The sequence below is a fragment of the Pigmentiphaga daeguensis genome (assembly GCF_039523035.1).
In the GTDB taxonomy this organism is placed as follows: Bacteria; Pseudomonadota; Gammaproteobacteria; order Burkholderiales; family Burkholderiaceae_B; genus Pigmentiphaga; species Pigmentiphaga daeguensis.
This window is the reverse complement of record NZ_BAAAEN010000010.1, coordinates 56,488-112,447: the sequence shown is the minus strand read 5'-3', so window position 1 is coordinate 112,447 and position 55,960 is coordinate 56,488. Positions and strand designations below refer to the sequence as shown.

General features: G+C 66.2%; 53 protein-coding genes (1 of these 53 cut by a window edge). 18 read left to right on the top strand and 35 right to left on the bottom strand.

Features of this window, described 5'->3' with window-relative positions:
- The 14 genes from pglZ to ABD104_RS14440 all read right to left on the bottom strand — a co-directional run.
- A protein-coding gene (gene pglZ, locus ABD104_RS14505; RefSeq protein WP_343927713.1) for a BREX-1 system phosphatase PglZ type A crosses the window boundary here: on the bottom strand, positions 1-289 show its 5' portion. 2,219 nt of this gene lie to the left of the window's left edge; the window shows 289 of its 2,508 coding nt (coding positions 1-289); the start codon lies at positions 287-289; its stop codon lies off the left edge, out of view.
- Positions 282-1,757 carry an ATP-binding protein gene (locus tag ABD104_RS14500; protein WP_343927712.1) on the bottom strand — a complete coding sequence of 492 codons (1,476 nt, stop codon included), beginning with the start codon at positions 1,755-1,757 and terminating at the stop codon, positions 282-284. Before ABD104_RS14500 ends, pglZ begins: the two co-directional genes overlap by 8 nt.
- 1 nt (position 1,758) lies before the next feature.
- Positions 1,759-3,531, bottom strand: coding sequence for a BREX-1 system adenine-specific DNA-methyltransferase PglX (gene pglX, locus ABD104_RS14495; protein WP_343927711.1), 1,773 nt, complete (start codon positions 3,529-3,531; stop codon positions 1,759-1,761).
- Positions 3,528-3,785, bottom strand: coding sequence for a hypothetical protein (locus tag ABD104_RS14490; RefSeq protein ID WP_343927710.1), 258 nt, complete (start codon positions 3,783-3,785; stop codon positions 3,528-3,530). Before ABD104_RS14490 ends, pglX (ABD104_RS14495) begins: the two co-directional genes overlap by 4 nt.
- On the bottom strand, positions 3,782-4,333 hold the full coding sequence (locus tag ABD104_RS14485; protein ID WP_343927709.1) for a hypothetical protein: 552 nt from the start codon (positions 4,331-4,333) through the stop codon (positions 3,782-3,784). Before ABD104_RS14485 ends, ABD104_RS14490 begins: the two co-directional genes overlap by 4 nt.
- Positions 4,333-5,472 (bottom strand): AAA family ATPase, encoded by a 1,140-nt coding sequence (locus ABD104_RS14480; protein WP_343927708.1) that lies wholly within the window; start codon positions 5,470-5,472, stop codon positions 4,333-4,335. The genes ABD104_RS14485 and ABD104_RS14480 overlap by 1 nt, the downstream gene beginning before the upstream one ends.
- Positions 5,469-7,280 carry a BREX-1 system adenine-specific DNA-methyltransferase PglX gene (gene pglX / locus ABD104_RS14475; protein ID WP_343927707.1) on the bottom strand — a complete coding sequence of 604 codons (1,812 nt, stop codon included), beginning with the start codon at positions 7,278-7,280 and terminating at the stop codon, positions 5,469-5,471. Before pglX (ABD104_RS14475) ends, ABD104_RS14480 begins: the two co-directional genes overlap by 4 nt.
- 8 nt (positions 7,281-7,288) lie before the next feature.
- Positions 7,289-10,834: a BREX system P-loop protein BrxC gene (brxC, locus tag ABD104_RS14470; protein ID WP_343927706.1), complete on the bottom strand. Its 3,546-nt coding sequence runs from the start codon at positions 10,832-10,834 to the stop codon at positions 7,289-7,291.
- Between the two features lie 11 nt (positions 10,835-10,845).
- A complete protein-coding gene (locus tag ABD104_RS14465; protein ID WP_343927705.1) occupies positions 10,846-11,502 on the bottom strand; it encodes a DUF1788 domain-containing protein in 657 nt (218 codons plus the stop codon).
- Positions 11,499-12,110, bottom strand: coding sequence for a DUF1819 family protein (locus ABD104_RS14460; protein WP_285318556.1), 612 nt, complete (start codon positions 12,108-12,110; stop codon positions 11,499-11,501). The genes ABD104_RS14465 and ABD104_RS14460 overlap by 4 nt, the downstream gene beginning before the upstream one ends.
- Positions 12,103-12,312, bottom strand: a complete 210-nt coding sequence (gene mads1, locus ABD104_RS14455; protein WP_343927704.1) for a methylation-associated defense system helix-turn-helix domain-containing protein MAD1 — start codon at positions 12,310-12,312, stop codon at positions 12,103-12,105. The genes ABD104_RS14460 and mads1 overlap by 8 nt, the downstream gene beginning before the upstream one ends.
- 77 nt (positions 12,313-12,389) lie before the next feature.
- Positions 12,390-13,250, bottom strand: a complete 861-nt coding sequence (locus ABD104_RS14450) for a phage integrase N-terminal domain-containing protein (protein ID WP_343927703.1) — start codon at positions 13,248-13,250, stop codon at positions 12,390-12,392.
- 587 nt (positions 13,251-13,837) lie between these two features.
- Positions 13,838-15,007: an STY4528 family pathogenicity island replication protein gene (locus ABD104_RS14445; protein WP_343927702.1), complete on the bottom strand. Its 1,170-nt coding sequence runs from the start codon at positions 15,005-15,007 to the stop codon at positions 13,838-13,840.
- 425 nt (positions 15,008-15,432) lie between these two features.
- Positions 15,433-16,482 (bottom strand): Fic family protein, encoded by a 1,050-nt coding sequence (locus ABD104_RS14440; protein WP_087839049.1) that lies wholly within the window; start codon positions 16,480-16,482, stop codon positions 15,433-15,435.
- Between the two features lie 120 nt (positions 16,483-16,602).
- On the opposite strand from ABD104_RS14440, the gene ABD104_RS14435 reads away from it, so the two are divergent.
- Positions 16,603-17,091 carry a YaiI/YqxD family protein gene (locus ABD104_RS14435; protein ID WP_343927701.1) on the top strand — a complete coding sequence of 163 codons (489 nt, stop codon included), beginning with the start codon at positions 16,603-16,605 and terminating at the stop codon, positions 17,089-17,091.
- On the opposite strand, the gene ABD104_RS14430 is transcribed toward ABD104_RS14435, so the two are convergent.
- Positions 17,088-18,335, bottom strand: a complete 1,248-nt coding sequence (locus ABD104_RS14430) for an MFS transporter (RefSeq protein WP_087839051.1) — start codon at positions 18,333-18,335, stop codon at positions 17,088-17,090. The two genes, ABD104_RS14435 and ABD104_RS14430, sit on opposite strands and share 4 nt — an antisense overlap.
- A gap of 161 nt (positions 18,336-18,496) precedes the next feature.
- On the opposite strand from ABD104_RS14430, the gene ABD104_RS14425 reads away from it, so the two are divergent.
- Positions 18,497-19,075 (top strand): HD-GYP domain-containing protein, encoded by a 579-nt coding sequence (locus tag ABD104_RS14425; RefSeq protein WP_279817109.1) that lies wholly within the window; start codon positions 18,497-18,499, stop codon positions 19,073-19,075.
- On the opposite strand, the gene ABD104_RS14420 is transcribed toward ABD104_RS14425, so the two are convergent.
- Complete coding sequence (locus tag ABD104_RS14420) at positions 19,072-19,674, bottom strand: YiiX/YebB-like N1pC/P60 family cysteine hydrolase (RefSeq protein WP_176400744.1); 603 nt, start codon at positions 19,672-19,674, stop codon at positions 19,072-19,074. The two genes, ABD104_RS14425 and ABD104_RS14420, sit on opposite strands and share 4 nt — an antisense overlap.
- A complete protein-coding gene (locus ABD104_RS14415; protein ID WP_087839053.1) occupies positions 19,671-20,075 on the bottom strand; it encodes an Rv0361 family membrane protein in 405 nt (134 codons plus the stop codon). The genes ABD104_RS14420 and ABD104_RS14415 overlap by 4 nt, the downstream gene beginning before the upstream one ends.
- 193 nt (positions 20,076-20,268) lie before the next feature.
- On the opposite strand from ABD104_RS14415, the gene ABD104_RS14410 reads away from it, so the two are divergent.
- The 3 genes from ABD104_RS14410 to ABD104_RS14400 all read left to right on the top strand — a co-directional run bounded on the left by ABD104_RS14410 (position 20,269) and on the right by ABD104_RS14400 (position 23,931).
- The gene (locus tag ABD104_RS14410) at positions 20,269-21,600 is read left to right on the top strand and encodes an NTP/NDP exchange transporter (protein ID WP_279817104.1); all 1,332 of its coding nucleotides are present in this window, start codon (positions 20,269-20,271) and stop codon (positions 21,598-21,600) included.
- A complete protein-coding gene (locus tag ABD104_RS14405) occupies positions 21,597-22,523 on the top strand; it encodes an aldo/keto reductase (protein WP_279817101.1) in 927 nt (308 codons plus the stop codon). Before ABD104_RS14410 ends, ABD104_RS14405 begins: the two co-directional genes overlap by 4 nt.
- 271 nt (positions 22,524-22,794) lie before the next feature.
- Positions 22,795-23,931 (top strand): winged helix-turn-helix domain-containing protein, encoded by a 1,137-nt coding sequence (locus ABD104_RS14400; RefSeq protein WP_279817098.1) that lies wholly within the window; start codon positions 22,795-22,797, stop codon positions 23,929-23,931.
- Positions 23,932-23,955: 24 nt separating this feature from the next.
- Here the strand turns inward: ABD104_RS14400 and ABD104_RS14395 are convergent, their stop codons facing one another.
- Entirely contained in the window at positions 23,956-24,918 is a 963-nt protein-coding gene (locus ABD104_RS14395) for a Bug family tripartite tricarboxylate transporter substrate binding protein (protein ID WP_279817095.1), read from the bottom strand.
- A 177-nt stretch (positions 24,919-25,095) separates the two neighbouring features.
- On the opposite strand from ABD104_RS14395, the gene ABD104_RS14390 reads away from it, so the two are divergent.
- The 9 genes from ABD104_RS14390 to ABD104_RS14350 all read left to right on the top strand — a co-directional run bounded on the left by ABD104_RS14390 (position 25,096) and on the right by ABD104_RS14350 (position 35,601).
- Entirely contained in the window at positions 25,096-25,929 is an 834-nt protein-coding gene (locus ABD104_RS14390; protein ID WP_176400746.1) for an IclR family transcriptional regulator, read from the top strand.
- A gap of 116 nt (positions 25,930-26,045) precedes the next feature.
- Positions 26,046-26,849, top strand: coding sequence for an alpha/beta fold hydrolase (locus ABD104_RS14385; RefSeq protein ID WP_279817092.1), 804 nt, complete (start codon positions 26,046-26,048; stop codon positions 26,847-26,849).
- A gap of 31 nt (positions 26,850-26,880) precedes the next feature.
- On the top strand, positions 26,881-28,389 hold the full coding sequence (locus ABD104_RS14380; protein WP_087839059.1) for a carotenoid oxygenase family protein: 1,509 nt from the start codon (positions 26,881-26,883) through the stop codon (positions 28,387-28,389).
- A complete protein-coding gene (locus tag ABD104_RS14375) occupies positions 28,386-29,090 on the top strand; it encodes an alpha/beta fold hydrolase (RefSeq protein ID WP_087839060.1) in 705 nt (234 codons plus the stop codon). The genes ABD104_RS14380 and ABD104_RS14375 overlap by 4 nt, the downstream gene beginning before the upstream one ends.
- On the top strand, positions 29,087-30,304 hold the full coding sequence (locus ABD104_RS14370; RefSeq protein ID WP_176400747.1) for a CaiB/BaiF CoA transferase family protein: 1,218 nt from the start codon (positions 29,087-29,089) through the stop codon (positions 30,302-30,304). Before ABD104_RS14375 ends, ABD104_RS14370 begins: the two co-directional genes overlap by 4 nt.
- Positions 30,294-31,304 (top strand): NAD(P)H-dependent flavin oxidoreductase, encoded by a 1,011-nt coding sequence (locus ABD104_RS14365; RefSeq protein ID WP_087839062.1) that lies wholly within the window; start codon positions 30,294-30,296, stop codon positions 31,302-31,304. The genes ABD104_RS14370 and ABD104_RS14365 overlap by 11 nt, the downstream gene beginning before the upstream one ends.
- A gap of 120 nt (positions 31,305-31,424) precedes the next feature.
- Positions 31,425-31,961, top strand: a complete 537-nt coding sequence (locus tag ABD104_RS14360; RefSeq protein WP_176400748.1) for a sigma-70 family RNA polymerase sigma factor — start codon at positions 31,425-31,427, stop codon at positions 31,959-31,961.
- Positions 31,958-33,067 (top strand): FecR family protein, encoded by a 1,110-nt coding sequence (locus tag ABD104_RS14355; RefSeq protein WP_087839064.1) that lies wholly within the window; start codon positions 31,958-31,960, stop codon positions 33,065-33,067. Before ABD104_RS14360 ends, ABD104_RS14355 begins: the two co-directional genes overlap by 4 nt.
- Before the next feature lie 131 nt (positions 33,068-33,198).
- A complete protein-coding gene (locus ABD104_RS14350; protein WP_254914603.1) occupies positions 33,199-35,601 on the top strand; it encodes a TonB-dependent siderophore receptor in 2,403 nt (800 codons plus the stop codon).
- A 65-nt stretch (positions 35,602-35,666) separates the two neighbouring features.
- Here the strand turns inward: ABD104_RS14350 and ABD104_RS14345 are convergent, their stop codons facing one another.
- Genes ABD104_RS14345 through ABD104_RS14320 form a run of 6 tightly spaced genes read right to left on the bottom strand, consistent with a single transcriptional unit; the run spans position 35,667 to position 40,471 of the window.
- Positions 35,667-36,827 (bottom strand): acetyl-CoA acetyltransferase, encoded by a 1,161-nt coding sequence (locus tag ABD104_RS14345; protein WP_087839066.1) that lies wholly within the window; start codon positions 36,825-36,827, stop codon positions 35,667-35,669.
- Positions 36,824-37,222, bottom strand: a complete 399-nt coding sequence (locus tag ABD104_RS14340; RefSeq protein ID WP_087839067.1) for a Zn-ribbon domain-containing OB-fold protein — start codon at positions 37,220-37,222, stop codon at positions 36,824-36,826. Before ABD104_RS14340 ends, ABD104_RS14345 begins: the two co-directional genes overlap by 4 nt.
- Before the next feature lie 36 nt (positions 37,223-37,258).
- The gene (locus tag ABD104_RS14335; RefSeq protein WP_254914604.1) at positions 37,259-38,518 is read right to left on the bottom strand and encodes a CaiB/BaiF CoA transferase family protein; all 1,260 of its coding nucleotides are present in this window, start codon (positions 38,516-38,518) and stop codon (positions 37,259-37,261) included.
- Positions 38,519-38,525: 7 nt separating this feature from the next.
- Positions 38,526-39,503, bottom strand: coding sequence for a Bug family tripartite tricarboxylate transporter substrate binding protein (locus ABD104_RS14330; protein ID WP_217896311.1), 978 nt, complete (start codon positions 39,501-39,503; stop codon positions 38,526-38,528).
- Between the two features lie 32 nt (positions 39,504-39,535).
- On the bottom strand, positions 39,536-39,985 hold the full coding sequence (locus ABD104_RS14325) for a MaoC family dehydratase (protein WP_087839068.1): 450 nt from the start codon (positions 39,983-39,985) through the stop codon (positions 39,536-39,538).
- 9 nt (positions 39,986-39,994) lie between these two features.
- Positions 39,995-40,471, bottom strand: coding sequence for a MaoC family dehydratase (locus ABD104_RS14320; protein ID WP_087839069.1), 477 nt, complete (start codon positions 40,469-40,471; stop codon positions 39,995-39,997).
- A gap of 127 nt (positions 40,472-40,598) precedes the next feature.
- Between ABD104_RS14320 and ABD104_RS14315 the strand changes: the two genes are divergently transcribed.
- Complete coding sequence (locus tag ABD104_RS14315) at positions 40,599-41,363, top strand: IclR family transcriptional regulator domain-containing protein (RefSeq protein ID WP_087839070.1); 765 nt, start codon at positions 40,599-40,601, stop codon at positions 41,361-41,363.
- A gap of 12 nt (positions 41,364-41,375) precedes the next feature.
- Here ABD104_RS14315 and ABD104_RS14310 read toward each other — a convergent pair whose 3' ends face one another.
- Entirely contained in the window at positions 41,376-42,602 is a 1,227-nt protein-coding gene (locus ABD104_RS14310) for an FAD-dependent monooxygenase (protein WP_087839071.1), read from the bottom strand.
- Positions 42,603-42,624: 22 nt separating this feature from the next.
- Positions 42,625-43,608 (bottom strand): tripartite tricarboxylate transporter substrate binding protein, encoded by a 984-nt coding sequence (locus tag ABD104_RS14305; protein ID WP_087839072.1) that lies wholly within the window; start codon positions 43,606-43,608, stop codon positions 42,625-42,627.
- A gap of 290 nt (positions 43,609-43,898) precedes the next feature.
- On the opposite strand from ABD104_RS14305, the gene ABD104_RS14300 reads away from it, so the two are divergent.
- Both ABD104_RS14300 and ABD104_RS14295 read left to right on the top strand, forming a co-directional pair.
- Complete coding sequence (locus ABD104_RS14300) at positions 43,899-44,891, top strand: Bug family tripartite tricarboxylate transporter substrate binding protein (RefSeq protein WP_176400749.1); 993 nt, start codon at positions 43,899-43,901, stop codon at positions 44,889-44,891.
- Between the two features lie 26 nt (positions 44,892-44,917).
- The gene (locus tag ABD104_RS14295; protein ID WP_140416864.1) at positions 44,918-45,886 is read left to right on the top strand and encodes a substrate-binding domain-containing protein; all 969 of its coding nucleotides are present in this window, start codon (positions 44,918-44,920) and stop codon (positions 45,884-45,886) included.
- Between the two features lie 10 nt (positions 45,887-45,896).
- Here the strand turns inward: ABD104_RS14295 and ABD104_RS14290 are convergent, their stop codons facing one another.
- Genes ABD104_RS14290 through ABD104_RS14280 form a run of 3 tightly spaced genes read right to left on the bottom strand, consistent with a single transcriptional unit; the run spans position 45,897 to position 48,824 of the window.
- Positions 45,897-46,871 carry a Bug family tripartite tricarboxylate transporter substrate binding protein gene (locus ABD104_RS14290; RefSeq protein ID WP_176400750.1) on the bottom strand — a complete coding sequence of 325 codons (975 nt, stop codon included), beginning with the start codon at positions 46,869-46,871 and terminating at the stop codon, positions 45,897-45,899.
- Positions 46,872-46,905: 34 nt separating this feature from the next.
- Positions 46,906-47,685 carry an SDR family NAD(P)-dependent oxidoreductase gene (locus ABD104_RS14285; protein ID WP_087839076.1) on the bottom strand — a complete coding sequence of 260 codons (780 nt, stop codon included), beginning with the start codon at positions 47,683-47,685 and terminating at the stop codon, positions 46,906-46,908.
- 8 nt (positions 47,686-47,693) lie between these two features.
- Entirely contained in the window at positions 47,694-48,824 is a 1,131-nt protein-coding gene (locus ABD104_RS14280) for a Rieske 2Fe-2S domain-containing protein (RefSeq protein WP_176400751.1), read from the bottom strand.
- A gap of 187 nt (positions 48,825-49,011) precedes the next feature.
- Here ABD104_RS14280 and ABD104_RS14275 point away from each other — a divergent pair, with 187 nt between their 5' ends.
- Positions 49,012-49,554, top strand: a complete 543-nt coding sequence (locus tag ABD104_RS14275) for a MarR family winged helix-turn-helix transcriptional regulator (RefSeq protein WP_087839078.1) — start codon at positions 49,012-49,014, stop codon at positions 49,552-49,554.
- Positions 49,555-49,593: 39 nt separating this feature from the next.
- On the opposite strand, the gene ABD104_RS14270 is transcribed toward ABD104_RS14275, so the two are convergent.
- Genes ABD104_RS14270 through ABD104_RS14245 form a run of 6 tightly spaced genes read right to left on the bottom strand, consistent with a single transcriptional unit; the run spans position 49,594 to position 55,919 of the window.
- A complete protein-coding gene (locus ABD104_RS14270) occupies positions 49,594-50,571 on the bottom strand; it encodes a Bug family tripartite tricarboxylate transporter substrate binding protein (protein ID WP_087839079.1) in 978 nt (325 codons plus the stop codon).
- Positions 50,572-50,613: 42 nt separating this feature from the next.
- Positions 50,614-51,600 (bottom strand): ornithine cyclodeaminase family protein, encoded by a 987-nt coding sequence (locus tag ABD104_RS14265; protein WP_176400752.1) that lies wholly within the window; start codon positions 51,598-51,600, stop codon positions 50,614-50,616.
- A gap of 29 nt (positions 51,601-51,629) precedes the next feature.
- Positions 51,630-52,772 carry a M24 family metallopeptidase gene (locus tag ABD104_RS14260; protein WP_132980185.1) on the bottom strand — a complete coding sequence of 381 codons (1,143 nt, stop codon included), beginning with the start codon at positions 52,770-52,772 and terminating at the stop codon, positions 51,630-51,632.
- Between the two features lie 54 nt (positions 52,773-52,826).
- Positions 52,827-54,416, bottom strand: a complete 1,590-nt coding sequence (locus ABD104_RS14255) for a gamma-glutamyltransferase family protein (RefSeq protein WP_087839082.1) — start codon at positions 54,414-54,416, stop codon at positions 52,827-52,829.
- A gap of 5 nt (positions 54,417-54,421) precedes the next feature.
- Positions 54,422-55,351 (bottom strand): branched-chain amino acid transaminase, encoded by a 930-nt coding sequence (locus ABD104_RS14250; protein WP_087839083.1) that lies wholly within the window; start codon positions 55,349-55,351, stop codon positions 54,422-54,424.
- A 55-nt stretch (positions 55,352-55,406) separates the two neighbouring features.
- Positions 55,407-55,919 (bottom strand): MarR family winged helix-turn-helix transcriptional regulator, encoded by a 513-nt coding sequence (locus tag ABD104_RS14245; protein ID WP_087839084.1) that lies wholly within the window; start codon positions 55,917-55,919, stop codon positions 55,407-55,409.
- Between the last annotated feature and the right edge of the window lie 41 nt (positions 55,920-55,960).

The window sequence follows — 55,960 nt, the reverse complement described above, 5'->3', positions numbered from 1 at the left end:
GATCGGTCTGGAAGGTGCGTCCGCTTGCCAACTGCACGTCCAGCAGCCAGTTGTCCAGATGGGCAGGCTCGGGCCCCTCCCGGTAAAGCAGGAACTTCTGCTCCGTCTGCTCACGCAGGACGCGGTACTTCACGCCGAACTCATTGTTGGCCAGTTCGATCTTCTCCACGTCAGGCAGATCCAGTGTTTCGAACTCGCCCCGGAATTCCCGGCGCGTGTCGTACCAGAACACGATACGTTGCTTGTCGAACAGGCTGGTCAGCGCCTGGATGATTCTGGGGTCAGCCAACGTCCTGATTCCTTGTCGTTGTTCTCTGGGATGCATGAGGTTGTCGTGCCAGAGCTTGCTGGCCCTGCTCGGTCAAACGGTATTGCTGCAACCGGCTATCGGGCTTGTCCGGCAGGGTGTAGGCAATCCACCCCAGGTCCAACAGTTCCTTGATCGTGCGTTTGAAGGCCCCGGTCTTGGACTTCAACCCCAGGCCTGCCACCAGGGCATTGGCAGACAGGGCCCCGGCGGCAAGCAGTTTCAGTATTTTATCCGACTGGGCCCCTGACTGGGCCCCTGACTGGGCCCCTTTTTGCTCCGGGCCCCCCACGTCGATCCGCACCGGCTCTCGCAGGTAAATGCTCAGCCGCAATCCGGTGGCAATCTCGGTGATGGCGGGCTCGGGCAAGCCCTGCTCGGCGGCCTCGGCAAAAATGCGCCTGACCCCGCTGCCCCACTGCTCGATCAAATGCAGCTCGCGGAACACGCGGGCAATCACGGGGTTGCGGATGCGGGAGACGCCGCTTTTCATGTCTTCCACGGTCATGCCAGGCAACAACATGCCGGGGCTTTCGATGTCGATGCGGTCGTCGAAGAAGGCAATGCGTATCGGCGTGCCCCGCTGGGAATAGTCGCAGTGCACCAGCGCATTGACGATGGCCTCGCGCAGGATGGTCAGGGGGATGCTCCAGACATCCTCGCGGCGCATTGCGCCGAACTGGGCGGTCTTGAACGCATGCTTTTTCAGGAACAGCTCGATCGCCGTCACGGCATCGGGCAGGTGCTCGTGGATCTCCGCCTGGTCGAAGATCTCCACCTTGTCGCGGCCACGAAAGCGCCCGCACTGTACCCAGGCATCCGGGAAATACTGTTTGCGTGCCTTGCCGAACAGCAGCACGGCACCTTGCGTGGGCACCAGCCGACCCTGCTCGCGGCGCAGCAGCTTGAGGGTGGTCAGGGCTTTGTTGTCCAGCTTGCGTTCCGGCCCGAACAGCCGCTGCGCCGCTTCCAGGTCCAGATCCTCCGGATCCAGTTCCGGCATGGGCATTTCGTCGAAGACGACACCCTGCGCGGAACGGCGCAATTCCGCGATCAGCTCCGGCCCCGCCTGCCGGCTGCTGGAGCCCAGCCGCACATACACGCCGTTTTCCGGCCCCATTGCTTTCAGGTAGTGCGGGCGCGAACTACTGGGGAACACCTCGACCACCAGCACCGTGCGCTCGCCGATGCTGGCCAGTTCCACGTTGGGCAGCAGGCGCGGCGCAATCGAATCCGCAATCAGGTTGCAGATCCGCTCTTCTTCATCCAGTGGGTCGGCGACGCCCGTCACCTGGCGGTCGTCATCCACGCCGATCACCAGCCGCCCACCAGCCGAATTGGCAAAGGCCACCAGCGTCTTGAGCACATTGCGCGGCGAGGACAGGTCGCGCTTGAACTCCAGCGTCTTGCCCTCCGGCTGCAACAAGGTCTGCTCGATGGCCTGGCTCATGTCAGTCCTCGTCCTTCGCGGCCAGGCCCGGAATCTTCTTCAGCGCACCCTCGAACTTGAGGTAGTTCACCTTCACCCCGTCGTCCAGGTCGATCTGCACCTGCTGGGTGGCCAATGGGTAGAGGACGTTGCGCTCGTAGTCTTCCAGTTCGGCCAGCACCTTGCCCAGGCGTTCGGTCTCCTTCAAGGCACGGGTCTTTTCGCCCTGGCTGCTGGCCGGGTTGATGCTGATGGCGGCTTGGCGCTCCTTCTCGGTAGTGAGCTTCTCGCGGTAGTCGCGCAGGTAACGCAGCACCACGCTCACCGTGTCCGGGCGGTAGCGGTGCATATAGATCAGCGCATTGAAGTTGCCCTTCGGGCTGGAGAACAGCCAGTAGATGGGACGCTTCTTGTAGCGCTTCACATGGTCGGCATAGAACTCGCCCAGCAGGTAATCGCGCAGGCCGTAGTTGCGCTTGCCCTTGACGTTGAGCGCCTGCTCGATGAACGCCAGGTTGTCCTCGTAATGCGCATCGCCAAACGCCACGCGCAGGAACTGGCGCAGGCGCAGCGTGATGTCGTCTGCGAACCAGTCGCCATCCAGCAGCGGGATCACGTTGTCCTCATCGGCGGGAAAGCGTGGCTGCGGCACTTGGGCCAGGTAATCAGCCAGCGTGTCGCCCTGGTTGGCCAGGATCAGCCCCGGCTTGTCCAGGCTGTAGCGGCCGAACATGCAGCCCACGGCATAGCTCACCAGCTCGCGCATGGAGTCGGCCAGCAGCAGGGCTTCCAACTCCTCTTCGCTCTTGTCGCCGCCATAGCGGTAGTGCGGGTTGCAGGTGAGGGTGATTTCCTTCAACGGAACTTCGGGCGTCAGTTCATCTTGCAGGCCGTAGGCGTCTATGAAGACGCGGTTGTTTTCTTCCTCCAGGCGCTGCATTTCCAGCGCCATTTCGCGCCAGTGGGTGCGGAGCTTCTGGTAGCTGGCCTTGAGTGTTGGTTGGCGGTGTTCGGCGCGAAGTAGTGGCGGCGAGGCGAAGTCCCAGGAGGTTTCGTGGGAATCCCAGTCCACGCGACCAATTGCAATGTTGGATTTACATGAACTACTCAAGTCCTGCCGTGTCTTTGTATCAATATTCACTGGCAGAGGGATCTGCCTTAAAGCCCCAACATTGAAGTCAAGTGTAGGGCTGAAGAATTCCAAAACTTTCGTGCAAACTAACGAATTAAAAATTGAAATAACGAGATCCCTTTCATAACTTCCCTTCGGAAATGCGCAGGCTCCTTTCGCGCTAAATGTATAGCCGACTCCATTATATCGAGCTCCAAAATTACCTGAAGAAAGGGCCGACCAAGTGATGGAGTCTTTAAAGTATAAATTTCTAGACGGTAGCTTGTTTCCGAGCTGGCTGAGTAATTCATAGCTACCCTTATTGAATAAAACTACGTAATCATTGTTTCCGTACCATTTCCTAAATTCCCCGCCTTTGTTATATGGGGCATACTTGGAATTTGATTCGTTAAAATCATTCTGGCTTGAGAATCCAAATCCGACGCTATTAATGCTGACTTCATGCCAATATCTTAGAAATCTGTCGTTATCCCCAGTCTGGAATCCTTGCCGCACTGGAGCAATTTCTTCAATACTTTCACCCGCCTGGAAGATTGAGCGCAACGTGTCACTCGTCCAGTACGCAATCGGATCCCCCGGGATTTTCTTGAAATCGCCTGTGGAAGCTCGGAAAAAAAACTGCTCCATGCCTTGGTCTTTCTTATTTCTGGCAATCTGACTCATTCTGCTTCTCCCGCCGGCAACACCTTGCGGCCAAAATCAATCTCGAACCCATCCGGAACCGGCTTGAACGGTTTTCTCGGCGAGTGGTAGCTGCTCTGGAACTGGCGCTGGGCCTGCACGTCGATTTCGCCGATCACGCAATAGTCGGCAACACCGCCCTTGACCCGCAGCACATCACGCTTCCAACTGTCCTTGAACGGGGTGCGGATGCGGCTGTCGCTGATTTGACGATGATTAAGGTGAATGGCAATCATTGGATGGCCTCTGCAACTGCTTCGTCAGGCGCTTCGCGTCGCACCTGCCACTCTGGAAACTGCTGATTCCATGATTCAACTGACAGCACTACGCAGTCAGCAATATGCTTGCGCTTCCATGCCTCGAACGATTCCTCCCGGATGTCAGTCAGCAGGCGGTCCTTGAAGCCGAACATGAGTGCTTTCTGGCGATCCGGGTCAAACGCATCCAGGCCAAGCAGGACTACGTATTTGAACGGCTTGTTGTCTCGTTCCATCAGGTGCAGGTAGAGGTAAGAGTCACGTGCCTTAGGCGTCAGCTCTTGCGTTAGAACGGAGTTGTCAGACAGGCGTTTCAAGTATGCATTTCGGTCTTTGTCTTGGCTTTTCGAGTGGGATGGATCCTTAATCTCAACCAGCAGGATGTCCTGATCACGCTCAATCACCAAATCAACGAACTTCATTCGCACGGGTAGCTTGACGCCCTGTTTATCCAGCTCGCTCCAAATCAATTCATCAGGGAAACTAAACAGAAGTTCAGCAGTTTCCTCGGCACGGTAGGTCAGCATTAATCGTTCCCCAGTGCGCGCTTAACGTCTTCGTCGTATAGCTCTGCGAAAGCGCTGCTGATAGCGCTTCGAGCAACAATGGCGTAGTCCGACTGACTTTCTCGCTGAACATCATCATTGCCGGAATCGCGATACAGGCGATGGAAGGCAACCTGATCTCCCTTGCCCTTGTCCATCAACAGGTCAAACCACTTGAGCAAGACGTAGTCATGGGTGGCAAGGATGATCTGCTGTCCATTACGGGCCAGTTCCAATAGCACCTGCACCAGATCCTTCATCAGCTTGGGATTGAGGTTGGATTCGGGCTCATCCCACAGCAGTGGACCAGTGGTGCCCGGGTTAAGACTGCCATTGCTGAGGAGGCGCTGAAGCACGCCAATTTTTCGGAAGCCCTCGGCCGTCATGCCGCTGGATAGGTGCTGCTTGCTGCTGGGTACGAATCTCCATTCGGTGCTGTCCTGGTACATCTGCGCGTGCTGGGCTTTGCTGCGCGTGGCAGCATCCTTCTCCACGTAGCGGCCAGCCTCGAAGACGAAGCGGCCGTTTTCCAGCAGGTATTGCCCGTCAATCAGATTGGTCAGGCGAGGCACGATGCTGGCAAAGCGTGGATCGAGTTGAACTTTAGCGTCCAGGTCGGATGTGCCTTCTTTGGCCAACTGGTTGGCCAGATCCAGATAGCCGTCGTCAAAGATGCGTTCGATGGTGGGCAGGTCTGGCTGCTCAGCCGTAAGGCCGCGCACCAGCGACAACACCTCTTTGGTCGGAATGAAGATGGCGGGCGCCGGCGCATCACCGCTGGTAGCGGTGACCTTGGCTGCGGTGTCCTTGCCATAGAACTTGGCTGTGATCACTTGCCCTGATTCAAAGGTGCCTTTGAGTACTGACTTCCCTCTTGTGCCGGCGCGGCGCAGCCCGCCTACCTGCCCGCTGAGCGGGTGGTAGAGGCGACACAGCTTGCGGGCGAGTTGCTTGTCAGCAGCTTCCCCACGGGCTTCCTGCCCACTTAGCGCCAGAATGGCCTTGAGCAGTTGGGTTTTACCGGTGCCGTTTTCGCCAATGACGATGTTGATGCCTGGCGAGAAGTCAATGCTCAGATCGGTGAAGGCGATGAAATTTTTGAGGTGCAGCTTGCTGATCATTTCGTCCTTCCTTGTTCGATAGCCTTGGTCAGCATTTCCATCTTCTCCGCTTCCGAGTTGCCATCCACCAGTCGCAGATACGCGCCCCGATAGTCCGGCTTGTGTGCGTTCTCCAGCACAAAGGCCGTGGTGGACACGACTTCGCCACCAATGCTGTCGAAGGCCCGCGCCCCCAGGTGTGCCATGGAAAGAATGGTGTTCTGGTTGAGGATGCGGCTGCGCAAAGCTTCGAACGACGACAGGAACATCCAGCTTTGCATGGTGATCATCGCCACTGCGCCCCCCGGCAATGCCATGTCCAGGTTGCGCTCGATGAACATCGCAAACAGGTCGGACTTGCTGCTGGGATAGTTCTCCTTGGCCCACGCGCTCAACCGCCCATTCATGCCCTTGCCGCCCATGTACGGCGGGTTGGCAACGACCACGTGATAGCGCGGGCTCAGGTATTCGGCCATGCGCAGTACGGTCAGCACCTTGCGGTGGGTTTCGGCCAGGAACAGGTTGCCGCCCATGTCCTTGGTTTCCAGCGTGACCAGCGCATCGGCCGCGCTGGCCAACTGGGGCCGGATCAGCGAGCCGAAATTGTCGGCTTCGCTGAACTGTTGCAGGGTTTCGCGCAGTTCGTGGGTGAATAGGTCGCGGCCTGTGGCGCTCATGTACTCGTCCAGCTCGTCACGCTCGAAGCTGACCTTTTCCAGCACGCAGATGTTGGGCTTGATGCGCTTGTTGAAAAAGCGCCGCTGGCGGGCGCGTGCCTTCATGCTGAGCGCGAAAGCGGCCAGTTCGCCCGCGCGTTCGTCCAGCTCGATGCCATACAGGTTGTGGGTGAGGATCAGCTCAGGGATCTGCGCCGGGTCGACACCGTCCTCTTCGTACATGGCGTAGAGCAGGTCGAAAGCGTAGGTGAGCATGTGGCCGGAGCCGCAGGCCGGGTCGCAGACCTTGATGTCCTGCGGGCCGTTGATCTTGAGGAAATCGGTTTCGGGCTTTTCCGGTGGGATGTAGTACGCCATTTGCTCGGCCAGCTTTGATGCAGGGCGGTTGAGTAGCCACAGGCGGCCCAGCGAGTTGTCCACCAGATAGCGCACGATCCAGTGCGGCGTGAAGAGCTGGGTGGCCGCCGGGATGTTTTCCGGGGTGATCTTCTGGTTCTTCTTCAGCCCTTCGAAGACGGCATCCTTCTTTTCCGAGATGTAGAACTGGTACAGCCAGCCGATGACTTCCACGCTTTTGCAGGCATCAGGCGTCATGGCCTCGCGGGTGTAGGCCAGGATGGCGTTGCCCGAGAGCAGGTCGTCGGGCATCAGCAGCTCGGTGTAATCGTCGATGCGCTGGAACAGGAAGGGCATGGCCTGATGCCAGGCATTGCAGGCGGCGACCACCAGCAGGCGATAAGCCTCGCCCTGGCCGTCATGGCTGGGTGACTTGCCAGCCAGCAGATCCGCGACTTTCTGGCGCGTCTGGGGCGGGACTACTTCTTCGTCGAGGTGGCCCATCTTGGCTTCGAGCAGGATCTCTGGCTGGAACTGTCCCTCGGCTGGCGACACCACGCCAATGCGCGTGTAGCGGTTCACGTCCATGAAACGCAGGGCGCAGAAGCGGTTGAACCAGGTGTAGGCCACGCGCTCGATGACTGGACCCTGGCCACCGCTTCGCGCAATGGTTTCTTCCAGCTTCTTAACGGCTTGCGGGTTTTCGCGCCGAGCGGCACTACTCGGTGAAAGCACCTGGGCCAGCTTGGCGCTGACTTGCTCGCGCAAGCTGCGGCGTGCGAACTGGGCGAATTTCTTGAGTTTGCTGGTGTCCATGAAAAGCCTCAGATCTGCACCCGGTTGCCGGCCTGAATCTCCTTCAGCCAGGCTTCCCTCTGCTTGCGCAGGTAGTCGTCCAGTTCGGCCTCGGATGCCAGCCACGGCTTGGGATAGCTGACCTTGATGGTGCGGGCCGATACCAGCTTGGGTTCGGGCACTTGTACGGGCGGGGGAGTTGCCCTGCCGGGGCTGGTCGGTGCGGGTTCTGGCGCAGGATCGAGCGGTGCAGGCCGGGCCAGTTGTTCCAGTTGCAACAGAAGCCGCGGGTAGTCCTCGTCTTCGAACCGGCGCAACTGATCGCGGATCATGGCGATGCGCTTGTGGGCCTGGATGCTCTGCCGGACCTCGCCGAAGGGTTTGGCGAGCCGTTCGCGATCCGTCGGGTTCAGCAGGCCGAATTCCGTTGCGTCTTGCAGGCGCTGTTCCAGCTCCAGGAGGCACTCGCTGGCTTGCGCTTTCTCTTGGGCAAGCTGCTGGTCGATGGTTTGCTGCAGGGAATCCAGTTGTGGCTTGAGCTGTTGCAGCCGGTTGCCTTGCCAGGGGCTTTTGTCATCAAGCAAACCGCGTACCGCATCGACTTCGACCGTGCCTACGTAGGCGAAGTTGTCTTCCTGTTCGGCAACCAATTGGCTTGCCTGGTCAAAGATGGCCTTCTGCGGGCCGCGCATGAAGCGCCGCAGCGGGTCGATGGTGTTCTCCTTGGTGTCCAGCAGGGCGTCTTCAGCCCGGGCCAGATCCGTGAGGAACCAGCTCGGGTTTTTGCTGGCCAAGTCCTTCAACGTGGTCAGCACCGGCGCCAATGCGCCCAGGAAAGGGTATTGCGCCTTTTGTCCGTGCAGGGCGCTCAATTCGACTTCCAGGTCTTTCAACGCGTTGACGGCTTCGTGGGCAAGCGCCCGGGCCTCGTTGCTGGCGGCGGGCTTGTCGAAGAACTCGGCGAAGAATTCCTTGAGCGTGCGCACCTGCGAGGCGCTGAATTCGATCTGCGGCTCCAGCACCAGGGAGGCATGGGCATGGGTATTGAGCAACCCGCGCTCCAGCGCATCGCCCTCAAGCGGATTGCTGTCCTGGCGGACCTCAACCTTGCCTCGTGCGCACAGCAGCGCTAGGTTGCAAAGGATGGCGGCGTGGTGCCAGCCGTAGTTCTTGCGCTCGAAACGTTCGATCAAACTCTTGACCGTCGTGCGCACCCCTCCGCGGGCGTTGCTCTGGATGAAGGCCAGCAACTCCTGCTCAGGCTCGGTGAGGCTGGTAGCGTCGTTGGCCAGCAAGCCGTCCTTGGCCATGCGTAGGTGCTTGCCGATGTCGGCTTCCGCGAATGCTATGTCGTCGCGCAGCATGCGCAGGTTGGGGTAGGCAGTCTGGACCAGTTGCTCGAAGCCCTTGAGCACGCGGGTCTGGCCATCCTCGCCGCCAATGTCCACGTCCGCAGCGTTGATGATGAGCCTGGCCTTGCCCAGAAGTGCACGCGCGCGAACCTGTAGATCGTTCAGGCGCTCGGTATTCTGGAAACCCTTGGCATCGAGAATGCGCTTGACGGCTTCTTGCTGGGTGTTGCTGTTCTGGCGGATGTACTTCTCGGTGCGCTTGTGCATGGCCAGGTCTTGCATGAAGCGCACATCGGCCGGCATGACCACCCGCAGCTCGTCGCGCCCCATGCTTTGCATGCGTTGCTGCGTGAGGAATCCTTCGGAATCGTCAAAGCCATCAGTCAGCGGCGTGATGACATGGATGGCCAATTCATGCTCGCGGCTGAGAACGCGATCGTCGAGCTTGCGGGTATAGGGATAGTCCTGCCCGTTGCTGTAACGGATCTTGCGCTGCTTGACGACGCCATCGAACAGCAGCTTTTCCAGCTCCTTGGACAGGTCGGCGTTCTCGATGTCGGTGTTCTTGATCTCCTCTTCGACGTCCTTTTCTTCGTCGGTCAGGTATTCATAGACATCGCCGTTGCGCTGGATGTAGGTCTGCTGTTCCAATAGATTGAGGGCGGCTTCGAGTTTCTTGTGCTGGGCAGGAATGTCCTCGCCAAAGCGCTCCAGCATGAGCACGCCAAGGTTGCGCAGCGTGGCCTTGAACTCCTTGACGTACTTGACCAGGAACAACGTCTTGAGCACGCGCACGGCGTACCCGTCGTTGAGGTTGCGTTCGGCAACGTTTATGGCGCTTTGGACGCCGCCCTTCAGCGCACTGCGGATGCCCTCGAACATGCGATCGAAGGTGGCCAACTGCCCGACCGATTCGTTCTCGATCGCCATGGCGACATCGCGAAACACCCCGAGCATGGAGCGCTCGCCAACCGAGTTGGCCTTGCCTTCGAAGCCATTGTGCAGGGACAGCCCGCGAATGGCGGCCTGGAACAGCGGGAACTGATAGGGGATGAAGGGGTAGGCGTAGATGAAGTGTTCTTCGTCGCGGAAGTTCTGATAGCGCTGACCACCATCGGCAAACTCGAACAGGGTCTTGAAGTTGTTGGCCTGCTGCGCATACACGCCCCGCAGCAACTGACGACCGTCATCGTTCTTGGTCAGCAGACGCTTCTGGATCACCTCCGCCACGTCGGCGCTGGTGAGCTTGAGCCGGTTGGCGAAGCGGGCCTGGATCTTGGAGAAATCGTTGCTCTGCTGCTTGCTCATGTCGCCGAGCACGTCACTCATGTCTTCCTGGGCGGTGACGATGATCCAGGCCCGACCCTGGCACTTGGTGGCCAGGCTCTCGGCCACCGTTTGCAGGTTGGTCATGAGCTTGGTGTTGTCGGCGATGTACTGCCCGACTTCGTCGACGAAGAAGTTCAGGCGGAAGTTGGCCGGTTGCTGGTCCAGCCAGGCCTTGACCTGGTTGCCGAAATCCTCGATGGAGACGCTGTACTGGGTGCGGTACTTGTCCAGAATGCCCTTGGCATGTGCGGCGTCTTCACCCGTGACTTCGGCGTAGGCTTTGGCGATGTTGCCGGACTCGAGCAGGGCCTGTTCCCGGCCCCGCTCCCACGGTTTGCTGGCCAGGGCTTGGTAGGCCGCCTTGAATGCTTGGAACTGGTCACGTTCGTCCAAGTCGCGTTCGAATTGCGCGATGTAGCCCTGCTTGCCGTAGTAGCCGCGGGTTTCATTGAAGACCTTGACGAACACCGACAGCAGCGCATCGACCTGGGTCTTGCTGATGATGTCGGCCTTCTGATCAATGTTGAACAAAATGCTCTTGGACGGGATGGCAACGGCCTGTTTCAACTTGGCGCGCAGCAGTTCGTCGTCCTGATGGATCTTGAGCAGAAAGAGATCCAGCGCGGTACTGCCATTGACTTCACGGTTCTCCAGCAGCAGTGCCAGCATCTTCAACAGATGCGACTTGCCCGAGCCGAAGAAGCCGGATACCCACACGCCGTTGGCGACTTGATAGTCGGTATAGGCATCAAGGAAATGCTCAAGCCGCTTGGCGACTTCGTCGGTCAGGACGTACTCGCTGAGCTCGGTGTACAGGCTGGCCTCATCGTCAGCCTTGATGACCCCTTCGATCGGGCGACTGACCGGGCTCTTGAAAATGCCTTTGAGTTCCATCGGGTGCTTCCTCAAGCCTGGATTTCGAAAATATTGAATGCGCGGTAGTACTTGTCATCGTGCAGCAGCCCGAACAACTCCAGGGATGCCCCTTGTTCCAGGGAGTGACGGTATTCGCCTGGAAAGAACATCACCGTAGGCTTGTCCTTTGCCGTGCTCTGGAGGTTGTTCAGGACGTTGTGCGAGCGGATATAGGGGAACACTTCACCGACCCCGCTGAGGAACAACACGTCGTAGTCGCTTTGCGCCAGTCGTTTGCCGATCTCCGGGATCAGATGCCCCTTGATGTCCAGGACGTTCTGCAGCAGTTCCTTCAAGGCTTCCTTCTCAACCTCCGGCTCCACGGCAAGGATCTCCGCCCATAGACTGCCCCCCTCGCTGCTGCCTTCGCGCGCCTTGAGCATGTCGATGGTCAGGTCGTAGAGGTTGATCTCCAGCACCTTGACGCCCCGGCCCTGCATGCATTCCACTTGCAGGCCGACCAAGGTGTTGACCAACTGTCGGCGCATGCGCTGGATCTCGAAGGCTTCCGATGCCCTGAACTCGCAGATGTAAAAGGGCAGGTCGTTGTTCAACCCCCTCATCTGCAGGAATCGAGGGCTGGCGATGACCTCCCGCAGATGGTCGAAACGTTTTGCCAGGGACTGCTGGCTGATCTTCTGGTTCATTGCAACCACCTCTTGATCTCATGGTCGCTTGCGGGGAACACCAGAAGCTCATCGACACCCCGTCGAGCCAGTAGCCGAGCGAGCTGCGGGGTCAGTACAGCCGGTTGGATCAGCAACTGATCGGTGACCAGTTCAGCCTCACGCAACATGCGGAACAGGTTCTGCCGAAGCTTGCGTTGGGTGGACAGTGCCAATCCGTCCAGTTCGTCATGCCAAAGCGCTTTGGCGCTGACGAAAGCCTCATAGTCGGTCGTGCTCAATTGCCGCCGCAGAACGAGGAAATTCTCGCGCAGCACTTCCCTGGCAAAGTCGCGGACGAAGGTGTAGCGGCGGCAGGCGGTAACCCAGAGCAGATAGGCGCGATCCCGCAAGTTGGAGTCGATCAGGACTTCCAACTCTTCAAGGTCAAGCAACTCAAGGCGCGCGATCAACTCTTTGCTGATACGGGTGGACGCGGCAGCTGTCCGGACCTGCAGCAGGTTCCCGTTGCGCACATGCGAACGTGTTTGCTCCCAGTTTCGTGTGGTCAGGTAGTGTTCGGCGACCACCGGTGCTTCGAGCAAAAAAAGGCCGCCTGTGGTGAAAGATAGGCGGTAGCGCTCAGCCATCGTCGCGCTCCTGCCGGACATCGTCACTGTCGCTGGCTCCGCCGGCCTTGACCCAGGCGTCGACTTCCGCTTTCTGGAATTTCCAGAGCCTCCCCACTTTATGAGCGGGCATGTTGCGCTTGGCGATCCAGGCGTAGACGGTGTCCTTGCTGACCCCCAGATGTTCGGTAATTTCTTCGACGCTCAGCCAACGGTCGGTCATGGCAATGATTCATAGCGGTTTGTATAAGAAGTCTACTATACCGGATTTGACCCGTTTTTGCGGGATTTACCATGGTTTCATCCGAGATAGGCAGCTGCAATTGCCAGCCGGCCATGCCCCAGCTCTTGGCTAATCATGAGACGCACATGTTTGTCGTGATGGCGCTCTACCGGGCTCAGCTGAATTGCCGCTGGCCCACCCGCCGCCGGCGCCTTCCACCCGGTCAGCGCCTCATACCGCATCTGCGCGTACCGATGCCGCAGTCCGTGCATGTTGCTCAACCCCGCTGCCTTGCACTGCCCGTCGTAAACATGCCGCTGCTGGATATAGGTCTTGTTCTCGGGAATCAACGAGCCTGACCCCGCCAGCCGATGGGCCTCGTCCAGCACCGTTCGCTGTTCCTGTGTCGTGATCGGCACTATCCGGTCGCGCCCGCCTTTGGCCCATGACCCTTTGATGGCAATGCAGTCGCCACGGTCGGCATAGCGAGGTTGGAACTTGATGGACTCTTCCCGTCGCAGGCCAAAGGCCGCTTGCAAGCGCAGGCTCATACGGACGTAGGAATCGGTGATTTTGTCCAGCCGGTTGTCCAGTTCCTTGGCCTTGCTCTCGTTGGTCACATAGCGGCGGTCAGGGATGCCCAGCCTGGTGTTGTCCACTGGCAGGATGCCTGCCTTGCCGACCTTCTCGGCCCACCAGCGCAGGTGCGCCATGCGGTTCTTGAGCGTGCCAGCCGACAGGCCTTCGGCTTGCCAGCGCTGCAACAGGGCTTCGACATGCTTGCCCTTGAGCGAGGTGGCCCGCATCTGGCGGAAGCCCGCCTCACGCAGTTGGCGGGCGACCAGACTCAGTGATCGCTGCCGGTCAGCCTGGGTGGCATGGCTGCCGTCGCGGTTGCGCAGGCAAAGCTGGCGCAGGGTATAGGTCAGGTCGTCCATTGGCGTGGGCCTCCATCGGCTTGGGGGCTGAGATACAAGGGTCAGTGTTTGTGCCAACTCGCCAAGGCGAGATCCCCGAAGGGCAAGGGCCAGGTGCTCAGTTCACCTGTGGCCTCGAATGAGGCGTCCGCCTTGCTTCCTGTGGGAAGGCCGGGCGGAGGAATGGCAAGGGACGACAACGCGGTGTGCTGGGATGAGTACCTCCTGTGGTGCGGTGGTAGAAAAGGTGTCGGCAGGCCGCGCGAGGACGGGCGACCAGCAACGAGTGCCTGGAACGGTGGACGTGTGTTGCGACGATGGCGAGACGAACCACGCCGAGGATGAGGATATGGCTCTGCCCATGGGTAGGGCGGCACACCAAGCGAGCCTGGGTGTGCCTGGGATGGTTCCGCCCGGCGAGCCGGGTCAGCGCTTGCAGGAACCTGCGCCAGGGTTCCGGTGTTCATAACCACCGGCAGGTCGTTGCTGGGCCAGTGTGCCGGGGCATCGTCATGTGCGCAGCCATCAATGCGATGCTGTGCCAACCCGCATTCCTGCTGCAGTTCGCCGGGCCGTCACTGCGGCGAGCAGTGACGGCCCTATCTGTCTCACGCCGAACCCAGCGGCCCCAGCTTTGCAGCAGCAGGCGTGTTTCCCGGGGCTGTTGGCAGCATTCCGCTGTCAGCCATGCACCCGATAATCTGCCCGATGGGCAGCGATGGGGTCTTCAACATGCGCCTGATCTGATCCAGATGCCGTTGCGCCACCTCTCGCGATGCAGGCTTTGCGGCTTGGCTGCTGGACGATGGAGAAAGAGCCGGCGGCGAGTCATGCTGGCTGTCGCTGACGGCCTGCACGGGTGTCTGCTGCGGGGCGGATTTGCGCGCCGCCCAGAGCTTGAACACGCCTTCCACGGCCTTCTTGATCAACCCGTAGAGGTAGGCGATAGCGTTGTGCACACCACCGGATTCGCAGCGCGCGTCCCACTCGGCCAGCACCGCCAGGCGTTGCTCCGGAGGCAAGCCCCTGAGACGCGCGGTGAGAACTCGTTGCTGATCCTGTGGCAGTTGCCGGAAGCGGGCTGGCACATCCGGCCCCGATCCCTGCACTTCGGGTGGTGAGCGGTACGTACGTACTTCTTTTAATACTTCTTTTTCTACAGTACGTACTGTTGCGGCAGATGCCGGAACGGGTTTCGGAATGTCGCCGCTGGCTTCGGGCACAAGGGCATCGCGCGGAGTTGAACCACCAGGACTGCCCGGATCATGGTCATCGCCCCGGTGTTGCAAGCGCCTGATCTGCTCTTGCATTGTTGCGGGCAGCTTTCCCAACCTGTCTGGATGGCGCATGGCCTCGTCGAGAATGGACTGCGCCAGTTGGCGGATCGTCGCGCTGGCGTGGCCGAGCGCCCGTTCCAGCAGCGGCAGGTAGTCTTCGTCTTCCAGGCAGGCGTCGTCGAACGCGAGCGGCTGATTCCGCACCGCATAGCGGCTGGCCATCGAGAAGCCGGTCATGGGATTGCGGCGGTACTCGACCAAGGCGATCCAGGTGGACAGCCGCAGGCACAGCACGGCCCTGGACACGGTTTCGAGGGCAGCCCGCTTGCTGCCCGGCGCGCTGGGCAGGTATCCGCGCAGCGCGTCGTAGCTGAGGACCACGGTGCCGTCGCTGCCGGCCAGCGAGCGAAAAGTCAGCCAGGCGTTACGCTCCAGTGGCGTCAACCGCTCGTCGAGCAACAGGGCTTTGGGGGTGATGATGTCTGAGGTTGGGTGTGACATGGCGAGGCTCCTATCGGTATCGGCCAACTGGCCAAAGGAGCCGTCATCTCACCCCGGCATCGCCGCTGCCGCAGCCATCAATCCGAACTGCGCGCCTCCCGTTTTTTCGGGCTGAAGCAGGGCGCAACATCCTTGGTGTTCGAGTCAGGAGGTGGGAAAATGAGCCTTCGCTACGGTCATTGGACGTTGCTGAACGCCGATGGCCATGTTCGCCGTCCTTGATCAGACCGCTTGCTGGCGCGCTGCACCGGCGACGAGAGCGCGGGGAGCGTCCAGGGAGGGCCATCCGCCGCCACCAAGGGACACGCTTGGTATTTGGGTCCAAGAATAGGTCCAAGCGCGTTTCGTAACCGCCATGACTGCCTTGAAAATCAACGACATGCGGGATAAATGCCGCTTCTGCATCGGGAAGTGAGCGCCGCGGCTCAACGCAGCTCATACCAGGTTCCGCGACCAGCACCATGCTGCATCAGATGGCCCTGCTCCACCAGGGTCCTGAAGTGCTGCTTCAGCGTGTTGCGATTGCCGCTGGTCAGGCGGATCGCCTCGGCCATGGTGATGCGACCGTGCTCACGCACGAATTCGACGATCTGCAACGCCAGATCCGGCAGCCTGGCCAGCACCAGTTTCTCGCGCTCGACCTTGCGTTCCAGCCGGCGTACCTGCTGCGATAGCGCGCGCAGGAAGAACGCCAGCCAGGGATGCCAGTCGGGATTGTCGGTGCGGATGCTGCCCTGGGTCTGGCGCAGCGCGAGGTAATAGGTCTCCTTGTTCTGCTCGATGACGCTTTCGAGCGAGCTGTAGGGCACGTAGGCATAGCCGGCCCGCAACAGCAGCAGAGTGGTCAGCACCCGGCTCAAGCGGCCGTTGCCGTCCTGGAAGGGATGGATTTCCAGGAACACGACCACCCAGATACCGATGATTAGCAGGGGATGCAGGCGGCCGGCGCCGAGCTCCTCGTTGAACCAGGCGACCAGCTCGGCCGCCAGGCGCGGTGTGTCGAAAGGCGTGGCGGTTTCGAACACCACTCCCAACGGTTTGCCTTGTTCGTCGAACGCGGCCACGCTGTTGGTGGTTGTCTTGTAGTTGCCGCGATGCCAGGCGTCCTTGTCGCTGTAGGCCAGCAGGTCGCGGTGCAACTGCCGGATGTGATTCTCTGTCAGTGTGATGTCCTGCCAGGACGAGAACACCAGCTCCATGACCTCGGCATAGCCTGCCACTTCCTGCTCATCGCGGGTCTCGAACGACTTGATCTGCAGGTTAGAGAGCAGGCGTTCGACTTCGCGGTCGGACAGCTTGCTGCCCTCGATCCGGGTCGAGGAACCGATGCTTTCGATGGTCGCGACCCGTCGCAGCGCCGACAATCGGTCCGGCGCGAGCGTGCCCAGGGCGCGCCAAGCTCCCTTGAACTCATCGATGCCGGCGATCAGGCGAAGTATCTCCGGGGTGATCTGGAGGGTGTCGGTACGAATCATGGCATCCAATCCTACACCCATTTACACCCAATTATTGGTTTCTATCCCATTACCACACCCATTTACACCCGTTCTGCAGAAAATGCGATCATCCTGAATCACCTCGACACCAACGCCATCATGAATCCCCTCCGCATCTGGGTAGACGCCGACGCCTGCCCCGCCGTCGTCAAGGACATCCTGTTCCGCGCCGCCGACCGCTGCGCCGTCCAGGTCACGCTGGTCGCCAACCAGATGCTGCGCACGCCGCCGTCGCGCTGGGTGAACGCGGTCCAGGTGCCGCGCGGCTTCGACGTGGCCGATGCCTACATCGCCGAACAGGCGGCAGAGGGGGACCTCGTGATCACGGGCGACATTCCGCTGGCGGCCGAGGTGCTGAAAAAGGGCGCGGCGGTCCTGAACCCGCGCGGCGAGCGCTATACCGAGGCGACCATAGGCGAGCGCCTGGCCATGCGGGACATGCTGGAGGAACTGCGGTCCAGCGGCGTGGCGACCGGCGGGCCGGCGGCGTTCAGCCAGGCGGACCGGCGGGCGTTCGGCAATGCGCTGGACCGGTTCCTGCAAAACGCCGCGGCTGGCCGGCCTCGCGGGACACCGCCTTCAGCCTAACCCAAGCCGGACGGCGCCGCGGCCTTCGCCACCGCCCGCCGCATCCAGCGGAACTGCAACACGACGAGCGTCCCCAGCAGCGCCAGATTCGCCACATTGGACAGCACGCCCGTGAAGAACGCCGGATCGTACGACGCATACCGGTCGTACATGTAGCCCGCCAGCCACCCGCCCACCGCCATGCCGCATCCGCTCATCAGCATCAACGACGGTACGCGCCAATAGGCTTCCTTCGCGGGAAAGGCCTCGCGCACGGCCAGCACATAGGCCGGGATCAGCGCGCTGAAACCCAGCCCGAACGCGATGGAGACGGTGAAAAGGCCGAACTGTTCGGTCACGTACAGGTAGCCGGAAACGGCGGTGGCCTGCATCACGGAGCTGATCAGCGCCGTGCGCAACCCGCCGATGCGGTCGGCGACGAGCCCCCACGCCTGCCGGCTGATGAAGGCCGCGGCCAGCAGGACCGAGAGCATCGCGGCGCCCACGGCCGCCGGCAGGCCGCGGTCGGAGCACAGCGCGACGAGATGGCTTTGCGGCATGGCCATGGGAATGCAGCAGAGGAAGGCCGCGCCCGCCAGCATGGCGAAGGCGATGTTGGGACGCAGCCCGAATACGGTGGACCGTTCGCCGCCCTGGCGATCCGCCGCGCGGACGGCGGTGTCGGCGACGGGCCGCAGGAAGCGCGATGCCAGCATCAGGACGATGCCGGCCTCGAGCAGGCCGTATCCCATCATGGTCGCGCGCCAGCCCCAGGTGGCGATGGTGTGTTCGAACACCAGGGGCCAGACGACGCCGGCGATGTAGCTTCCGCTGGAGAGCAGGGCCAGCGCGGAGCCGCGCCGGCGTTCGAACCATTGGCTGACGTAGACGTACAGCGGCGCGTTCAGGCCGCCCATGCCGAGGAATCCGATGAAGACGCCGTGGCCGATGTACAGCAGCCAGGGTTCGCCCAATGTGGAGATGAACAGCCCCAGGCAGACCGACACGGAACCGGCCATCACGGTCCAGCGCACGCCGAAGCGATGCGCGAGCCGGCCCATCATCACGCCGCCCACGGCGGAGCCGAGCCAGGCCAGCGAGCCTCCCAGCGCGGGCACGGATCGGGCGCCTCCCATTTCGCCGGCGATGGCCTTGAGCCCGACCGTGGAGATGAGCGGAGCGCCGAAGGTCATGCCCAGGCAGCAGAGGGCGGCGGTAGCGATGATCCAGGACGCCCTGGAATCGACCAGTGGAGGGGAAGCCATATCGTCAGACACCCATGCTGGGCCCCGCGCATCAGGCGCGAGGACGACGGCCTGGCGGAAGGCCTGCGGTGGGCTTCCGTCGTCCGCCGGGCGCCAGGGTACCACGATGGGTCCGGGCGCCGCGCGGTAGAATTCGCATGATTTTGTCCCGCAATCGACCGATGTCCGACATCATCCCCGAACAGCCCACCCTCGATCCCCTTTTCATCGCGCTCGGCGAACGCTGTGCTGAAACCCACGAGCATTGCGGCCGCGTGGGCCGACTTGCCTGGATGCTGGGCAGCGCCTGCGGCCTGCCCGCGAACGAACTCGGACTATTGGCCGCGGCCGCGCGCTTCCACGACATAGGCAAGATCGGCATTCCCGACGCGGTCCTGCTCAAGCCGGGCCGCCTGGATGCCGAAGAGCGCGAGCTGATGATGACTCATTCCGAGCGCGGCGAGCGCATCTTCGCCGCCGTTCGCTGCGGCGATGCGGGCGTGGTCGCCACGGCCATCCGCCATCACCACGAATGGTTCGACGGCGCGGGCTATCCCGACGGCCTGCATGGAGAGCAGATCCCGCTGCTGTCGCGCATCGTGAACCTGGCCGACAGCTATGACGCGATGGCCTCGACGCGGCCCTACCAGCGGCCGCGCACGCACGGGGACATCATGCGGATCATGCGCGAGGAACGGGGGCGCAAGAGCGATCCCCGGTTGTTCGACCTGTTCGAGCAGCTGACGCAGCAGCAGGCCTAGCTTCCTGCCGGCAAGAGCACGTCCTGCGCCAGCGGCCGCAGCCGGGGCGACGCCAGCAGATCGCTCGGCAACAGATAGCGTCCCGGCATCAGGGGCAGCGCCAGCGGAGTGAACCGTACCTCCAGGTCCAGCCCGGCATCGCGCCAGGCCTTCCAGACGAGCTCGGTGCAATAGGTCCCCGCCGGATCGGCGATGCGGAACGGACGTCCACGCATGGACAACGCCAGGCCGACGGCGCGCCGGCGCGCGTCGTCGCCGGCCTGGACGTGGTAGACCGCATGCCGCCTGGACCGCCGCGCGTCGGTGAAAAACGCCAGGGTATCGACCACGACGCCGTCGGGCCGGCCGCGCACTTCGGAGGGCGTGGCGTGCACGACCCGCCAGCTTCCCGGCTGGCCCACCAGCATGCCGACGTGGCTGTAGGCGCCACGGTCGACCGCCATGACGGCGGCGCTGACCGCCTCGGTGCCTTCGCGAAAGATCAGATCCCCCTCCCGGGCGCCGGGCGCCAGCGCGTCCGCCGCGTGCGCCGCCGCGCCCAGCAGCGCCAGCAGCAACGCGCCGCCCGACCGGCGCAGCGCGGCGCGGGCGGACGTCACTTGAGCAGGATCTTCCAGGTTCCGTCTTCGTTGACCAGCTTGTGGACCTGGGTCTGGTCCTTGCCGTTCTTGTATTTGATGCGGGCCCGCACCTGCGCGGTCTTGCCCGCCTCGTCGACGGTGACCTGGTCCATCTCGATCTTGTCCAGGCCGTCGTTGGCCTTGATGCGGTTCTGCATTTCGCCCACGATCATCTGGACCTTGCCCTTGGCCTGCACCATCTGCGCGGCGGGCACCTGGGCGAAGGAGATCTGCTCGGTGGCCGTTTCCACGTCGCCCTTGGCCGCCGCGCGATAGAAATCCTCGATGGCGGACTCGGGCTTGCCGCCGGAGCAGGCCGACAACAGCAGCGCGAACAGGGCGAGCAGGAAGATCGAATAGGGACGGGAGGCGAGGCGCATGGGGTTCCTTGTTCTTCGAGATGCCGCCGGACATCCGGCAAACCCCGCAATGATATCGCGCGATTACTGACAGTAACTACCCACTTTCAATGATCGTTCACCATCCGGGCGGCCTTCCTGGTCCTGATGGGCCGAAAACCGATATGCTGTCCGGGCCGGCGCGCGGGCCGGCCCCCACGAACCGGAACCGCTCATGAAGCTCGACCTTCCGAGTCTGTTCAACGTCCGCCGCGGCGAGATCCTTCACGTTTCGCTGGCCGTGGGCTTCTTCTTCTGCGTGCTGACCGCGCTGATGATGCTGCGCCCCGCCCGCGAAGCCCTGGGCATGCGCGGCGGCCTGGATGCCGTGCGCTGGCTGTTCGTGGGCACGGCCGTCGTCACGCTGCTGGTCAATCCGGTGTTCGGCCTGCTGGTCAGCCGGTTCCGGCGCATGCAGTTCATCGGCGCGACTTATCTGTTCTTCGCCGCCAGCCTGGCCGGCTTCTACCTGCTGCTGGCCTGGGCGCCGGCCGCCGTGGGCACGGCCAGCGGGCAGGTGTTCTACGTCTGGTTCAGCGTGTTCAACCTGTTCTCGACCATGGTGTTCTGGGCACTGATGGCCGACCGCTTCACGCTGGAGCAGGGCAAGCGCTTCTTCGGCCTGATCTCGGTGGGCGGTACGCTGGGCGCGATCTTCGGGCCATGGCTGGCGTCGGTGCTGGTGCGTGCCGTGGGGACGGCGGGCCTGCTGCTGGTGTCCGCGGGCTTCCTGCTGCTGGCGCTGGCGCTGGGCTGGGGCATCGTGCGCCAGCCGTCCGCCGCGGCCCCCGCCGGGCGGAAAGCCCATGACGCGGAGCGCATCGGCGGCGGCGCCTGGGAGGGCATCAAGGCCCTGGCGCGGTCGCGCTACCTGGCCGGCATCGCGGCCTACGTGGTCATCCTGGCGGTGATGGCGACCTTCCTGTATTTCACGCGGCTGCAGATGGTGGCCGCGCTGGGACACGAACTGGACGGACGCACCGCGCTGTTCGCGCGCATCGACATGCTGACCCAGACCGCCACGCTGGCGATCCAGCTCGTCCTGGCCGGACACCTGATGAAGCGGCTGGGCGTGGCCGTGACGCTGGCCCTGCTGCCGCTGACCACCGCGCTGGGCTTCGTCGGCCTGGCCCTGGTCGGGTCGCTGGCCGCGTTGATCGCCTTCGAGGCCGCGTTCCGCGCGGTGCAGCGGGCCATCATGCGGCCCGCCCGCGAAACGCTGTTCACCGTGCTCGACCGCGAGGACAAGTACAAGGCCAAGGCCTTCATCGACACCTTCGTCTATCGCTTCGGCGACGTGGCCGGCGCGCAGTTCGAAGGCGCGCTGGGCCGGCTGGCGATGGGGTTGTACGCGATCGCCGGCGTGGCCGTGCCGCTGGCCTTCGCCTGGATCGGCCTGGCGTTGTGGCTGGGCCGCGCCCAGCAGCGCATGGCGTCGGCCACTCCGGGCACGGAGCCGGCGGCTTCCACCGTCTTTCCCGTCTTGCAGAAAAGGACCGAACCATGATTACTCGCCGCGCATCGCTGAAACTCGCGCTGGCCGCCACCGCCGCGCCCGCGTGGTCCTGGGGGGCCGATGCCTCCGCGCCGGTCATCACCCGGCCCATCCCCCGCTCCGGCGAACGGCTGCCCGTGGTCGGCCTGGGCAGCTCGGCCACCTTTTCGAGCACCGCGGCGGGCGACGAGAAACAGCGGCTGCGCGAGGTCTTCGCCGCCATGATCGAGCAGGGCGGCACGGTGTTCGACACCGCCCCGGCCTACGGCGCCTCGGAAGAAGTGGCCGGGCAGATCGTGCGCGAGAACGACATGGCCGGCAAGCTGTTCTGGGCCACCAAGCTGAACGTGGCCCGGGGCGGACGGGCCGACCTGGAGCAGGCACGGGCGCAGGTCGAGGCCTCGTTCCAGCGGGTCGGCAAGCCGGTGATCGACCTGATCCAGGTCCACAACATGGGCGACGTCGCGACGCAATTCGGCCTGCTCAAGGAATTGCGCGACCACAAGCGCATCCGCTATGCCGGCGTCACCACCACCTTTCCCCGGCAGTACGACATGCTGGAGCAGGCCATGCGGCACGAACCGCTGGACTTCATCGGCGTGGACTACGCCATCGACAACCGCGTGATGGAAGAACGCGTCCTGCCGCTGGCAGCCGACCGCGGCATCGCGGTGCTGGCCTACGCGCCGTTCGGCCGCACGCGGCTGTGGGACAAGGTGCGCGGCCACGACGTGCCGCCCTGGGCGGCCGAGATCGGCATACGGTCGTGGGCGCAATTCTTCCTGAAGTTCGTGATCGCCCATCCCGCCATCACCTGCGCCACCCCTGCCACCAGCCGCGCCTCCAACGCCATCGACAACCTGGGCGCGGCGCGCGGCGAATTGCCGGATCGCGCGATGCGCGAGCGCATGGCCGCGCACATCGACAAGCTTTAGCGCGGCCGCTGTGCCGCTCCCGCCGGGAAGGATGGTGGACCACCCCCGGCGTCAACGGGATCAGGCCCGACAACCGGTGTATCGTTCACTCCCACGCCCGCCCCGGCGCTGGCCATGGCCGCGGGCGAGATCCAGCCCATACAGCCCGAACCCGGAAAGGAAGCCCCGAGATGGACCAGCACGCCGCGCCGCCACGAAGCGACCTTCGCCTGCTACGCCCGATGGGCGGACCGTATCCTGCGCCCGTTCCGACATCGCGGGGGGCCTGACCGTGGCTCCCGCTTCCTTCGAACTGCCCGCCGCGCGGGCCCGCGCGATCTGGCTGCGCGCGCAGCGGCTGGATGCAACGGCACCCTTCGGCGCCGGCCCCGGGGCGGTGGGCCGGGCCATCGAACATCTCGGCTACGTGCAGATCGACACCATCAACGTGATCGAACGCTGCCACCATCACATCCTGTATTCCCGCATTCCCGGCTATCGCCGCGCCGACCTCGAGCAGGCGCAATCGGCGGACAAGAGCGTGTTCGAATACTGGACCCATGCGCTGGCCTACGTGCCGACGGCCGACTACCGGCAATTCGTGGCCGCCATGGACGCGCGCCGCGCGCGGCCCGGGCCCTGGATCGCCGGCGTGGACGAGACGGACTACGCGGCGCTGCTGCGGCGCATCCGCGATGAAGGCGCCCTGTCCATCCGCGACATCGACGAAGCCCTGGTCGAGAAGACCCATCCCTGGGGCAGCCGCAAGCCCTCCAAGCGCGCGCTGCGGCTGGGGTTCTTCGTGGGCGACCTGACGGTCAGCAAGCGCACGGGCATGCTCAAGACCTACGAGTTGTCCAGGCGCCACTTCGGCTGGGCACGCCGCCCCCGGCCGGTGGGCGAGGCGAAGTATGCCGAATACCTGCTGCGGCGGGCGCTGCGCTCGCAGGGCATGGTCGGGCTGGACTCGATCTGCTATGGCGACGCCGGCGCCAAACCCGCGGTGCGCGCGCTGATCGACACCCTGGTCAAGAAGAAGGCATTGGTCCCCGTGCATATCGCGGGACAAGCCAGGACCCAACACTGGATCGAGCCCGCCGCGCTGGACACGCCGGCGCCACCGGCCACCGCCACGCATATCCTGTCGCCCTTCGATCCCCTGGTCATCCAACGCAAGCGGCTGCATGCCTTCTTCGACTACGAACACCGCTTCGAGGCCTACGTGCCGCCCGAGAAGCGCGTGCTGGGCTATTTCGCGCTGCCGGTGCTGGTGGGCGACCAGGTCGTGGCGGCGCTGGACCTGAAGATGGACCGCCAGGCAGGCCGGCTGCTGGTGCAGAAATGGACCTGGATCGCGGCGCAGCGGCCAGCGTGGAAGACGGCCATCGACGAGGCGCTGCACGGGTTCGAGCGTTTCCAGCGCGGGTAACGCTGCCCTGCGGGCCGTCTGCCGTCACTGCGCCAGCTTCACCTGCCCGCTTTCGATCATCGCGCCATAGCGCTTGGACGCCTCCTGCACCACATTGCGGAAATACGCGGGCGTGCTGCCCACCGGCTCGTAGCCCATGGACGCGAAGGATGCGCGCACGGACGGCGACTGGATGGTCTTGACCAGCGCCGCGTTCAACCGCTCCAGCACCGCCGGGGGGATGCCCGCCGGGGCGATGAATCCGACCCAGCCGTCGGTGGTGAAATCCATGCCCGCCTCCTTGAAGGTCGGCACGTCGGGGTAGGCCTCGACCCGCTTCTTGGCCGCGACCGCCAGCGCGCGCACCTTCCCCGTGTCGACGAAGGTCTTGGCGCCCTGGCCGGCCAGCATGTAGTCGATCTGCCCGCCCGCCAGGTCGGCCAGCGCGCCGCTTTCCCCCTTGTAGGGCACGTGCACGGTCTGGATGCCGGCCAGGTTGGCGAAATAGACGTTGTTGAAGTGGAAGCTGGTACCGGCCCCCGGCGTGCCGTAGTTCAACTGGCCCGGCCGGCTCTTGGCCAGGGCGATGAATTCCTTCAGCCCACCCGACGGCAGGATCTTCTTGCTGGCGACCAGCACCATGAACGTATCGACGGCGATGGTGACGGGCGCGAATTCCTTCAGCGGCTCGATGCCGTAGCCGGGATCGGTCAGCGGCAGGGTCACCATGGTGGCGGGCACGGCCAGTCCTATCGTGTAGCCGTCCTTGGGCGCCCGCCGCAGCTGGTCCATGCCGATCTTGCCGCCCGCGCCGGGCTTGTTCTCGACCACCACCGGCTGGCCGAGTTCGTGCGCGGCGCCCTCGGCGACGGTGCGCGCCACCGCATCGGTCAGCCCGCCGGGTGCATAGGGAACGACGATGGTGATCGGCCGGGTGGGCCAGTCCGCCCGCGCCGGGCCGGCGGCGGCCACGGCAAGCGCGGCGATGAGCATGGCGGTGCGTATCATGTATGGGTCTCCTTCCCGCGGGTCAGGCTGCGGTGCCTGCCTCGCTTCCATGGACGAGGATTCTTGGTCACCGGCGGCGGGTTGACGACAGCAACCCGGCCCCGTTCCGGCATGCGGATCTGGCATGATTCCATGCGCAGGCCGGACACGGTTGCGCGTTGTGTAGTCGGAGCCTTCATGGCCATCATTCCCGATATGCGGAAATCCTCTCCCGGCAAGACCCGGACCGCCGGCATCGATGGCCGGCGCGGCGACTTCATGACCTCGCTGGCCAAGGGGCTGGAGATCCTGGCCGCCTTCGAGGTCGGCCATCCCCTGGGCAACCAGGAACTGGTGGCCATCACGGGCCTGCCCAAGACCACGGTCTCGCGCATCACCGGCACGCTGGCATCGCTGGGCTACCTGCGCCTGGACGAACAGAGCCGCAAATACGCCATGGGTGCCCGGGTACTGGGACTGGGCGCCAGCGTACAACGTCACATCGGCCTGCTACGCACGGCCCGTCCCCACATGCAGCGCCTGGCGGACGAACTGGACATCGCCGTGGTGCTGGGGGCGCGCGACCGCACGGGCCTGGTATTCCTGGAAGTGATCCATCCGCCGCGCAACGCGCTGACGATCAACACCGACTCCGGCTCGGTGGTGCCCATCGAGCGTACGTCCATCGGGCTGGCATACCTGGTGGCCGCTCCCGTGACCGAGCGCGTGCACATGCTGCAGGCGCTGCGCGACGCGCATCCCGACGACTGGGAAGACATACGCGGCGTGGTCGAGCGGGCCCACAAGGATTACCGCGAGCGCGGCTTCGTGGTGTCCCAGCGCGGCCGGGGCGGACTGATCAGCGGCGTGGGCGTACCGATGGTGCTGGGCCCGAACGGCGTCTTCTCCTTCGCCTGCGTGGGGCCGTCCATCCAGCTGTCCGAAGTCCGCCTGGTTCAGGTGCTGGGGCCGCGCCTGGTGGAAACGGTGGCCGCCATCGGGCAGGCCATGCGGGCGGCGGACCGCGGATAGGACGCACCGCCCGCCATCCCGATCCGGATTGCGGAACTCGGCCGATGCGGCCGTTTCCCCCGTGGCGGCCGCTGCCTAGAGTTCGAAGCGTACCGATTTCCCCAACGAGCGCTTCGATGAACAGATACCGCCTGCCCGATCACGCCGTCAGCGGCGACTCCGACACCACCGTGTTCCTGCTGCATGGCGCCTACGGCTCCAAGGACTATTTCCGGGACCTGACCGCCACCCTGGTGCAGGCCGGCTATCGCGTCGTGGCCTGGGACGCGCCGGGCTACGGACTGAGTCCGCTGCCCGCGAGCGGGCTGTCGATCGAGCGCCTGGCCGAGGCCGCAGCCCGCCTGATCGAGCACACCGGCGGCCGGCGCAATGTCGTCATGGGACACAGCATGGGCGGCATCACGGCGCCGCTGGTCACGCGCCTGGCGGGCGATCGGGTGCACGGGCTGGTGATATCCGCCACGCTGGGCTCTTTCGCCCGCAAGTCGGCCGAGGACAAGGTGACCTTCCTGAAGGAACGCATCGAACCGCTCAAACGCGGCGTGCCTTTCCGCACGGCGGCCGAGGCGGTGGTGCGCTCGATGTTCGCGCCCGGCTCGGCCGGTCCGCTGGTGGACCAGGTGCGCGAGGTCGCCCTGTCGATGTCGGCCGACACCTTCTGCGCGGCCATCGAAGCCATCGTGAACTACGACGGCCTGCAGACGATGCGGGCAGTCAGCGTGCCCGCGCTGCTGATCGCCGGCGCGCAGGACAAGGTCGGCCGGCCCGACGGCATGCGCGAGCTCACCGCCGTCATCCCCGGCGCGCGCTTCGTCTGCATCGAGGGCGCCGGCCACTATTCCTTCGCCGAACAGCCCGGGGCCTTCAACGCCGCGCTGCTGTCCTTCCTGGACGGCCTGCCGCAACGCGCCGCCGCCTGAGCGGCCTCCATTCCTCCCGGTGCCTACCGCCATGACGATACAGACCCTGCCCGGCGGCGTGATGTCCACGCTGCAGCCCACCGACCATCCGTTCCTGAACGGCCCGTTCCGGCCGATGTTCAACGAGTACATCGCCGACACCCGCAGCCTGCAGGTCATCGGCGAGATCCCCCGCGACCTGGACGGCATCTTCATCCGCAACACGCACAACCAGATCCACCAGCCGCTGGGCATGTTCCATCCCTTCGACGGCGACGGCATGCTGCATGCCGTGCACTTCCACGACGGCCACGCGACCTACCGCAACCGCTTCGTGCAGACCACGGGCTTCCTGGCCGAGCAGGCCGCCCGCCGGTCGCTGTGGTCGGGCCTGCTGGAACCCGAAAAGGCGTCCCGGCGCGGGTCCGGCGCCATGGGCGCGATGAAGGACAACGCCGGCACCGACATCATCTGCCACGCGGGGCTGCTGCTGGCCACGATGTCGCAGGGCAGCGAACCGTGGCGCCTGGATCCCGTCACGCTGGACACGCTGGGGCCCGACATCAACTGGGCACGCAAGATCCCCGACGGCATCAGCTCGCACTACAAGGTCGATCCGGAAACCGGCGAGATGATGTTCTTCAACTACCCGGAACACTGGCCATACATGCACTACGGCGTCATCGACCGGAACAACCGCCTGGTGCATTACGTGCCGGTGGAGCTGCCGGGCGCCCGCTGGCCGCACGACCTGGGCATCACCAGGAACTATTCCATCCTGCACGACACGCCGCACTTCTTCGATCCCGAGCTGCTCAAGCGCGGGCAGCACAAGATGACCTTCCATCCCGAGATGCCCGCGCGCTTCGGCGTGATCCCGCGCCACGGCGACGGCTCGCAGGTGCGATGGTTCGAGGCCAAGGCCTGCCACATCCTGCACCTGGCCAATTGCTACGAGGACGGCGACGAGATCGTGATGGACGGCTGCATCATGCCCGAGCCCAAGCTGCACCCGGTGGGCGCGACCGACGGCAAGGACATCTACGCCCGCATCAAGGCGCGGCTGGACAAGCACAACAACCCCACCATGATGCACCGCTGGCGCTTCAACCTGCGCACCGGCGCCACCACCGAGCAGTACCTGGACGACGAGATCACCGAGTTCCCGGTCGTCAGCAACGACTACGTGGGCCGGCCCTACCGCTACAGCTACAACGTGCTCTACCAGCCGGGCGAGTGGCTGTTCCGCGGCCTGAAGCGCTTCGACCTGCACACCGGCGCCGTGCAGCGCTACGAATACGGTCCCGGCCGCTACGGCAGCGAACCACAGGTAGCGCGCCGCCTGGGCGCGCGCGGCGAGGACGACGGCTACGTGACCGTGTTCGTCACCGACATGAACCAGGACCGGTCCGAATGCCTGGTGCTGGACGCCCGCGACATCTCGCGCGGGCCGCTGGCCACCATCGTGCTGCCGGAGCGCATCCCCGTGGGCACCCATGCCTGCTGGGTGGAAGGCGACCGCATTCACGGCGAACATCGCGATCCGGCGGCCTGGGCATGACGCCGGCCGAGCTGGTCCTGCTGCCGGGGCTGAACAATACGGCGGCCGTGTTCGATGACGTGAAGGCGGCGCTTCCGGACACCCTGCGCGCGCACTGTCCCGACTTGCCCGCGCTGGACACGGTGGAGGATCTGGCCGACCACGTGTTGCGTGACGCCCCCCCGCGCTTCTGGCTGGGCGGCTTCTCGTTCGGCGGCTACGTCGCGATGGCGGTGCTGGATCGGGCGCCCGAACGGATCCAGGGCATCGCGCTGATCTGTTCCGGGCCGGCGGCCGACACGCCGGTCCAGGCGGCCAAACGGCGCGAAGCCATCGCCGGCGCGCGCCAGGGAAGCTACCTGGAGACGGCCGCCGCCTCGACCGCCCCCTTCCATCCGGACAGCCTGGCCCGTCCCGATCTGCTGGCCCGGCGCCGGGCCATCGTGCAGGCCTATGGTGCGCAGCGCTATATCGCGCATTGCCTGGCTTGCATTGCCAGGCCGGATCGCACCGGGCTGCTGGACGGCCGCCACCCGACCCTGCTGGTGACCACCACCCACGACCGCGTCGTCGCGCCGGAGAACCTGGCGCGCCTGGCGGCCGACGTGCCGGGCAGCCGGCTGGAGATAGTGGCGGATGCCGGGCACCTCGTGCCGCTGGAACAACCCCGCGCGCTGGCCGGGGTCCTGGCGCGATGGATCGCGCATGGAGACGCATCATGATGCCGCTTCCCCTGCAGGGACTGCGCGTCTTCGACCTGAGCCAGGGCGTGGCCGGCCCTTACTGCACCATGCTGCTGGCCGCGCAAGGCGCCGATGTGGTGAAGGTCGAACCCTTCGAAGGCGACTGGATACGGTCGGGGCGTAACCAGCATCGCGGGCACACGCCGGCCTCCATCACCGTCAATCTCGGCAAGCGCAGCATCGCGCTCGACCTGAAACATCCCGACGGCCCGGACGTGGCGCGCCGCATCGCCGCCGGCTGCGACATCGTGATCGAAAGCTTCCGTCCCGGCGTGGCCGCGCGGCTGGGCCTGGACGATGCCACGCTGCGCGCCGGCCGGCCGGACCTGATCTACGCCTCGGTCTCGGGCTTCGGCCAGGACGGGCCGCTGAGCCGGCGCGGCGTCGTGGACCAGATCATGCAGGCATTCTGCGGCTGGATGACCCTGAACGCCGATGCCGCGGGCCAGCCCCAGCGCACGCGCAACGTCGTGCTGGCCGACCAGGTCACCGGACTCTACGCGTACCAGGCCGTCGGCGGCGCCCTGATCGGCAAGCTGCGCCACGGCAACGGCGCGCGCCTGGACATCTCGCTGATGGGCGCCATGGCAGCCTTTCTCGCGCCGCGGCTGGTGGCCGCCGGCACCGGCGGCGGCGAGGCCGGACAGGTCTATTTCGCCGCCCCCACCGGCGAATACCCCACGCGCGCCGGCACGTTGATGCTGGCCGCCCGCAAGCCCGCGGAGTACCAGCGCTTCTGCGAGGCCATCGGCCGTCCCGACCTGCATACGGACGAACGCTACGCCACGCAGGAAGCGCGCAACCGCAACGCCGCCGGGCTCGACCGCGAGATCGCCGCCAGCCTGTCCACGCGCACCGCCGAGGAATGGGAGACCCTGCTGAACGAGCGCGGCGTCATGGCCAGCGTCGTGCGCAGCGTCGGCCAGTTCATGGCGTCCGAACAGATGCGGTTCGCCGGGCTGGTGGAAACGGTGGACGTGGCGGGCGTGGGCGAGTGCCCGCTCGTGCGGCTACCCGGCGCGCCCGCCTGGTCGGCGCGGGCGCGTGTACCCGCCGTGCCCGCGATCGGACAGCACGGCGGCGACATCCTGCGCGAAGCCGGCCTGGCCGAGCGCGACATCCGGCAACTGGCCGCCGCCCGGTGCGTGCGCCTGCCCACAACGCAAGAAGAAGTGCCCTCCCATGTCTCGTGAACTCCTGCGCGGCCTGCGCCTGCCCGTCGTCTCGGCTCCCATGTTCCTGCTGTCCGGGCCGGAACTCGTGCTTGCCGCATGCAAGGCCGGCATCGTGGGCGCCTTCCCCACCCCCAACGCGCGTCCGATCGACGTGCTGGACCAATGGATGCGCGCCATCACCGAAGGCCTGGAAGCGGCGCGCGCCGCAGATCCTCACGCGCGGCTCGGCCCCTGGGCGGCGAACCTGGTCACCCATTCCTCGAACTCCCGGCTGCCCGAGGACCTGGCGCTGGTCGCCCGCTACCGGCCGCCCATCGTCATCACCGCGCTGGGCAGCCCGCGGCCCGCCATCGACATCGTGCACGGCTACGGCGGCATCGTGCTGGCCGACGTGATCGACCTGCGGCTGGCCCGCAAGGCCATCGCCGCCGGCGCCGACGGACTGGCCTGCGTCAGCGCCGGGGCGGGCGGCCATACCGGCAGCCTGTCGCCCTTCGCCTTCATCAGCGCCGTGCGGCAGTTCTTCGACGGCATCATCGCGGTCGGCGGTGGCATCGCCGACGGCTGGGGCGCGGCCGGCGCGATCGCCGCCGGGGCGGACCTGGTCTACATGGGCACCCGCTTCCTGGCGACCCGGGAAAGCCGGGCGACCGAAGCCTACAAGCAGATGGTGGTCGAGTGCGACACCGAACAGTTGATCGTCAGCAGCGGCATCACCGGCACGCCGGCGAGCTGGCTCAAGCCGTCGCTGGCGGCCAACGGCATCGATCCCGATACGCTGGCCGCCAGCAGCACCCGGCACTACGACAGCAACACGCCCTTCGCGAAGAAACGCTGGCTGGACGTGTGGGCCGCGGGGCAGGGGTTGGGGGTGATAGGGGACGTACCGGACGTGGCGGAACTGGTGGATCGGCTGGAGCGGGAGTACCGGCAGGCGGGCGAGCGGTTCGATTTGCTGCGCGGCGCGGCGGAGCCGCTCTTCGGCGCGCATCGGAAGTCTGGTTCGGCCGGGCGTTGACAGCCACTCACACCGCGATGATAATGCGAACCATTCCTATCTTCTAGACGCGACAGGTCAGCCGTCTGTTTCCAACGCCGCCGGTCGATGGGACGCCCATCCCATGGTCCTGGACGCTTCGTGGTTGCCCACTACTACAGAGAACTGCTGAATTTCTGTGCCCGAGCGGTCAACAACCGCGATGCGGCGGCCGACATCGTGCAGGAATGCTATGCGCGCTTCCTGGCCATCCAGCGCAGGCAGCCGATCGCGGAGCCCCGGGCGTTGCTGTACCAGACGGCGCGCCATATCATGGTGGACCAGCATCGGCGCGAGCTCGTGCGCGGCCACGAAAGCATCGACTTGCTGGCCGAGGCCGAGCATCCGGCGATACCGTCCCAGTCGCAGCCTGATGCGATCCTGTCATCGACTCAACGAGTACGAGCCTATGTCTCCGCCATCGAGGCGCTGCCGCCCCGTTGCCGCGAGGCCTTCGTCCTGCACGTGTTCGACGGCCTGTCGCACACCCAGATCGCCCAGCGCATGAATACCTCGGTCAGCATGGTGGAAAAGCACGTGGCCCGCGGCCGGCTGGCTTGCCGCGCCTGCGAAAAACGATTGCAGGGACAGGATGCTCCGCAAGCCGGGGCAGACGTACCGGGCGTCAGGATTCCATGAAGCCGAACGACGCCGATCTGCGCGAGTTGGACGGGTACGTTCAGACTCAGGACGAAGTGGAACTGCAGGCCGCCTTGTGGGTGTCGCGCGGGAAGGACGGCATGGATGAAGCCTCCGCGAGCCGGCTCCAGGCATGGCTGGCCGCGGATCCCGCTCATGTCGAGGCCTATCGTGCCATGGAAGAAAGCTCCCAGCGGGTCAGCGCGCTTCCGGAACATGCCATTGAATCGATCAGGACGGGCCTGAACCGGCGCGGCCCGCCGGCCGCCATGGCCGGAGCTGGGACGGCCCGGCGGTCTCGCCCATCTCTGTCAGCTCGCCTGGTGCCCCGCCTGGGCTGGGCATGGCCGTGGGCGGCCACGGCCGTCGCGACGGTGGTGTTGATGGCGGGCTGGGCCGGTTTGGAGCACTGGCGCAGCGAACCCGTTTTCACCGGCGACTACGTCACGGCCCGAGGCCAGCGCCTCGATGTCGAGCTGCCCGATGGCAGCATGCTGCAGTTGGACACCGCCACGCGGGTCCAGGTGCACCTGTATCGGCATCGGCGCGATGCAAAGCTGCTGGACGGTCAAGCCATGTTCGCGGTCAGCGCCGATCCGACCCGCCCCTTCGACGTCGCGGCAGGCGCCGCGCGAGTCACCGTCGTGGGCACGCGCTTCTCGGTGCGGTATACGCATGACGGCCTCGACGCGGGCAAGGCTATCGTCGCGGTCGAGTCGGGACAGGTGCGGGTAACCGGCGTCCCAAGACAGGAAGAACGGAAGACGGCGGCCGGCGACCGTGTCGAGCTGCATGCGGGGCAGAGCGTCACGGCCAACGAAGCTGGCCGGCTGGAGGCGATCGTCGATCTGCCCGTGCAAGCCGTGGGCGCCTGGCGCGCGGATCGGGTGACCTTCGGCGATACGCCGCTGGCCCTGGCGCTGGCCGAGTTCGAGCGCTATGCCGACACCGGTCTGGTAGTCCGGGATCCCGCGGTAGCCGACCTGCGCCTCGGGGGCAGCTTCGACCTGAGACAGGCCGGGGCTTTCGCGCAGGCGCTGCCACGACTGTTGCCGGTACGGCTGGAGCGGCGCGGCGGCACGACCGAGATCGTCGGCCTGCGCTGACAAACGACCCGGGTCCCGGCACCCGGAAAAAACTTCCAGTCCTCTGTTTCGCCACACATGCGGGTTTTGCCGCCTCGTACGACTACATCAGTAGTGCTTCTCGTTTCCATTACTGTTCGGAGTCGACAACCATGCGGCCGTTGCGCCCTATCCTCGTTCCCCTGGCTTGCGTCGCCATGCTGGTGGCCGGCCTTCCTGCCGCCGCCCAATCGGTCCCTGCCGCCCTGGACGTCTCGCTTGCCAGCCAGCCGCTTGGACAGGCGCTCAACGAATTGGCGCGCCAGGCCGGGCTACAGCTCTTGTTCTCTCCCGAACTGGTGGCGGGCAAGGTGGCGCCGGCCGTATCCGGCCGCATGACCCCCAGGCAGGCGCTGGACCGGCTCCTGGCCGCAACCGGACTGGAAGCGGTCAGCGAAGGCAATACCGTGATCGTGAGGGCCGCTTCGCACTCGGGTCCGGCCACGATGCTGGCACCGGTCGTCGTCACCGCCAATCTCGAAAGGGAGAATGCCTACGGACCGGTCTCTGGCTACGTAGCCAGGCGCAGCTCGACCGGCAGCAAGACGGATTCGCCGATCATCGAAACTCCGCAGTCGATTTCGGTGATCACCGCCGACCGCATCCAGGCGATCGGCGCCACGACACTCAAGGACGCGTTGAGCTACACCCCCGGCGTCGGCATCTCGCCCTACGGCATCGACTCTCGTTTCGACTGGATCACCGTGCGGGGCTTCGACGCCTACAGCCCCGGGTTCTATATGGACGGCCTGCCCCTGCGCAACAACGGGAACTTCGGCCTCTGGAAGATCGAGAACTACGGCGCGGAACGCATCGAGATCTTGCGGGGGCCGGCTTCCGTGCTCTACGGACAGGGCAACCCGGGTGGCGTCGTCAATGTCATCAGCAAGCGTCCCACGGCGGAACCCGTGCGGGAACTGCAGGTACAGATGGGCGACCATCGGCGCAAGCAGGTCGCCGCCGACTTCTCGGGCCCGCTGGACGCCGACGGCAAGCTGCTGTATCGCATCACGGGCGTGGTTCGCGATGGGGAGCTCGGCCAAGGCGGCATGCGGGACGACCATACCTATATCGCGCCCTCGTTGACCTGGAAGCCCTCGAGCGATACGTCGCTGACACTGCTGTCGCAATTGGGCCGCATTCGCGCGGGTGCGCTGACCCGCGTAGCGCCTGAATACGGATCTCTCGTGCCCACCCCCATCGGCACCCGGATACCCGATTCATTGTTCATCGGCGATCGCAATTTCGATCGCCTGAACCAGGACCAGCAAATGGTCGGATACCAATTCGAACATCGCTTCGACGACACCTGGACCGTGCGCCAGAATGCCCGCTACGCACATCTCGATGTCGACTACCGGCAACTGAGCGGCCCGCGTTTCGTTACGGTGAACGACAACGACGCGCTCGATCCGGCCAACTTCCGGCTGCTGTCGCGTACGCCCTTCAGCAGCAAGGAGAAGATGACGGCCTTGGCCATCGACAATCAACTGCAAGCCGATGTTCGAGCCGGGGACTGGCAGCACAAGCTGTTGTTCGGGCTGGACCACCAGCGCACCCGGATAGACCAGGTCAGCCGCAGCAGCGGCACCGCGCCCGTGCTGGACATCTACGCGCCCGTCTATGGCGGCGCGGTGGAACTCGCCGATCCCTACACCGACGGCATCACCCGGCTGTCGCAGACCGGCGCCTACGTCCAGGACCAGATCAAATGGCGCGAAAAATGGGTCTTCACGCTGGGAGGCCGTTACGACAGCGCCGAAGCCAAGACCTTCAGCCGTGCCGATGGCACGACGACGATCATGAAGGACCACAAGTTCACCGCCCGCGGCGGGGTCGTGTACCTGGCGCCCGGCGGCTGGGCTCCTTACCTGAGCTATGCGCAGTCGTTCATCCCTACGCTCGCGCTCGATCCGGCGACGGGCGAGGCCTTCAAGCCCGAGACCGCCCGCCAGTACGAAGCCGGCGTCCGCTATCTGCCCCCGGGGCGCAAGGAGAGCTACAGCGCGGCGGTCTTCGACCTGCGGCGCCAGAACTACGTCACCTACGACGTGAATTTCCAGCCCCGCCAGACCGGCGAGGTGTCGGTGCGCGGGATTGAACTCGAGGCCACGGCCGCACTGGCGCCCCAATTGAACGTGACGGCTTCCTACAGCTTCACGCCCCGGGCCATCGTCACGGGCAGCGCCAATCCCGACGAGATCGGCAAACAGGCAACCGCCGTGCCCCGCCACAGGCTGTCGATATGGGGCGACTATCGCTTCGCGAGCGGCGTAAAGGTGGGCCTGGGCATGCGCTATACCGGCACGACCCGGGGCGAGAACGAAACGGCGTCCGCGAAGATTCCGGCCGTCACGATCTTCGATGCCATGCTTGGCTACGACATCGACCGCTGGAGCCTGGCCTTGAACCTGCGCAATCTTGCCGGCAAGACCTACATCGCCAACTGCGGATTCGGCAACTGCTACTACGGACCGGCGCGCTCCGTGGTAGCCACCGCCACCTATCGCTGGTAGCCACCAGGGGGGACTGGCGAACACCAGGCGGAACCGGCGCTCCGCCCTTGCCGCATGTGGCCGCTTCAGACCGTCGCCGCGCCTCCCAGAATGACCGTGCTCTGGCTGGACAAGGTCCCGCCGTTGCCATGCGCGATGGCCGTCTCGCAGCCCGCCACCTGGCGCCTGCCCGCTTCGCCGCGCACTTGGCGCACGGCCTCCATCAGCACGAACACCCCATACATGCCGGGATGGCAGTACGACAACCCGCCGCCGTTGGTATTGACGGGCAGGCTGCCGCCCGGCGCAATCGCCCCGTCCGCCACGAAGCGGCCGCCCTCGCCCTTGGGGCAGAAGCCCAGGTCTTCCAGGAACAGCAGCGTGGTGATGGTGAAGGCGTCGTACACCTGGACCGCGTCGATGTCGCGCGGACCGAGGCCGGCCATGGCGTAGGCCGCCGCGCCCGACTGCGCGGCGCCGGTGACCGTGAGGTCAGGCATGCTGGTGATGTGATAGTGGCTGAGGTGTTCGCCCACGCCCAATATGTAGGCGGGCGGCTTGCGCAGGGTGGCCGCCCGTGCGGCCGAGGTCACGATGAGCGCGCCGCCGCCGTCGGTGACCAGGCAGCAGTCGCGCACGGTCAGGGGATGGCTGAGCATGCGCGCGCCCAGGACTTCGTCCACGGTCAGCGGGGTCTTCTCCCACGCAACGGGGTTGAGCAGGGCCCATTGCCGCGCGGCCACCGCGACCTGCGCCAGCTGTTCGCGCGTGGTGCCGTACTGGTGCATGTGGCGCGAGGCCGCCAGCGCGTACGAGCTGGCGGTGTAGATGGGCCGGTAGGGGGCCTCGTAGGGATTGACGTCGGGCGCGGCCACGTTGCTGCGGCCGGCGCTGCGCTGGGTGCTGCCATAGGCGATCAGCGCGACCTCGCACAGGCCGGCCTGGATCGCCAGCTGCGCGTGCGCCACCATGGACATGAAGCTGCATCCGCCTATGTTCGTGCCGTCGTGGTAGCGCGGCGCGATGCCCAGGTATTCGCACAGCGCCAGGGTAGGCATGCGGCTTTGCGAGGTGGTGGCGAACACGCCATCGACGTCGCGCAGCGATAGGCCGCAGTCGCGCAGGGCGCGGGAAGTCGCCTGGCCCATGAGATCCAGCGGCGACAACCCGGCCGCGACTTCGCCCAGGTCCGACTCCGCCACGCCGACGATGGCGCAGGCGCCGCGCTTCAATGCTTGGGAGTTCATGCGGCCTCCGGGCGAAAGACCGGATAGGGAGGCTGCCCATCCTGCGGCTGGTGTACCTGCATGCGCACGCGCAGTCCGATGCGGACCTCTTCGGGCGCCAAGCCTTCGACCCGGCTCATCAGGCGAAAGCCTTCGTCCATGTCGACCAGCACGACGTTGTAGGGCGCTTCGCCGCGAGGACTGATGACCGTGACGGCATGGATGGTGCCCTTGCCCGTGCTGACGCGCCATTGCAGGTCGTCATTGCCGGTGCCCGGGCCGATGACGCGCGGATGGAACACGGGCCGGCCGCTGGCCGGGTCGTACTGATAGGCCAGTTCGCCGCGGGAAAGGTGGTCGCGGAAGATGGCCAGCGGCGAGGCCGGCGCTGCGGAGGCGGAGGTACGGGAATCCATGGTCTCAATGGAAAGCGGGATGTCGGGGCGCGGGCATCACACGATGCCATCGCGGCGGTAGGCGGCGATGTCTTTTTCGCTGCAGCCCAGAAGCTCCCGCAGCACGGCGTCGGTGGAGTCGCCCAGCACGGGCGGCGGCCGGTCGTAGGCCGGCGGGGTGCCGCGCAGCCGCAGCGGGCTGGCGATGGTCGACACGATGCCGCCGTCGGCCTTGGGCATGTCCACGCGCAGCCCGCGATGCCGCACCTGGGCGTCCTCGAACACCTGGGCGTAGTCGTTGATCGGGCCGCAGGGCACGCCGTGGGCCTCCAGCCGCGCGATCCATTCGTCGCGCGGCCGGGCCAGCATGGTGCGGGCCAGCTCGGGCACCAGTTCCTGCCGGCCGACGATGCGGCCGGTCACCTTCTTCCAGCGTTCGTTGCCGGCCAGGTCCGGGCGTTCGATGGCGGCGCAGTATTGCTGCCACTGCTTGTCGTTGCCCACCGCGACCACGATCTCGCCGTCGGCCACCGCGAACACCTGGTAGGGCACGAGGCTGGCGTGGGCGTTGCCGTAACGGTGCGGGACCTTGCCGTTGGCGAAGTAGCCCGTGACCTGGTTGCCCCCCAGGGCCACGATGCAGTCCAGCAGCGCCATGTCGATGTACTGGCCGCGGTCCGATACGGTGCGATGCTGCAAGGCGGACAGGATGGCGATGGTGGCGTACATGCCGGTCATCACGTCGGCGATCGCGACGCCGACCTTCTGCGGCCCGCCGCCCGGCAGTTGGTCGTTCTCGCCGGTAATGCTCATCAGGCCGCCCTGCGCCTGGAACACGAAATCGTAGCCCGGCTTGTGGGCGCTGGGGCCGTCCTGCCCGTAGCCCGTGATGGAGCAATAGACCAGGCGCGGGTTGATGCGCGACAGGCTGTCGTAGTCCAGCCCGTAGCGTTTCAGGTCGCCGATCTTGTAGTTCTCGACCACCACGTCGGACCGCTCCGCCAGCCGCCGCACCAGCGCCTGCCCCTCGGGCCGCGCGATGTCCACGGTGATGGATTTCTTGCCGCGGTTGGCGGCGGCGTAGTAGGTGGAGTCGGTGGTGTCCGCGCCCTGGGCGTCGCGCACCCACGGCGGCCCCCAGGCGCGGGTGTCGTCGCCGGTGCCGGGGCGTTCCACCTTGATGACTTCGGCGCCCATGTCGGCCAGGTTCTGCGTGCACCAGGGTCCGGCCAGGATGCGCGACAGGTCCAGGACGCGAATGTGCGACAGCGCGCCGGTCTGGCCGCCCATGGCGGCCCGTGTGGTTTCGGAAGACATGTCGGAATCAGTCGATCTTGATGTTGGCGTCGGCGATGACCTTGGACCATTTGCTGAGCTCGGCGTCGACGAACGCGGCGAACTCGGGCTGCGTCATGGTGCCCGGCTCGGCGCCCTGCGCCGCGAACTCCTTGCGCACCGCGGCGCTGGACAAGGCCTTGCGCACGTCGGCCGACAGCCGGTTCGCCAGCTCGGGCGACATGCGGCCGGGACCGTACAGGCCGAACCAGGCGGTGGCCTCGAAACCCTTCACGCCCGCCTCGTCGATGGTGGGGACGTCCGGCAGCGCCGGCGAACGCTTGAGCGAGGTCACGCCCAGGGCCCGCAGGCGGCCGGACTTGATGTGCTGGATCACGCCCGGCACCGAGTCGAACATCACGGGGATCTGTCCGCCCAAGAGGTCGTTCAGCGCCGGCGCCGCGCCCTTGTAGGGGATGTGCGTCATCTGGATGCCGGTCATGGACTTGAACAGCTCGCCCGACAGGTGATTGGCGCCGCCGGTGCCGGCCGAACCGAAGTCCACCTTGCCGGGATGCTGCCTGGCGTAGGCGATCAGCTCCTGCACCGTGCGCACCGGGAAGGCGTGGTTCACCACCAGCACGTTGGGCACGGCCGCGACCTGGGCGATGGGCGTGAAGTCCGTGCGCGTGTTGTAGCGCAGGTTCTTGTACAGGCCGGGATTGATGACGTGGTGCGTGGCCGTCAGCATCAGCGTGTAGCCGTCGGGCTGCATGCCCGCCAGTTGCTCCGAGAAGATGGTGCCGCTGGCGCCCGCGCGGTTCTCCACCACGACCGGCTGGCCCCAGTTCTTCTGCAGCTCGGCCGCCAATTGGCGGGCCAGGATGTCGGTGGTGCCGCCCGGGGGGAACGGCACGACGATCCTGACCGGCTGGGTGGGAAAGTTCTGGGCGTGGGCCAGGGCGGGCAGTGCCATGCCCGCCGCGCTGGCCAGCACGGCAAGGGCACGCTGGATGCGCATCGTCATGTCGTCTCCTTTCTTCTATCGTTCGGAAGCGCTCAGGCCGCGCCCAGTTCGTGCGGGAACTCGACCATGGCCTCGCCCGCGGCGACGATCTCGCCGCGCTGGTTCGCCACCTGCACCTCCAGCGTGGCCCAGCGGCTTTTCTTCGTGGCCTGCACGGCCGACACCTTGGCGGTGGGCGTGATGGTGTCGCCCGGCTTGACGGGAATCTTCCAGCGCGTCTCGAGCCGGCGCTGCATGCCGCCCAGCGGATAGAGCCAGTCGGTCAGCATCTTCGTGATGACGCCGAAGTTGTTCATGCCGTGCATGATGATTCCGCCGAAGTTGGTGCGGCCGAAATCACCCTTCATGTATTCGTCGTCCCAGTGCAGCGGGTTGTAGTCCAGCGAGGCCTCGCAGAAATCGCGGATGGTTTCGCGGGTAGGGGAGAAAGGCGTGCCCTCGATGGTCAGGCCGGGCTTCAGGGTGTCGAATGCGTTGCTCATGATTGACCTTCAGAAGGGGCGGATGGTCCAGCCGCGGCCGGAACAGATGACTTCGTCGCGCTGGTTGAAGAACACGTTGTCGTGCACGACGAACAGGCGGTTCTTCCGGATGAACTTGTCCAGCGCGCGCGCCTCGAGCCGGATGACGTCGCCGGGCCGCGCCGGCTGGTTGTAGCTCCACGACTGGCCGGCGTTGACGGTGCCGGGGCTGCGCATCCAGTCGTCGGTGGGCGTGCACGCGAACATCAGCAGGATGTGGATGGCCGGGGGGGCGATCAGGCCCTTGTAGGGGCTGTTGCGCGCATACTCCTCGTCGAAGTAGAGCGGGTGCATGTCGCCGACCACGCGGCAGTATTTCTGGATCGCTTCCAGCGTCAGCGTGTAGGGCAGGGTCTTGCGCGGTTCGCCGGGGACGATGTCGTCCCAGGTCTTGCGCAATTGCTCGTCTTTCCAGAAATCGGTCTCGAAGCTTGTCTCGGTTGCCATGGAAGTCCATTGAGAGGTGTTGACCTGCGGCCTGGATCTGCTAGAATGACCGCTTAGCGGATATAAGTATCCGCTCTATGACCATTATTTGGATTCCGGCCTGCGCTGTCAAGGCCGTGGAGGACCCATGGCGACCCCAGAAAGCGAATCGTTCGTCCGCACCTTCGCCCGCGGCCTGGCCGTGATCGAGGCCATGGGCCACGGCGCGCATCGGAAAAACCTGGCGGAAATCGCCGAAGAAGTGGACCTGCCGCGCACCGCGGTGCGGCGTTTCCTGCTGACCCTGATCGAGCTCGGCTTCGTGCAGACCGACGGCAAGCGCTACTGGTTGACGCCGCGCGTGCTGCGCCTGGGCCTGTCCTACCTGAACAGCCTGCCCTACTGGCGCCAGGCCCAGCTCAGCCTGGAAGAACTGTGCGGGCGCATCAAGCAATCGTGCGCGCTGTCGGTGCTCGATGGCGAACACATCGTCTACATCCAGCGCCAGCACTCCAAGCGCATCCTGACCATGAGCCCGTCGCTGGGCAGCCGCCTGCCCGCGCACGCGGTGTCGATGGGGCGCATCCTGCTGGCCGGCCTTCCAGACGACGCGCTGGAACAGTATCTGCGAACCGCCACGTTCAAGCGGCTGACCGGCGCCACCGTGGTCGATCCCGACACGCTGCGCGAGCGCATCCTGGCGGCGCGCAAGCAGGGCTACGTCTGGATAGACGGGGAACTGGACGAGGCCATCTGCGGCCTGGCCGTGCCGGTGCGCGACCAGGACGGCAACACCATCGCCGCGATCAACGTCAGCCTGCCGACCGGGCAGGTCACGCAGGAAGAAGCCCTGAAGCTGTACCTGGCCGAGTTGCGGCAGGCCGCCTCGCAGATCCGGGCGGCCACGATGTAGGGCGACGCGGGCTCAGGTCCGCGCCACGCTCCACGACGGCCGTTCGTTCAGCGTCGCGACGTCGAAACCCGCCAGTTGGCGGTACGACTGCTCCACCCGCTCCAGTTCGGCCGCCGCCGAGGCATGGTCGCTGGCGCGCGCCAGGGTGCTGACCCGCTTCATCACATCGCCCGCCATACTGCGGTTGGCCCGCTGCACGGCGGCCACGGCCTCGCGGCGCGCCTGTTCGTAGGCCGACAGCGCGGCGTCCGGACCGGGCTGCATGGCCAGGTGGTAGGCCAGGACCCGCGCGTCGATGATGGCCTGCGATGCGCCATTGGAACCGAAGGGATACATGGCATGGGCCGCGTCGCCCAGCAGCGTGGCCCGCCCGGCCGTCCAGCGCGGCAAGGGATCGATGTCCGCCATCGGATACTCGTAGGCCGCGTCCGTCCGGCGCACCAGCGCCGGGATGTCCAGCCAGTCGAAGTCCCAGTGGGCGACGTGGGCGGCCACCGCCTCGGGAGCGATGGGGCGGTTCCAGTTGCCGAGTTCGCCCGCGGCGCCCGGCTCGGTGGGCCGCACGATCAGCCAGTTCAGCACGCCCGGGCCGATGGGATAGACCACGCAGCGCAGATGCTCGTCGCCCACGATCACCATCGAGCGTCCACCGCGGAAGGCCGGCCCCGGCGCCGCGCCGCGAAACATGGTCCAGCCGTTGGTGGCCAGCGGCGATCCGTGCCCATGCAGCGCGGCGCGCACGGCCGAGCGTATGCCGTCGGCGCCCACCAGCACGTCGGCCTCGAAGACAGCCGTGCCGCCGGCGGCAGGCGACGCCGTCACCCGCACGCCTCCGGCCTCCTGGGCCACGTCCTGCACGCGCTGCCCGGCCATGACCGCCTCCGGGCCCAGGCGCTCGATCACCGCGGCCAGCAGCAGCTCCTGGAGCTTGCCCCGGTGCACCGAATACTGCGGCCACCGGTAGCCGGCCGCGAGGCCCCGCGCCTCGGCGTTGATCAGCCGGCCGCCGCTGTCCACGTAGGCCAGCTCGGACGTGGGGATGCCGAAGGACGCCAGCCGCTCGCCCAGTCCCAGCTCGTCCAGCTCGCGCACGGCGTGCGGCGGCAGGTTGATGCCCACGCCCAATTGCTGGATCCGCCGGGCGGCCTCCAGCACCGTCACGTCGGAGATGCCCGCGGCATGCAGGCTGAGCGCGGCGGTCAACCCGCCTATGCCCGCGCCCGCGATCACGATCTTCATGGTGCCATTCCTCCTGGCGCGGTCAGGGCTGGCGCATCAGCTTGGCATGCTCGACCAGCTTGCGTTCCGAGACGTAGTAGCTGGCGGCGAACTTGCCATAGTCGGCGGGCGGACTGAACCAGTAGGTCTGCCCGAGCTTCTCCAGCAGCTTGGCGTACTCCGGGTCGTCCACCGCCGCCTTGAAGGCGGCCGCCAGTTTCTGCACCACGTCCGGCGGCATGCCCTTGGGCCCGATCAATCCATAGGGCGCGGAATTGGCGATGTCGTAGCCCAGGCTGCGGGCGGTAGGCAGGTCCGACAGCAGCGGCGTCGGCTCCGCGTCGAACGACATCAGCAGCCGCAGCGCGCCCGACTGCACGTGCGGCAGCAGGCTGCCCACCGCGTCCACCGCCGCCACCGTCTGGCCGCCCAGCAGGCTGACGGCGGCTTCGCTGCTGCTCTTGTAGCCGACGTGGGTCAGCTCGACGCCGGCAGCGGCGGCGAAGGCCTCGGTCAGCAGATGCATGCTGGTGCCCGCGCCGGCGGTCGCCACCGACACTTTGCCCGGATTGGCCTTGGCGTACCGCACCAGGTCGGCCGCCGTCCGGTACGGGGAATCCGCCTTCACCGCCAGCACGAAGGTATAGCCGCCCAGCCCCGCGATCCAGGTGAAGTCGCGGATCGGGTCCCAGTCCACCTTCTGCATGTACGGGACGCGGAACATGCCGGCCGTGGCCGAGGCGATGGTATAGCCGTCGGGCTTGTCCTGCCTGGCCATGGTGGAGGCGGCCAGCGTGGCGCCGACGCCCGGCTTGTTCTCGACGATGATGGGCTGGCCGAGATGGCGCGCCGCCAGTTCGGCCAGCTTGCGGAAGGTCAGGTCGGTGGGGCCGCCCGGACCGAAGCCGACCAGCAGGCGTATCGGCCGGTTCGGATAGTCCTGCTGGGCGGCCGCTGCGGGCTGGGGCGCGGCGGGTAGCAGCAGGGCCAGGGCGAGCGCCCAGGTCCCGCGGAAAAAGCATTTCATCGATGGTCTCCTTTGTTATCCGCTTAGCGGTTATTAATGACCGCTTATCGACCATAGTGCGGCAAAGGAAGAAACCGTGTCAAGAAATGGCGGTGGCGCCCGGTCGTCCACCGGCGGGTGGGCCCGAGTCCGATTCCATTTAAGTATACGTATAACTGTACTTATTATTAATTCCTTAAAAATCATCGTCTTATAAATTATATTGATTTGATATTTCCGTATTGATATAGTCGCTCCACGTTTTCATGACATGGGCCCCAACGGTCCGCACATCGTTCAGGGGCCCTCTCATGCGTTGCCTTCGCCGTCTTGCCCTCGCCGCCGCCACCGCGGCCTGTCTGCTGCCCTGGGCGGCCCACGCCCAGGGCGAGGCCTGGCCCAGCCGGCCCTTGACCTTGATCGTCTCGTCGGGCCCCGGCGCCGGCGTCGATACCTTCGCCCGCGTCCTGGCCGAGCGCCTGCAGCCCCGCCTGGGGCAGAGCGTCATCGTCGAGAACCGGCCCGGCGCCTCCGGCATGATCGCGGCGCGCCAGGCGGCGCGGTCCGCGCCCGACGGCTACACGCTGTTCCTGATGCCCAACACGCTGGTCATCGCGCCCTATGTGCTGGCGCAGAACGCCGCCACGGTCGACGTCACGAAGGAACTGGCGCCGGTGGTGATGCCGGTCTCGACCATGATGGTCATGGCGGTCAACGGCAAGTTCGCCGACAGCCACGGCATCAGGACGGTGAAGGATTTCATCGCCGTGGCGAAGAAAGATCCCGGCTTCGCCTACTCCGGCGGCGACAACGGCTCGCCGATGAACGTGATGGGCGAGCAGTTCCGCAAGGAGTCCGGGCTGGAACTGACCAGCGTCCCGTACGGCGGCGTGGCCAAAATGGTGACGGCGCTGCTGGGCGGACAGGTCAACATGGCCTGGATGCCCACCTCGGGCAACACCCAGTACTTCCGCGACGGCATGCTGCGCGCCCTGGCCACGTCCTCGCCCCGGCGCTCGCCGCAGATGCCCGACGTGCCGGCGATGGCCGAGCTCGGCTATCGCGACGTACAGGCCACCGCATGGTTCGGCATCCTGGCGCCGCTGGGCACGCCGGCGCCCGTCATTGCCCGGCTCAACCAGGAAATCAATGCCGTGCTGAAGGAGCCGGCGATGCGCGCCCGGCTCGACCAGCTCGGCTACCAGCCCGAAGGCGGCGCGCCGGAGGCCTTGAGCCGGCAGATGCGCGAGGACGACGAGCGTTATCGCCGACTGACCGCCGACCTGAAGATCCGCGCCAACTGATCGCGCCTCGCCGCAAGGAGCAACCGTTGTCCGCGCCTCCCTTGAAACTCAGCATGACCTGCGGTCCCTACGACCGCGCCCAGGCCCTGATCGACGGCACCGTGCGTCCGCGGGGCATCGAACTCGACATCACCGTCAACGACGACGACGTCAGCCGCCAGTCGCAAAGCGCGCGCGGCCTGTTCGACGTCGCGGAGTTCTTCACCGGCACCTACATCGCCGACCTGCCGCGCCGCAGCCTGGGCTTCACCGCGCTGCCGATCTTCGTCAAGCGCATGTTCCGGCACTCGTACATCTACATCAACCGGCGCAGCGGCATCACCCAGCCTTCCGACCTGAACGGCCGCCGCGTGGGCGTGCAGACCTGGGCCACCAGCGCCGCGCTGTGGGCCAAGGGCATCCTGGAAGAAGACTACGGCGTCGACCTGTCGTCCATCACCTGGGTGGCCTGGCAACCGGTGCGGCTGCCGGACTGGACGCCACCGCCGTGGCTGAAGATGGAGATCGCGCCGGCCGGGTCCTCGCAGTACGACCTGCTGGCCTCGAACGCGATCGACGCGGGTATCACCACCGAGGTGTGGGCACCGAACGTCCATCCCGACATCGATTTCCTGTTCCCCGACCACGGCGCCGAGGAACGCGCCTATTTCGCCCGCACGCGCTGCTTTCCCATCATGCACACGCTGCTGGTGCGCACCAGCATTCTCGAAGCCCATCCGTGGGTGGCGCAAAGCCTGTACGACGCCTGGGAAGCATCCAAGCAGGCCTGCTACCGCAAGCAGGAGGAATGGGCGCGCATCCACACCACCTCGCTGTGGTATCGCGCGCTGTGGGAAGAGGAACGCCGCGCGGCGGGGCCCGACATCTACCCGTGGGGCTTCGCCAGGACCCGCCACGAAGTGGACCGCATGCTGGCCTACGCCCACAGGCAGGGCCTGACGCCGCGCAAGTACGAGCCGGAAGAGATGTTCTGGCCCTCGATGCTGCAGACCTGAGGCCGGCGCCTCAGTCCGCCGTGATGCCGGCGCTGCGGACGATGGGCGCGTAGGTGTCCAGGTCTCGCTTGACCACCTTGGCCAGCGTTGCCGGCGGCCCGCCGACCAGGATCTGGCTGGCGCCTTCCAGCCGCTGTTTGACGTCGGGCAGGGCCAGGATCGCGTTGATCTCGCGGTTGAGCCTGTCGACGACGGGAGCCGGCGTGCCGCGCGGCGCGAACAGCCCCGTCCACACCCCCACCACCATGCGCGGATAGCCTTGCTCGCGCAACGGCACGACCTCGGGCGCCGAGGCCAGCCGTTCCTCGTCCAGGCCGCCCAGCACGGTCAGCGCGCCGGCCTTCACGTGCTGGGCGACGTTGCCGTAGGGCACGAAGATCAGGTCGACGTGTCCCCCCAGCGTGTCGTTCAGCGCCGGGGCCAGCCCCTTGTACGACACGAAGGACATGTCGATGCCGGCCATCTGCTTGAGCATTTCGCCGGCCACGTGCTGCGGCGAGCCATTGGCCGAACCGGTGTAGGTCAGGCCGGGATGGGCCTTGGCATAGGTGACCAGCTCGGGCAGGTTCTTCACGCCCAGGCGCGGATGCGCCGCCAGCACCATCAGCGTCTTGGCCGGCAGTATCACCGGCGCGAAGTCGGCCTGCACGTCGAAGGTCACGACCCCCTTGGGCAGCACCAGCGGCGACAGCACGAAGGTATTCGGCGTCATCATCAGCGTATGGCCGTCGGGCGCCGCGCGGGCAACGTGCGCGGCGCCTATGGTGCCGCTCGCGCCGGGGCGGTTCTCGACCACGACGGTCTGGCCCAGGCGCTGGCCCAGCTTGTCGCCGATCACGCGGGCCAGCATGTCCGGGCTGCCGCCGGGCGGGAAGGGAACGACGATGGTGATGGGCCGCGACGGATAGTCGGCGTCGGCCGCATGGGCGGCCGCCATCGGCAGGCAGGCGGCGCAGGACAGCAGGAGTGCGGCAAGGGTCTTCATACGGAACATCCTGAACGAGAGTGGAAACGCCGCGCTAGGCGACGCGCGTACCGCTGGCCGACACCCCGCCGTCCACGGGCAGCACGGCACCCGTGATGAACGAGGCTTCGTCGGAAGCCAGCCACAACACCGGCGCCGCGATCTCGGCCGGTTCGCCCCAGCGGGCGATGGGCGCGGGCACGAAGCCGCGGTCCTTCAATTCGGCCTCGGACAGGCCGCGCGCGGCCGCGCGGCCCAGCGTGAATCCGGTCAGCACCGATCCCGGGCACACGGCGTTCGCGCGTACGCCGTACCGGGCTTCCTCGATGGCCAGCACGCGGGTGGCCGCGACCATCGCCGCCTTGGTGACGTCGTACTGGCCCATGCCGGCCCGGCCGCAGATGCCGAAGGTGGAGGCGACGTTGACCACCGCGCCGCGCCCCGACCTGCGCAGCCAGGGCAGGGCGAGCGCGGTGACCAGGCCGGCGCCGATCACGTTGACGGCCAGGATGCGCTGCCAGGATGCGGCGTCGGCATCGGCCAGGCGATGGTATTCGCGCGTGGCGGCATTGTTGACCAGGATGTCGAGCGCGTCGCCGTGCGCGCGGATGGCGTCGCCCAGGCGCGCCACCCGGGCCTCATCGGCGATGTCGCACGTCGCGGTGGCGATGCGGTCCCGCCCCAGGCGGGCCACGCCCGCCGCGAGCGCGTCGGCGTCGCGATCCACCAGGAGCACGCGCGCGCCTTCGTCCGCGAACAGCGAGGCTATGGCCTGGCCGATGCCGCCCGCGCCGCCGGTAATCAATGCCGTCTTGCCTTCGAGCCGGTGGCCCATGCTGACTCCTAGACGGGATAGGCCAGCGAACCGGCCGGGTTGTCGATGCGTTCGCCGTGCTCGGCCTGCGACACGAAGGCGGTGCGCAGCAAGCGGCGCACCTTGATCACGTCTTCGTCGGGGGCCAGCAGGTATTCGCGCGAGCGCGCCTCGATCAGGTCGCCTTGCGCCTCGGCGGCGAAGGCATCCTCGGTATTGACGAGCTCCAGCCGCGGCAGCGCCACCTCGTTGAACAGGCGCGTGGCGGCGGCGCGTTCGGCCTCGGTCCGGGCGCGCCAGGACAGGAAGCGGACCACCGTCGTGTGCTGGGCGTCCTGCGGGAATTGCCACAGCCGCGACGCGTAGGGCGCGGCGCCCGGCGCCGGCACGATGGGATTGGTGGTCAGACAGGGCAGGCAGAAACGCTGGCCCTTGACGTCGACCGTGAAGTGGCCGTGATTGATCGGCTTGCCTTCCAGGTCGACCGACACGCCGCGCACACCGTGCGAGGTACGGATGATCTTGATGCGGCGGTCTTCCAGCGGCACCTCGTTACTGCCCGGCTTGCGCTCGGCGCGGTGCACGGCCTGCGAATCGGTGTGCAGCACGACGGCGTGGAAACCGTCGCTGCCGTCGATGGCCAGCAGCCAGTTGGCGTTCCAGGTGGAGGTGGGCAGCCGGAAGCAGATGAACTCATCGGGCTTGAGCAGTTCCTCGGGAACCTGGGTCTCGAGCGGCGGCGGCGGAAAGCGGACCGGGTCGCCCAGGTAGGCCCAGATATAGCCTCCCAGTTCCCGCGCCGGATACGCGGGCACGGCCAGCCGGTCGTGGTGGGGAGTGTGCGCGGTCTCCCAGGGGATGAGCGTGCAGCGGCCTTCGCCATCGAAGCGCAGCCCGTGCATCAGGCACTGCAGGTCTCCATCCATGACGCGGCCGACCGACAGGCGGATGCTGCGATGCGGGCAACGGTCGCGCACGACGTTCGGCCGGCCGTCGGCGCCGCGCCACGCGGCAAGTTTTTCGCCCAGCACCTTCAGGCCCACCGGCTTGTCGGCGGGCAACTCTTCCGATTGCAGGATCGGATACCAGTAATTGCGCAGCCCGGAAGGCAAGCCCTCCGGAATCAGCTGGACCAGTTCCTTGACCACGGTGCCACTCATTTCCATCCCCTTGGGTTCCAAGCATGCGGACACTATAAGAAGATGGAAATATCATGTCAAATATCGATGCTTATAAAATACAATGCATTGTTTTTAAATCATTTTTTTATTTGTGTACATATAAGCACACATATAATCAGGCCAACTCATCCGACCGGTGTGGTAACGTTGCCGCCGAGGAGATTCCATGCAGCCCGAACCCGACCACGAACTGCCGGCCCAGGCCGGCTCTACGCGCGACGAGCCCGATCCGCTGCTGGTCATGTACAGCATGCCGGGGCACCTGATCCGGCGCGCCAAGCAGAAGACCACGCTGGCCTTCGCGCCCATCACCCGGCGCTTCAACCTCACGCCCATCCAGTACGTCGTGCTCAAGACGATCTCGATCCGGCCTGGCGTGGATCAGGCCGAACTGGGCGACATCGTGGGACTCGATACCTCGACCACCGGACAGGTGGCCGCCCGGCTGGAGCAACGCTCGCTGATCGTGCGCCGGCCCGACGGCCGGCGCCAGCGCGTCGAGGCCTCGGCCGAAGGCCTGGCGCTGCTCGAACAGCTGGGCCCCATGCTCGAGGACATCCAGGACGAAATCGTCCAGCCGCTGACGGCCAAGGAAAGACAGCAGCTGCTGCGGCTGCTGTCCAAGATGCTGGGCGTGGCCACCCTGTACTACCAGCCCAGGCCACGCGGACGGCGGCGCGCGCCGCGCGATCCGGACCCGGCCGGCTGACGCGCCGCGATGGCCCCGCCCCGGGTCATCGCATGGCGGTCACTCTATCGTCACGCCCGTCCGGGCGATGATGTCCTTCCAGGCCCTGGCCTCGTTCCGCATGCGGTCGGCGAACTGCGCAGGCGAATTCGCCACCGGCAGCGTGCCCTGCTCAACGAACTTGCGCTGCACGTCCGGATCCCCCACCGCCGCGCGAAAGGCGCCGGCCAGCCGCTCGACGATGGCCGGATCGGTGCCGCGCGGCGCCGCGATGCCCCACCAGTTGGCCAGGATGACGCCCGGCGGCAGGCCGACCTCGGCCGTGGTCGGCACCTGCGGCAGGGCCGGCAGCCGCTGGTCGGCGGCCACCGCCACGGCGCGGATGCGCCCCGCCGCGATCTGCCCGGCGACGATGCCGTAGCTGGCGATCAGCAATTGCACGTCATTGGCGACCAGCGCCTGCACCCCGGGCTGCGAACCCTTGTAGGGTACGTGGACCATGCGCGCGTCCAACTGATCGGACAGCATCAGCGCGGACACGTGCGGCACGGTACCCGCGCCTGGCGATCCGTAGTTCAGCTTGCCCGGGTGGGCCTTGGCATAGTCGGCGAAACCGGCGTAGTCGCGGGCCGGCAATGCGCCCGTGATCGTGACCAGATAGGGCTGCTCGACCAGCAGGCTGACCGGCGTCAGCGCCGCCAGAGGATCGAAGCCCATCTTCGGGAACAGGAACTGGTTGATGACGAAGTTGTTCGTCGGCCCCATCAGCAGCGTATAGCCATCGGGCGCGGCGTTGACCACGTCCAGCGTGCCGATGTTGCCCGCCGCGCCGGCCTTGTAGTCGATGATGACGGGCTGCCCGAGCTGCTTCTCCAGGGCCTGCTGCAGGTTGCGCAGCACCAGGTCTCCGCCGCCGCCGGGCGGATAGGGCAGGACGATCTTGACCGGCCGCTCGGGATAGGCGGAGAAGGCGGCGGCGGCGAACGACAGGCTGGCGATGGCCAGGACCACACGGCATCCACTGCATGGCTTGCTCATAAGAACTCCCATGAACGTAAGGAAACCCTGGCCGGCCGGAACCTAGGCCAGGTCGAAGCGCTGTCCCCGGTTCTGCTTGTCGGCGCGCCGGTAGATGTCCCACGCCAGCGCCACGTCTATGCTGCCTATGCCGGTCATGAAAGCCATGACCCGATCCGTCGCGGCGGCCCGTCCCGGGGCGCGGCCGCTCACGATGTCCTGCATGCCGATGCCGCGGGCATCGTCGATGGCCAGCCCCGGCCGGTAGCGCTCGAAGGCGCGCGCCAGGTTGTCCCGGTGGTCGCACACCACGCGGTCGGCCCGTCCATACGTGGCGTCGTCCCACGAGCCCGTGATGTCGAGCGGGATCAGCACCGTGCCCGGCGACCACCACTCGGCCGCGATGGGGTGCGTCTGGAGCTTGGGTACGGAAGACACCACGATGTCCATGTCCTGCACGGCCTGCCGGATCTCGTCCACCGGCGTCAGCGTCCACGGCCCCCGGCCCGCCATGCGCGCGCAGAAGTCCGCCCGCGAGGCGGGGCGCTGCGAAGCCACGAACACTTCCGCGATCGAGGGAAACAGCGCCGCCAGGCAGCGCAGGGACCACTCGCCCAGGCCGCCGCAGCCCACCAGGCCGACGCGGCGCGGCGCCGGGTTCGCGCAATACCTGGCCGCCAGCGCGGCGCAGGCGCCGGTGCGGGCGTAGGTGATCCACATCCCTTCCATGATGGCCACCGGCACGCCGGTGACCGGATCGTTCAGCACGATCAGCGCGCTGGAGTCCGGCGCGCCATGCCGGGCATTGCCCGGAAAGAACGACACCCACTTCATGCCCAGCGCCTGCTGCCCCGCCACCCAGGCGGGCATGGCGTGCAGGAAGCTGGACGGCCCGTGCGGATGCAGCGCGACCTTGGCCGGCACCTCGACCTCGCCTGCCGCGTCGCGGCGGTAGGTGTCCTCGACGACACGGATGACATCGGCCAGCGGCGGCGCACAGCGCGCGACGTCGGCGGCGGACAGCAGGAGCGGTCGTATGGCGGCGGGCATGTCGGTCTCCATCGAAGCCTGTGGGTTCGCTAGGAAATGACGTGCAGCCGCCAGTCCAGGGAGCCCGAGATGATCTCGCACCCCCGCGCGCGCACGATCACGTGCTCTTCGGCGTTCAGCAGCCCTTCCTGCGTCTCGATCTTGGGTTCCGGCGTGATGCTCATGCCTTCCTGGAACACGTGCGCATCGAACGCGTTGATGTAGGGCGGCTCGTTGACCAGCCCGATGCCGTGGCCGATGCGCTTGGCGGGGTGGTCCGAGTAGTTGGTCCAGCCGGTCCGGGCCAGCAGCGACTGCGAGTACTCGAACACCGACGCGGTCGTGACGCCGGGCCGGATCTTCTCCATCACCTGGAAAAGGATTTCCCACATGCCGTCATGCTCGCCCTGCTGGCGCGCGCTGGGCGCGCCGAACACCGCGCGCCGCGTGATGTCCATCTTGTAGCCGTTCACGCTGCAGCCGCCGTCCAGGTAAAGAATGTCCCCGCGCCGGAAGGCGCCGCCGGGACCCGTGGCGCCCAGCGCCACCGGCGGCCCGGAATCCAGGTCCGCGCCCAGTTCGGCGTACAGGGCCATGATGCGCTGCTGGACCGCGCGCTGCGTCACGCCCTCGTTCAAGGATCCCAGGCATTGCGCCCAGGCCCGCGATCCGATCGCGCATGCCTGTCGCAGCTGCTCGATCTCCCATTCGGACTTGATCATGCGGCAGGCCCAGATCACCGGCGAGGAATCAACCCAGCGTATGCCGGGCAATTCGCCGCGCAGGCGGTCGAGGTCCGCCAGCCCCAGGCCCAGCCGGGGTTCGTTGCCCAGCTCGATGCCCAGCCGCGCGGCGTGCAGCCCGCGTTCGGCCAGGATGTCGCGCAGTCCCCAGTCGGTGGCCGGCTCACGGTCGAACGGCATCTCGGGGTAGATGCGCCGGTCGGCCACGCAGGGATGGCCCGGCCGGCGATACAGGCGCGCGAACATGTCCGGACCGCTCCAGTTCACCAGGGCCGGTTCGCCCTCGGCCGGCAGCACGAAGGCCGCCGGGCGGCCGGGGCTGGCCTTCTCGCCGGTGAAGTAATAGAAACCCACGGGGTCGGTAACCACCAGCCCGTCCATGCCGGCGCGCGCCATTTCCGCCCGCGCGCGGGCCATCCTCGCTTCGAACTCCTGCCGTGGCACGCTCACTGTTCGCTCCTCCTGTCGCCGCGCCGCGTCCCTTGGAAGCGTGCGACGCGGTAGTCAAAAGCCGACGGCCGCGCCGTCCTTGCGATGGTCCGATCCCGCCACGTAGCCGTCGCTGCCGCGCAGGATCAATTGCGCGCCGCCGAACGCGAAGGCCGCCTGCGGCGATTCCTGCCGCACTTCGTGGCCAAGCGCCAGCAGGCCCGCCACGCTGGATTCCGGCATGCCGGCCTCGACCAGCACCTTGCGTCCCGACACCACCTGCCAGCGCGGCGCGTCGGACGCGGCCTGCGGATTCTGGCCGTACAGCTGCGTACGCACGGCCAGTTGCAGATGCCCTTGCGCCTGCATCGGCCCCCCCATCACGCCGAAGCTCATCGCGGGCTGGCCCGCGCGCATCGCGAAGCCGGGGATGATGGTGTGCAGCGGCAGCCGCCGCGACCCCACCAGGTTGGGATGCCCGGGCCGCAGCGAGAAGCCCATGCCGCGGTTCTGCAGGCTGATGCCGGTGCCGGGCACGACCACGCCCGAACCGAAGCCCTCGTAGTTGGACTGGATGAACGAGACCATCATGCCCGCCGCGTCGGCGGCGGCCAGATAAACCGTGCCGCCCTGGCGCGGCGCGCCCGCGCCGAAATCGCCGGCGCGCGCCGGATCGATCAGCGCCGCGCGCGCATCCAGATAGTCATCCGCCAGCAGGGACTTCGGGTCGACCTGCATACCGGCCGGATCGCCGACGAAGGCCTCGACGTCGGCGAACGCCAGCTTCATCGCCTCGATCTGCAGGTGCATGGCCTCGATGCTGTCGACCGCGTGGCGACGCAGGTCGTGGCGCGCCAGGATGCCCAGCGCGATCAGCGTGGCGATGCCCTGCGTATTGGGCGGAATCTCGTGCACGTCGACGTCGCCGATGCGCTGCGACAGCGTGCCGCACCAGTGCGCCTCGTGCGCGGCCAGGTCGTCGCGCGTCATCGCGCCGCCATGGCGCGCGGCATGCGCGACCAGGGCCTCGGCCAGCGCGCCCCGGTAGAAAGCCTCGCCGCCGGTGGCGGCGATGGCCTCCAGCGTGCCGGCCAGCGGCGCATTGCGAAAGGTCTCGCCGGCGGCAGGCGCGCGCCCGCCGGGCAGGAAGGCTTCGGCAAAGCCCGGCTGGTCGGCGTAGTTGGGCGCGATGCGCTGCCACAACGCGGCGATGAGCGGACTGACCGCGAACCCTCGCCGGGCGTAGTCCACGGCCGGCTCGAACAAGCGCTCGAACGGCAGCGCGCCGAAGCGCCGGCTCAGCGCCACCCACGACGACACCGCGCCCGGCACCGTGACGCTGTCCCAGCCACGGCGCGGCATGGTCTCGCGCCCGGCGAAACGCGCCGCATCCCAGGCGGCCGGCGCGCGCCCGCTGGCGTTCAGGCCGTGCAGGCTCGCGCCGTCCCAGACAATCGCGAAGGCATCGCTGCCCACGCCGTTGGCGGTGGGCTCGACCACCGTGGACGCGATGGCGGCCGCGACCGCCGCATCGACGGCGTTGCCGCCTTGCAGCAGCATGCGCAGCCCGGCCTGCGCCGCCAGCGGCTGCGAGGCGCACACCACGTTGCGCGCCAGCACCGGCGAACGCTGCGACGAATAGGGCAATGCGTAGTCGAGATCCATGGCGCTCAGGCGGGCACGCCGGCCACCGGGGTCACCCAATGCGCGTAGCGTTCGTCGCGTCCGCGCACGGCATCGAAATACAGCGACTGCAGCCGCCGCGTCACCGGCCCGGGCACGCCCTGGCCGATGGGCCGGTCGTCCAGCGCCACCACTGGCGTGACCTCGGCCCCGGTGCCCACGAAGAAAGCCTCGTCGGCGATGTACATGGCGTCGCGGGTGAAGAACTCCTCGCGCACCACCAGGCCCGCGCCACGCGCGAGCTGGATGATGGAGTCGCGGGTGATGCCGTCCAGGATATAGGTCAGCGGCGGCGTGATCAGTTGCCCGTCGCGCACGATGAAGACGTTCTCGACCGAGCCCTCGGCCACGTGCCCCTCGGCGTCCAGCAGCAGCGCCTCGTCGTAGCCGCCGCGCAGCGCATCGGTGCGCGCCATCTGGAACAGCATGTAGTTGCCGCAGGCCTTGGCCTTGGACATGTTCGAATTGATGTGATGCCGCGTATAGGACGAAGTCTTGACCCGCGTGCCCTGCTCCAGCTTGCCCTGGCCCAGGTATTCGCCCCAGAACCAGACCGCGATGCCCACGCTGACCTTGCACCCCGTGTAGTTCAGCCCCATGCCGCCGTAGCCGATGTAGGCCACCGGCCGCAGATAGCACTGCGAGTGGCCGCTGGCCGCGACGGTTTCGCGGCAGGCCTCGACGATGGTTTCCCGGGTGTAGGGAATGTCCAGCCCGATGATCTTGGCCGACTTGAACAATCGGTCGATGTGGGCGTCGAGCCGGAATATGGACGTGCCCTGCTCGCCGTCATAGGCGCGTATGCCTTCGAAGACCCCGAACCCATACTGGAAACTGTTGCTGACGAAATGGACGGACGCATCCGCCCAATCCACCAGCTTGCCATCGATCCAGATGGGTGAACCCTGCTCTTCCATGACCGCCTCCTTCCAGGAAAGGCCGACTGCAAGAACTGCTTGAAGGGATTGCCGCTTACTTGATGGGAGAAATCTTCAGGTTGCGCAGCATGCGCTGCAGCGTGGTGCGCAGGATCTCCAGGTCCGCCGGCGGCACGTCGTGCACCGACCACTCGTACTGCGCCGACACCGCCGGCAGCATCGCGTCGAGCAGGTCGCGCCCGGCCTGGGTGATCGAAACGATGACCGCGCGGCCGTCGTCATCGTCCTGCTCGACGGTGACCAGCTCCTGCGCCTCCATCCGGCCGATGGTGCGGCTGAGCGTGGAGGACTCGATCAGCGTCAGCTCGATCAGGTCGCGCATGCGGGCATGGTCGCGGCGGGTAAGCGCGATCAACACCCGGTAGACGCTGGCGGTCTGGTTGAAGGGGCGCAGCGCCTCGGTCAGGCTGATGGCCAGCCGTTCGGACACCTGCCGCAGCAGGTAGGCCGTCTTCTTTTCGCTGCGCTGGTCCGAGAAGGCATCCGGCTCGTCATCGACCGGATCGACCGGCTTGCGGCGGGAGGAACGCGTCGAGCTGGAGGCCATGGCGAAGGAACCGTGATGGTTGCGATGGCCTATTTACTCAC

Coding starts and splice junctions, on each gene's coding strand:
- ABD104_RS14500 (WP_343927712.1), bottom strand. CDS start 1,757: ATGAGCCAGGCCATCGAGCAGACCTTGTTGCAGCCGGAGGGCAAGACG.
- pglX (WP_343927711.1), bottom strand. CDS start 3,531: ATGAGTCAGATTGCCAGAAATAAGAAAGACCAAGGCATGGAGCAGTTT.
- ABD104_RS14490 (WP_343927710.1), bottom strand. CDS start 3,785: ATGATTGCCATTCACCTTAATCATCGTCAAATCAGCGACAGCCGCATC.
- ABD104_RS14485 (WP_343927709.1), bottom strand. CDS start 4,333: ATGCTGACCTACCGTGCCGAGGAAACTGCTGAACTTCTGTTTAGTTTC.
- ABD104_RS14480 (WP_343927708.1), bottom strand. CDS start 5,472: ATGATCAGCAAGCTGCACCTCAAAAATTTCATCGCCTTCACCGATCTG.
- pglX (WP_343927707.1), bottom strand. CDS start 7,280: ATGGACACCAGCAAACTCAAGAAATTCGCCCAGTTCGCACGCCGCAGC.
- brxC (WP_343927706.1), bottom strand. CDS start 10,834: ATGGAACTCAAAGGCATTTTCAAGAGCCCGGTCAGTCGCCCGATCGAA.
- ABD104_RS14465 (WP_343927705.1), bottom strand. CDS start 11,502: ATGAACCAGAAGATCAGCCAGCAGTCCCTGGCAAAACGTTTCGACCAT.
- ABD104_RS14460 (WP_285318556.1), bottom strand. CDS start 12,110: ATGGCTGAGCGCTACCGCCTATCTTTCACCACAGGCGGCCTTTTTTTG.
- mads1 (WP_343927704.1), bottom strand. CDS start 12,312: ATGACCGACCGTTGGCTGAGCGTCGAAGAAATTACCGAACATCTGGGG.
- ABD104_RS14450 (WP_343927703.1), bottom strand. CDS start 13,250: ATGGACGACCTGACCTATACCCTGCGCCAGCTTTGCCTGCGCAACCGC.
- ABD104_RS14445 (WP_343927702.1), bottom strand. CDS start 15,007: ATGTCACACCCAACCTCAGACATCATCACCCCCAAAGCCCTGTTGCTC.
- ABD104_RS14440 (WP_087839049.1), bottom strand. CDS start 16,482: ATGATTCGTACCGACACCCTCCAGATCACCCCGGAGATACTTCGCCTG.
- ABD104_RS14435 (WP_343927701.1), top strand. CDS start 16,603: ATGAATCCCCTCCGCATCTGGGTAGACGCCGACGCCTGCCCCGCCGTC.
- ABD104_RS14430 (WP_087839051.1), bottom strand. CDS start 18,335: ATGGCTTCCCCTCCACTGGTCGATTCCAGGGCGTCCTGGATCATCGCT.
- ABD104_RS14425 (WP_279817109.1), top strand. CDS start 18,497: ATGTCCGACATCATCCCCGAACAGCCCACCCTCGATCCCCTTTTCATC.
- ABD104_RS14415 (WP_087839053.1), bottom strand. CDS start 20,075: ATGCGCCTCGCCTCCCGTCCCTATTCGATCTTCCTGCTCGCCCTGTTC.
- ABD104_RS14410 (WP_279817104.1), top strand. CDS start 20,269: ATGAAGCTCGACCTTCCGAGTCTGTTCAACGTCCGCCGCGGCGAGATC.
- ABD104_RS14405 (WP_279817101.1), top strand. CDS start 21,597: ATGATTACTCGCCGCGCATCGCTGAAACTCGCGCTGGCCGCCACCGCC.
- ABD104_RS14395 (WP_279817095.1), bottom strand. CDS start 24,918: ATGATACGCACCGCCATGCTCATCGCCGCGCTTGCCGTGGCCGCCGCC.
- ABD104_RS14390 (WP_176400746.1), top strand. CDS start 25,096: ATGGCCATCATTCCCGATATGCGGAAATCCTCTCCCGGCAAGACCCGG.
- ABD104_RS14385 (WP_279817092.1), top strand. CDS start 26,046: ATGAACAGATACCGCCTGCCCGATCACGCCGTCAGCGGCGACTCCGAC.
- ABD104_RS14380 (WP_087839059.1), top strand. CDS start 26,881: ATGACGATACAGACCCTGCCCGGCGGCGTGATGTCCACGCTGCAGCCC.
- ABD104_RS14375 (WP_087839060.1), top strand. CDS start 28,386: ATGACGCCGGCCGAGCTGGTCCTGCTGCCGGGGCTGAACAATACGGCG.
- ABD104_RS14370 (WP_176400747.1), top strand. CDS start 29,087: ATGATGCCGCTTCCCCTGCAGGGACTGCGCGTCTTCGACCTGAGCCAG.
- ABD104_RS14365 (WP_087839062.1), top strand. CDS start 30,294: ATGTCTCGTGAACTCCTGCGCGGCCTGCGCCTGCCCGTCGTCTCGGCT.
- ABD104_RS14355 (WP_087839064.1), top strand. CDS start 31,958: ATGAAGCCGAACGACGCCGATCTGCGCGAGTTGGACGGGTACGTTCAG.
- ABD104_RS14350 (WP_254914603.1), top strand. CDS start 33,199: ATGCGGCCGTTGCGCCCTATCCTCGTTCCCCTGGCTTGCGTCGCCATG.
- ABD104_RS14345 (WP_087839066.1), bottom strand. CDS start 36,827: ATGAACTCCCAAGCATTGAAGCGCGGCGCCTGCGCCATCGTCGGCGTG.
- ABD104_RS14340 (WP_087839067.1), bottom strand. CDS start 37,222: ATGGATTCCCGTACCTCCGCCTCCGCAGCGCCGGCCTCGCCGCTGGCC.
- ABD104_RS14335 (WP_254914604.1), bottom strand. CDS start 38,518: ATGTCTTCCGAAACCACACGGGCCGCCATGGGCGGCCAGACCGGCGCG.
- ABD104_RS14330 (WP_217896311.1), bottom strand. CDS start 39,503: ATGACGATGCGCATCCAGCGTGCCCTTGCCGTGCTGGCCAGCGCGGCG.
- ABD104_RS14325 (WP_087839068.1), bottom strand. CDS start 39,985: ATGAGCAACGCATTCGACACCCTGAAGCCCGGCCTGACCATCGAGGGC.
- ABD104_RS14320 (WP_087839069.1), bottom strand. CDS start 40,471: ATGGCAACCGAGACAAGCTTCGAGACCGATTTCTGGAAAGACGAGCAA.
- ABD104_RS14315 (WP_087839070.1), top strand. CDS start 40,599: ATGGCGACCCCAGAAAGCGAATCGTTCGTCCGCACCTTCGCCCGCGGC.
- ABD104_RS14310 (WP_087839071.1), bottom strand. CDS start 42,602: ATGAAGATCGTGATCGCGGGCGCGGGCATAGGCGGGTTGACCGCCGCG.
- ABD104_RS14305 (WP_087839072.1), bottom strand. CDS start 43,608: ATGAAATGCTTTTTCCGCGGGACCTGGGCGCTCGCCCTGGCCCTGCTG.
- ABD104_RS14300 (WP_176400749.1), top strand. CDS start 43,899: ATGCGTTGCCTTCGCCGTCTTGCCCTCGCCGCCGCCACCGCGGCCTGT.
- ABD104_RS14290 (WP_176400750.1), bottom strand. CDS start 46,871: ATGAAGACCCTTGCCGCACTCCTGCTGTCCTGCGCCGCCTGCCTGCCG.
- ABD104_RS14285 (WP_087839076.1), bottom strand. CDS start 47,685: ATGGGCCACCGGCTCGAAGGCAAGACGGCATTGATTACCGGCGGCGCG.
- ABD104_RS14280 (WP_176400751.1), bottom strand. CDS start 48,824: ATGAGTGGCACCGTGGTCAAGGAACTGGTCCAGCTGATTCCGGAGGGC.
- ABD104_RS14275 (WP_087839078.1), top strand. CDS start 49,012: ATGCAGCCCGAACCCGACCACGAACTGCCGGCCCAGGCCGGCTCTACG.
- ABD104_RS14270 (WP_087839079.1), bottom strand. CDS start 50,571: ATGAGCAAGCCATGCAGTGGATGCCGTGTGGTCCTGGCCATCGCCAGC.
- ABD104_RS14265 (WP_176400752.1), bottom strand. CDS start 51,600: ATGCCCGCCGCCATACGACCGCTCCTGCTGTCCGCCGCCGACGTCGCG.
- ABD104_RS14255 (WP_087839082.1), bottom strand. CDS start 54,416: ATGGATCTCGACTACGCATTGCCCTATTCGTCGCAGCGTTCGCCGGTG.
- ABD104_RS14250 (WP_087839083.1), bottom strand. CDS start 55,351: ATGGAAGAGCAGGGTTCACCCATCTGGATCGATGGCAAGCTGGTGGAT.
- ABD104_RS14245 (WP_087839084.1), bottom strand. CDS start 55,919: ATGGCCTCCAGCTCGACGCGTTCCTCCCGCCGCAAGCCGGTCGATCCG.